The 51921-nt window shown below is 62.9% G+C and carries 36 protein-coding genes, 1 tRNA gene and 2 pseudogenes; 24 read left to right on the top strand and 15 right to left on the bottom strand.

The annotated features are described in order from the left end of the window. Together K2W81_RS15490 and K2W81_RS15485 are read right to left on the bottom strand one after the other, a co-directional pair. On the bottom strand, window positions 1-1801 hold a 1801-nt coding region (locus K2W81_RS15490), incomplete at its 3' end, for a hypothetical protein (RefSeq protein WP_294106118.1). 178 nt (window positions 1802-1979) lie between these two features. After that, window positions 1980-2627 (bottom strand): hypothetical protein, encoded by a 648-nt coding sequence (locus K2W81_RS15485; protein WP_124811559.1) that lies wholly within the window; start codon window positions 2625-2627, stop codon window positions 1980-1982. 266 nt (window positions 2628-2893) lie between these two features. Here K2W81_RS15485 and K2W81_RS15480 point away from each other — a divergent pair, with 266 nt between their 5' ends. After that, the gene (locus K2W81_RS15480) at window positions 2894-3406 is read left to right on the top strand and encodes a hypothetical protein (RefSeq protein WP_294106111.1); all 513 of its coding nucleotides are present in this window, start codon (window positions 2894-2896) and stop codon (window positions 3404-3406) included. Window positions 3407-3471: 65 nt separating this feature from the next. Here K2W81_RS15480 and K2W81_RS15475 read toward each other — a convergent pair whose 3' ends face one another. From K2W81_RS15475 to K2W81_RS15460, 4 genes are read right to left on the bottom strand one after another with little or no spacing between them, the layout of a single operon-like run. Next, window positions 3472-4206 carry an RES family NAD+ phosphorylase gene (locus tag K2W81_RS15475; protein WP_294106108.1) on the bottom strand — a complete coding sequence of 245 codons (735 nt, stop codon included), beginning with the start codon at window positions 4204-4206 and terminating at the stop codon, window positions 3472-3474. Next, window positions 4203-4616, bottom strand: a complete 414-nt coding sequence (locus tag K2W81_RS15470; RefSeq protein ID WP_279332112.1) for an MbcA/ParS/Xre antitoxin family protein — start codon at window positions 4614-4616, stop codon at window positions 4203-4205. Before K2W81_RS15470 ends, K2W81_RS15475 begins: the two co-directional genes overlap by 4 nt. A gap of 53 nt (window positions 4617-4669) precedes the next feature. Beyond that, window positions 4670-8914 (bottom strand): strawberry notch family protein, encoded by a 4245-nt coding sequence (locus tag K2W81_RS15465; RefSeq protein WP_294106095.1) that lies wholly within the window; start codon window positions 8912-8914, stop codon window positions 4670-4672. A 40-nt stretch (window positions 8915-8954) separates the two neighbouring features. Continuing rightward, on the bottom strand, window positions 8955-9884 hold the full coding sequence (locus K2W81_RS15460) for a toprim domain-containing protein (RefSeq protein ID WP_294106092.1): 930 nt from the start codon (window positions 9882-9884) through the stop codon (window positions 8955-8957). A 124-nt stretch (window positions 9885-10008) separates the two neighbouring features. Between K2W81_RS15460 and K2W81_RS15455 the strand changes: the two genes are divergently transcribed. Next, on the top strand, window positions 10009-10665 hold the full coding sequence (locus K2W81_RS15455) for a transglycosylase SLT domain-containing protein (RefSeq protein WP_294106089.1): 657 nt from the start codon (window positions 10009-10011) through the stop codon (window positions 10663-10665). Window positions 10666-10752: 87 nt separating this feature from the next. On the opposite strand, the gene K2W81_RS15450 is transcribed toward K2W81_RS15455, so the two are convergent. Next, the gene (locus K2W81_RS15450; RefSeq protein ID WP_294106086.1) at window positions 10753-12024 is read right to left on the bottom strand and encodes a site-specific integrase; all 1272 of its coding nucleotides are present in this window, start codon (window positions 12022-12024) and stop codon (window positions 10753-10755) included. A 94-nt stretch (window positions 12025-12118) separates the two neighbouring features. Here K2W81_RS15450 and K2W81_RS15445 point away from each other — a divergent pair. From K2W81_RS15445 to K2W81_RS15395, 11 genes and pseudogenes are all read left to right on the top strand, one after another. After that, window positions 12119-12200: transfer RNA gene (locus K2W81_RS15445), tRNA-Lys, on the top strand. An 856-nt stretch (window positions 12201-13056) separates the two neighbouring features. Then, window positions 13057-13251: pseudogene (locus K2W81_RS15440) on the top strand (hypothetical protein); the annotation flags it as partial. Between the two features lie 288 nt (window positions 13252-13539). Continuing rightward, window positions 13540-13941, top strand: a complete 402-nt coding sequence (locus K2W81_RS15435) for a hypothetical protein (RefSeq protein ID WP_294106083.1) — start codon at window positions 13540-13542, stop codon at window positions 13939-13941. 193 nt (window positions 13942-14134) lie between these two features. Next, window positions 14135-14563: pseudogene (locus K2W81_RS15430) on the top strand (transposase); the annotation flags it as partial. Window positions 14564-14705: 142 nt separating this feature from the next. After that, window positions 14706-16859, top strand: a complete 2154-nt coding sequence (locus K2W81_RS15425; RefSeq protein ID WP_294106081.1) for an FAD-dependent oxidoreductase — start codon at window positions 14706-14708, stop codon at window positions 16857-16859. A 3-nt stretch (window positions 16860-16862) separates the two neighbouring features. After that, on the top strand, window positions 16863-17657 hold the full coding sequence (locus K2W81_RS15420; RefSeq protein ID WP_294106078.1) for a DUF547 domain-containing protein: 795 nt from the start codon (window positions 16863-16865) through the stop codon (window positions 17655-17657). Window positions 17658-17693: 36 nt separating this feature from the next. Next, a complete protein-coding gene (locus K2W81_RS15415) occupies window positions 17694-18974 on the top strand; it encodes a DUF3047 domain-containing protein (protein ID WP_294106075.1) in 1281 nt (426 codons plus the stop codon). A 55-nt stretch (window positions 18975-19029) separates the two neighbouring features. Beyond that, window positions 19030-22065 (top strand): TonB-dependent receptor, encoded by a 3036-nt coding sequence (locus K2W81_RS15410; protein WP_294106072.1) that lies wholly within the window; start codon window positions 19030-19032, stop codon window positions 22063-22065. A gap of 12 nt (window positions 22066-22077) precedes the next feature. Further along, entirely contained in the window at window positions 22078-23346 is a 1269-nt protein-coding gene (locus K2W81_RS15405; RefSeq protein WP_294106069.1) for a nucleoside transporter C-terminal domain-containing protein, read from the top strand. 4 nt (window positions 23347-23350) lie between these two features. Further along, on the top strand, window positions 23351-23962 hold the full coding sequence (locus K2W81_RS15400) for a CDP-alcohol phosphatidyltransferase family protein (RefSeq protein WP_294106067.1): 612 nt from the start codon (window positions 23351-23353) through the stop codon (window positions 23960-23962). Then, entirely contained in the window at window positions 23959-25503 is a 1545-nt protein-coding gene (locus K2W81_RS15395) for a TIGR04282 family arsenosugar biosynthesis glycosyltransferase (protein WP_294106064.1), read from the top strand. The genes K2W81_RS15400 and K2W81_RS15395 overlap by 4 nt, the downstream gene beginning before the upstream one ends. Here K2W81_RS15395 and K2W81_RS15390 read toward each other — a convergent pair. From K2W81_RS15390 to K2W81_RS15370, 5 genes are all read right to left on the bottom strand, one after another. Beyond that, window positions 25442-26185, bottom strand: a complete 744-nt coding sequence (locus tag K2W81_RS15390; protein WP_294106061.1) for a glycosyltransferase family 2 protein — start codon at window positions 26183-26185, stop codon at window positions 25442-25444. The genes K2W81_RS15395 and K2W81_RS15390 overlap by 62 nt on opposite strands. Continuing rightward, window positions 26182-27561 carry a hypothetical protein gene (locus tag K2W81_RS15385; RefSeq protein ID WP_294106059.1) on the bottom strand — a complete coding sequence of 460 codons (1380 nt, stop codon included), beginning with the start codon at window positions 27559-27561 and terminating at the stop codon, window positions 26182-26184. The genes K2W81_RS15390 and K2W81_RS15385 overlap by 4 nt, the downstream gene beginning before the upstream one ends. 69 nt (window positions 27562-27630) lie before the next feature. Then, a complete protein-coding gene (locus tag K2W81_RS15380) occupies window positions 27631-28500 on the bottom strand; it encodes a DUF547 domain-containing protein (protein WP_294106056.1) in 870 nt (289 codons plus the stop codon). 124 nt (window positions 28501-28624) lie between these two features. Then, complete coding sequence (locus K2W81_RS15375) at window positions 28625-29419, bottom strand: DUF1499 domain-containing protein (protein WP_294106055.1); 795 nt, start codon at window positions 29417-29419, stop codon at window positions 28625-28627. Continuing rightward, on the bottom strand, window positions 29412-30182 hold the full coding sequence (locus K2W81_RS15370) for a sterol desaturase family protein (protein WP_294106049.1): 771 nt from the start codon (window positions 30180-30182) through the stop codon (window positions 29412-29414). The genes K2W81_RS15375 and K2W81_RS15370 overlap by 8 nt, the downstream gene beginning before the upstream one ends. 370 nt (window positions 30183-30552) lie before the next feature. Between K2W81_RS15370 and K2W81_RS15365 the strand changes: the two genes are divergently transcribed. The 5 genes from K2W81_RS15365 to K2W81_RS15345 are packed head-to-tail and all read left to right on the top strand — an operon-like array spanning window position 30553 to window position 37790. Continuing rightward, complete coding sequence (locus K2W81_RS15365) at window positions 30553-31941, top strand: SWIM zinc finger family protein (protein WP_294106046.1); 1389 nt, start codon at window positions 30553-30555, stop codon at window positions 31939-31941. Then, window positions 31931-33319 carry a DUF5691 domain-containing protein gene (locus tag K2W81_RS15360; protein ID WP_294106044.1) on the top strand — a complete coding sequence of 463 codons (1389 nt, stop codon included), beginning with the start codon at window positions 31931-31933 and terminating at the stop codon, window positions 33317-33319. The genes K2W81_RS15365 and K2W81_RS15360 overlap by 11 nt, the downstream gene beginning before the upstream one ends. After that, the gene (locus tag K2W81_RS15355) at window positions 33316-34395 is read left to right on the top strand and encodes an AAA family ATPase (protein WP_294106041.1); all 1080 of its coding nucleotides are present in this window, start codon (window positions 33316-33318) and stop codon (window positions 34393-34395) included. Before K2W81_RS15360 ends, K2W81_RS15355 begins: the two co-directional genes overlap by 4 nt. 9 nt (window positions 34396-34404) lie before the next feature. After that, window positions 34405-36630, top strand: coding sequence for a DUF5682 family protein (locus K2W81_RS15350; RefSeq protein ID WP_294106038.1), 2226 nt, complete (start codon window positions 34405-34407; stop codon window positions 36628-36630). Then, window positions 36627-37790: a VWA domain-containing protein gene (locus K2W81_RS15345; protein ID WP_294106035.1), complete on the top strand. Its 1164-nt coding sequence runs from the start codon at window positions 36627-36629 to the stop codon at window positions 37788-37790. The genes K2W81_RS15350 and K2W81_RS15345 overlap by 4 nt, the downstream gene beginning before the upstream one ends. Here K2W81_RS15345 and K2W81_RS15340 read toward each other — a convergent pair. Together K2W81_RS15340 and K2W81_RS15335 are read right to left on the bottom strand one after the other, a co-directional pair. Beyond that, complete coding sequence (locus K2W81_RS15340) at window positions 37762-39246, bottom strand: glycoside hydrolase family 125 protein (protein ID WP_294106030.1); 1485 nt, start codon at window positions 39244-39246, stop codon at window positions 37762-37764. The genes K2W81_RS15345 and K2W81_RS15340 overlap by 29 nt on opposite strands. 31 nt (window positions 39247-39277) lie before the next feature. Continuing rightward, window positions 39278-41485 carry an alpha-galactosidase gene (locus K2W81_RS15335; RefSeq protein ID WP_294106027.1) on the bottom strand — a complete coding sequence of 736 codons (2208 nt, stop codon included), beginning with the start codon at window positions 41483-41485 and terminating at the stop codon, window positions 39278-39280. Window positions 41486-41736: 251 nt separating this feature from the next. Here K2W81_RS15335 and K2W81_RS15330 point away from each other — a divergent pair, with 251 nt between their 5' ends. From K2W81_RS15330 to K2W81_RS15310, 5 genes are all read left to right on the top strand, one after another. Next, window positions 41737-44592, top strand: coding sequence for a TonB-dependent receptor (locus K2W81_RS15330; RefSeq protein WP_294106025.1), 2856 nt, complete (start codon window positions 41737-41739; stop codon window positions 44590-44592). A 54-nt stretch (window positions 44593-44646) separates the two neighbouring features. Beyond that, entirely contained in the window at window positions 44647-45519 is an 873-nt protein-coding gene (locus K2W81_RS15325) for a glycoside hydrolase family 16 protein (protein ID WP_294106022.1), read from the top strand. Between the two features lie 5 nt (window positions 45520-45524). After that, on the top strand, window positions 45525-48059 hold the full coding sequence (locus tag K2W81_RS15320; protein WP_294106120.1) for a glycoside hydrolase family 3 protein: 2535 nt from the start codon (window positions 45525-45527) through the stop codon (window positions 48057-48059). A 151-nt stretch (window positions 48060-48210) separates the two neighbouring features. Then, window positions 48211-49263: a LacI family DNA-binding transcriptional regulator gene (locus tag K2W81_RS15315; protein ID WP_294106018.1), complete on the top strand. Its 1053-nt coding sequence runs from the start codon at window positions 48211-48213 to the stop codon at window positions 49261-49263. After that, on the top strand, window positions 49263-50522 hold the full coding sequence (locus K2W81_RS15310; RefSeq protein WP_294106015.1) for an MFS transporter: 1260 nt from the start codon (window positions 49263-49265) through the stop codon (window positions 50520-50522). Before K2W81_RS15315 ends, K2W81_RS15310 begins: the two co-directional genes overlap by 1 nt. Before the next feature lie 126 nt (window positions 50523-50648). Here the strand turns inward: K2W81_RS15310 and tpiA are convergent, their stop codons facing one another. Then, window positions 50649-51434, bottom strand: a complete 786-nt coding sequence (gene tpiA, locus K2W81_RS15305) for a triose-phosphate isomerase (RefSeq protein WP_294106013.1) — start codon at window positions 51432-51434, stop codon at window positions 50649-50651. A gap of 170 nt (window positions 51435-51604) precedes the next feature. Between tpiA and K2W81_RS15300 the strand changes: the two genes are divergently transcribed. Further along, window positions 51605-51921: SurA N-terminal domain-containing protein (locus tag K2W81_RS15300; protein ID WP_294106010.1), on the top strand; the 317-nt coding region annotated here is incomplete at its 3' end.

Below are 51921 nucleotides of genomic sequence, written 5' to 3'. Positions count from 1 at the left end.
CGACATATCGTTCGAGCCGCACGAGCCACTCGTCAGCGCTCTCCGCATTAACAGTCGCGACAAGCGCATCAATCTTGTCGGAACGCTCCCTTGCCGCCGCTTGATAGTCAAAGCCCGGCTTCGCCCACATGATCGGCGTAACGCTGTCATGCCCCACAAGCGAGCGGTAACGATCAAGGTCGGGGTCCGCATCAAGCACAGCTCGGCACGCAGCTACGGCCTCAAGTAGACGTCCCTGAGCGGCCACTAATTTGGGATTCTCCGCCATTCCTGGCGGCAGTGCATGATACGCATAATACCGGTGGTGGAGATCGACTTCGACCCGGCGCTTCGCTTCCAAACCGAGGTCGGGCAATACGGACGTGAAGAACCCGATCACGCGGGTAAGGTCGTCCATGATGACCTCGCCAAGCAGATCGGTATAGCCGGAATTGTTTGGCGTGTTGCCAGCCGCAAGCATGGCATGGCGTAGCTCTCTGCGCTCACTTCCCTCGTTCAAGATGCCGTGCAGGCGTTCGAGTTGCTTAAGAGCGTCGCGCCGAACCGACTTGAGGTACTCAGTCACGGCAACCGACCCAGTATGCAAAATCATGGACTCTGCCTGCGACGTCGTTCCCGTCACCGTACTTGAAAGTGCCTCACGCAGCATGATAATGACGCTGCGCGATGCTGCCGCGAGCGCAGCGTCGTCGAAACTGGTGATGCGGTCGACGAGCAGGCGTTGGAGGCCAGGCCCTACCTGTTTCCAAGCATGGCGATCGTGCTGCGCGAAACGCCGAGTTAGGTCGTCGATTGGCTTGCGCTCATCTTCAGTCGTCATAGCTTGGCGCATCTTGATCAGCGCGTCGAACATGCGTTCGGGGTTGGCATACAGGAGGTAGCCGCTCTCCAAGATGCGGCTGATCTTGGTGATCAGTGCGTCGCTCTTGGTTCCGGGATACTCGCGACCAAAGGCCATGTTCGGCACATCAGCCATCGCTGGCGCCCGAATGATCGCACCTGCTAACGTGTCTATGATGTCGGGAGCGGCCGCAATATAGTCATCGTAGTTGGGCAGCACATAATTCGAGAACTTGTCGACAGCGTCGTTGAGGCAGTTGCGGTCAACGCAGGCCTGGATCGCACCCAGCGCGTCGCCGTCGAAGATTGCTTTACCGTCACGCAACTGGACATAATCGCTTGCGATCTTGTCAAATGCGTAGCCCGCCGGCTGAAGAAACTCCTGCATGACCTTGCGAAGACGCTTGCGCATGGCCTCGACCTTGGCCGCGCCAAAACCCACATCGGTCATCGGCTTATAGATGGTATCGTGTGCCATCTCGGCCCAAGCGTGATCAAGGATGGTTTGAACCTGGATCTCACAGCGCAAGCCGGCAAACCGTCGATATTCGGGTAACGCGCAGCGCGCATCGCTCAGCGTAACAACCCAATTTTCAGAGATGAAGAATTCCGCGCCGTCTTCCTTGCTGTCGGGATAATGGATTTTTGAGCGATCATAATCGACCGCGAAGTTCTCCCGCAAAATGCCACTTTGCCCAAAGCGGTGGACATCTCCGTTCGTGTAAAAGATAAGCCGGCATCCCGCGACGTCCTTTGCAAAGTCGGCGATCGCGGCATCCGCTGACGCCTCCGCCCTGACGAGCTTGGCCCGCAACGATTCAACGGCCTTTGCACGGTGCTGTATGTTCTGGAGCCGAAGGTCGTTATGTTCAACGATCGCCGCATTGAGGATCGCGGCCACCGCTCCCGCGAAATCCGTGTACAGTGTTTTGCCACCATTCTCATATTCGGCGAACTTCATTCAGTACTCCAAATTTTCGTCAATGCACAAACACTTTGGTTCAGCCGAACGGCGAGCTTACATCTTTACGCCTCGAACCGGAGGAACAGAAGCCGGGCCGTTTCGGGCGGCTGGCATCACTTGTATTGGCATCCGCTTGTGTGGAAGCCAGCCCCCGCCCTGAACACAGGCTAATGGGTCAGTCTAGCTGCCCGGGGAAGTTCTTTCGGCGGCCAGCCTCAAGATTGCGCACCATGTTATCGACGCAAATCGTATAGAATTCAGCGACGCTGATGGCGGCGCTCTCCTTCAGCTTCCACTGGTGCTCGGTGATCACCCCAATCACGGCGTTCACCAGTGCGATCACGTCGTCCGCTTCCAGCGGATAATCGACATAGATGCGCGCCGGCTCCTTAAAATAGCGCTTGTCGAGATGAGCAAAAAACTTGTCGCGGCGTCCCATGATCGCATTGATCGTGCTGCGCCGCGATTCCAACTCGTTGAACTGTTTCTCCAGGACCTCGACCGGTGGCGGTCCGGATTTCCATGTGATGTTCGCTTGGTTCTTCATGCAAAAGTGAAGGAATGCGAACAAGCTTCCCTCTGCGCGGCGCGGTTCCTCCAGAAGTCGCGCTGTTGCAAGATACAGATCGGTTTCGGCTGCGAAGATCAAGGGATGGAGGACCGGCTCGATCTTCCACAGTCGGTCCCCGTGCATGCTGTGCTGTCTGAGAAGCTCGCGATAGACTGCTAGCTTGGGCACGAGGCCCGGCGGCTCCGCGCCTTGGATGAGCGTGACATAGCGGGAAAGCCGCTCTTCATAGTTTGCCTGAATCGAGCCCTTCACGGTCTCTCCTATTATCCGCCATTAAGCGCTTCTCACAGATGAACAGATGGCAGCTTTTGGAAAGTAGAATCTACCCCGTGAATATCTGAAATACCGGCACGTGCTGTCGGACGTGCCTGACCTAACCCAATGACTGCTACTGTCTGGAGCAGACGATTGCGCTGGCCGATCTCATAGACCGGCATTGGTCGGGTCATTTCCGTTCCAGCGACAAGGCGGTGGTGTCTATGGACGCGCTGAACACATAACATTATCCCCTCGACGCGATGTTCCACCTCCACTGCACCAAGAAGCTGCTCGATCGGATCAAACCGGAAATCGTTGCGGCTGGGCAAAGCGACACCGCGCTCGGCAGCTGGTATGCCACGGCCTTATTCTGGAAGCCGCAAGTAGCTTTGCTGGCTTCCGAACGCACGCTGCTTCCCGTGCTTATGCCGCTAGCACCAGCGGCGACGCTTGCTCGACGCTTCCCTGCGCAGCTGGCGCTGGTCCTGAAAGAGCACGGCGCCCCAAGCGAATTCATTGCCCAGGAAGTCTGGCGGATGGACAAGGTCCAGTATGCCAAGACAGCGAACCGGAGCGTCGTCGGAATTCTCAATGAGTTCGTTCGCCAAGCTGAGTTCTGGCTCGCCGCCTATGCTTATCAAAAGGGCGACGATGATGACCTCTTGGCGATTTCGGCTAAGCTCGCGGAGACCCCATGTAGCCCGTTATACAAGGGGCCGATTTCGCCGGACAAGGTCCTCCACGAACTCGTGAAGGCTAGTTCGCAGATTTGAGTCTGCTGGCCGGACACTGTGCTCAGAGATCCTTCAGCACTCGGTCGGAGGCCCAACTCATGCGGTCAGACGGGATCGGGCGGCAAATCGACAATCCGGAAGACAGCGCCCGATCCGGCATCACGAACCAGATCAACGCGCGCACCATCCCAGTGATAGTCGAGGTGCCGCCCCTGTAGGGGGTTCGACGCGCAGTCCGGGTAGAAGAGCGCGACGCATTCCCCACCGGGATGCCGGATGCTCGGGTAGGCAATCCCGTTCGATCCCGCGCCCATGAGGTGCCGCGAGACTGCTTGGGATGCCGCGTAGCTGTCGGGGTCGAGCGCCGGAACCGGCTCCCCCGCCCGAGTTCGGAGATCATGCAAGTCTGCATCGACTGCCATGACGATTTCCCGGAACTGCGAGGTCCATCCAGCCCCTTCCTTTGTCCGCGCCATGAAGCGGGCATGGTGGTGGATCGTCTCGAACAACGCGGTTTCAAACCGGTCGCCAACATAGAGCACTCCGTAGCTGCCATCGGTAAAGCGACTTGGCCGGTCGGTGCTGGCATGTGTGAATGGCGCCATGAGGTAGGAAGCGCCGTTCCCGCCGACGCGTCGGTCGACTGGAACGAGGTCAAGATTGCCAATCGTCGCCATGATGCGAGGATTGGTCTTCTGCTCTGCTGAGATCAAAAGCGGCCAGTCGGCTGGATCAGCGATGTCCTCGAACAGGTCGATGGGCGGAAAGGCACTGCGGATGATCCGAACAGCGCCCTTCCACTCAACTCGAGAAACGGGGATATCAGCCGTTCCGCTCACCATCCACCACGTTCGGCGTCGAGGTAGCGACGCACCCGCATGATGTCGGTGAGCTCGCCTCCGAGCATCACGTCAAGGCCACTCACTCCACCGAATGCATCGTTGGTCGCCCTGATCCAGGCATAACCACGGGTCGCCTCCGAGAAGATGATCCGGAGCGCCTTGTGAATCCCCATGAGGTTGGAGAGACGAGCACGCCCATCGCGCGAGACGCGTCCCGGCCCTTCCGCCTTCCAGCGCCGATAAGATCGAACCGGCATGTCGAGCAGGGTTGCCGCCTGCTCGTCGGTCAGTTCCCATTTGCCGAACAGATTGAGGACTGCCCGGAACATGGCAGCTGCCTCGTCCTGAGTAATCGGATCGGGCCGGAAGGCGGTAACGGCAGTATCAACGGGTTGCAGAGCAAGCATGGCAGTTCTCCATATGGCATGATATATTCTGAATAATGCCATTTGGCAAGGAACTATGCCGATGATGCCAGTCTGGCAATCACGCTCGCTGCGCCTTCGATCGGCACGAACAGCCGTGTCTGGTAGCGGATTATCTCGGTAAAGCAGCCTTGCGCCTTGTACCAGTCGAGCCGAGCAACACTCCATCCGGTGAGTTCAAGTCGCTGTGAGCCATTGACCAGGCTGCATTTGACCATGAGCTTTTCGCGGCTGGCCAATTCCATGGCCCGGCCATTTGCCAGGACGGTCTGGATGATGTCATCGGCGGAGAGCGTTTGCTCGCGTTCCAGACCCAGCGCCCGGCACAGTTCCGGAACAGAATGGACAGGAACCTCCCGGCCGAGGAGCGAACGACCATCCGCCGCCGAGATGCGGCTAACCCTCACGAAATCCGAAGGAAGCTTGTCCCAGACCGGCAAGAGGAGGCCCGTCGCAAGATAGAGGTGCTCGCGCTTGTGGCTGGTTTGCGCCTCCGCGACCTCGGTTGACCAGGCATTGCGGAAGACGTCGATGGCAATATCCTCCCAGCTGCTCTCCGCCAACTGATCCTCGGTGATGTGACTGCGCTTGAGCGGGCGCAGTAATTCGAAGCGGGTCACGCGTGTGCCGTCATCGGCAAGAATGCTGCGAGCGGGCACCAGCAATGCGACCCGTCCTGAACGGGCATTCCACACAAGCCGCTGCCGCTGCCCAGCGATGCCGTGAAGCTCCTCGAGCCGCTTGAGCGTGAGCGGCTTCAGGGCTCTGGCAATTTCCAATTCCAGCAGATGGGTGGTCGCGCCCGATGCCGGATCCGTGCGCAGCAACGTGTCCGACAGGATCGTGAACTCCTCGACTGCGATGGTTTCGAGGCCGAGATCGAGTGTGCCAGCCTGCCGCGCAGCATCGATGCGCGCTTCGGCCAGTCCCATGAACTCGTCAAATATCGCGTTCTGCAGGGCGATAGGAAGCGCCAGGATGCGATTGAGCCACCGCTGGATCGACGGTAGGTCATCGACCATCGACCCGTCAGGCGCTTCAATCCGCAGGCCTGTCAGCTCCTGAAATCGTCCAAGGCTGACCGCTTCAAGCTTGCCGGTGAACAACAACCCGAACCAGCGATGGAGCGCTTCCTTGGCGTAGATGCTTTCGAGATTGTCGGCAGGATCAAACAGGTTCTGTCCGCCGGTCTGGCGCTGCCCGCGCGTCAGAGCGCCAAGACTGTCCAGTCGCCGCGCGATAGTCGAGATGAACCGGCGCTCGCCGCGCACGTCGGTGGTCACCGGCCTGAACAGCGGGGCTGATGCCTGGTTGGTGCGATTGGTCCGGCCAAGCCCCTGGATTGCGGCGTCCGCCCGCCAGCCCGGCTCGAGGAGGAAGTGGACACGGCGGGCCTGGTTCCTCGCGGTAAGATCAGCGTGGTAGCTGCGCCCGGTTCCACCGGCATCGGAGAAGACCAGGATACGCTTGGCGCCGTCCATGAACGCCTGGGTCTCAGACACGTTGGCGCGCGGCGACCGCGATTGGAGCTTCTGACGACCGTCGCGGCCGACGATGAGCCGGCGTGTACGACCGGTGACTTCCGCTACCTGTTCGACGCCGAAGCGTTCGATGATGGCATCCAGCGCGGTGGCAATCGGCGGCAAGGCGCAGAGCTGTTCGATCATCCGGTCGCGCGCGGCAAGCGCAGAGCGGCAGAGCACCGGTGCGCCTTGCTCGTCACTCATGGGCTCTGAGCGAGGATTGCCGTTTTCGTCCGTGAACACCGCCATCAGGCGGACAGGAAAGCTCTTGGCGAGATAGTCGATGACATATTCCCGCGGGGACAGGTCGATCTCCAGAGTTTCGCGTTCCTCGTTCGATAGGTCCGCAAGTCGGCGGTCGAGCATGGCTTCTGCCGTCGAGACCAGTTGCACGACCACGGCCTGCCCTTCGGCAATCGCCGTATCGATAGCGGGCAGCAGGCTTGGGAGCTTCATAGACAGAAGCAGCTGCGCGAAGAAGCGCTGCTTGGTTCCCTCGAAGATCGACAGCGCTGCGGACTTGGCACCGGAGTTGAGCGTCCCGCCAGTCTCGCTGTCGACGATCCGTGTGGCTTCCAGCGCTTCGCGCAGGTTGGCGTGAATGATCGCCCAGGCATCAGCATAGGAATCGTATACCGCGATCTGATTCTCTGTCAGGCAATGCTCGAGGATCTCATATTCGACACCGGCGAATGAAAGGGCCCGGGCCGTGTAGATGCCGAGTGATTTGAGATCCCGCGCGACCAGTTCCATTGCTGCAATTCCGCCATCGCGAATATCGGCAACGAATGCCTCGCGATTCGCAAACGCGGTCTCCGGACCCCAGAGCCCGAGGCGCGTCGCATAGGCGAAGTTGTTCACGTCGGACGCTCCGGTGGCCGAGGCGTAGAGCACCCTTGCCCGGGGCAGGAGATTCTGCAGACGCACCCCGGCAATGCCTTGCTCCGATCCTTTGACCTTGCCCCGCGATCCTTCCCCGCCGGCGGCGTTGGCCATGGCGTGCGCTTCGTCGAACACGATCACGCCGGCGAAATCTTCACCTGCCCAGGCGAGGATCTGATCAAGCCGCGTTGCGTCGTTGCGGCCCGAGCGGAGCGTCGGATAGGTCACGAAGAGGATCCCGTCGCGCATGGCAATGGGGGTGCCCAGTTTCCAGGACGACAGCGGCTGGATGTCGATCGGGAGACCGCCAAGGGCGGCCCAGTCGCGTCGCGCGTCTTCGAGCAGCGCCTCGTTCTTCGAAATCCAGATATGGCGGCGTTCGCCGCGCACCCAGCGATCGAGAATGACGCTCGCGACCTGGCGGCCCTTACCAGCGCCGGTGCCATCCCCGAGGAAATAGCCTTGCCGGTAGACGTGACCTTCCGCGGACGCCTTGAGCGAACAGCCCTTGTCCTCCGGTTCGAATCGGCCAGGAAGGTCGCGCGCATGCGCACTCGCGGCATAGATCAGGGTCTCCGCCTGAGCAGCAGACAGAAGCCCCTTGGGAACCAGTCCATCCGGAAGCTGCGGCACCGCCTCTGGCTTGGGTGCCGAGATCGAACCCATGGCAACGGACTCAACCAGCGCCGTCGGATGCTCGGCCGCGCCATGGATCACGATCCTGCTCGGTCGATAGGGCAGATAGTGGCCGACTTGGATCCCAAGCGGCGCAGGGATTTCAAGCGCCTCGTAGGTCAGCGCGCCGATGGCCATCGACGCTGCAGGCGTGATCCTCGCCGGGGCCGGAAGCAGTCTGCGCGGGCCGGCTACCAAACGGAACGGCGCACGAGCCGGGAGGTTTGATTGTTCAGAGGCTACCTGTCTGCTGTCGAGAGCAGGCAAGGCATTGATTAGATCGACCAGCTGGGGGAAGTCGTTCGTGCGAATAGCGACAGGCTCATTGGCGCCTTCCACCTTATCGAGAACCAGCAGCCGCGTGGTGATCCCGGTGCCGCTCTTGATGAAAGCGCGTTCGACCGCGGCATTGAGCCGCAGAGCCACTGGCCCCTTCAGCCCCACCAGAAACTTGGTGCATTCAAACCATTCAGGCATGATCGCAACCAGCCGCCCGCCCGGGGCAAGCCTGTTCCAGGCCGAGCGCAGATGCCTCCCCCCGGTGCGACCATCGTGGCCCCGCTCGATCCCATGAGAATATGGCGGGTTCATCAGCACGACGCTCGGTGCGATGGCCGGATCGAGCAATTCGTCGATGAGCTCGGCATCATGCCCGGTCACGCGGGCAGCCGGAAACAGAGCGCTCAGGCAGTCGCGGCGCAGCGGCGAGATTTCGTTCAAGGCAAGGCGTGTGCCCGCCTTGGAGGCCCAGATCGCGAGCATCCCTGTTCCGGCCGACGGTTCTAGCACGAGCTCGTCTGCGACGAGCGCGCAAGCCCGGGCAGCAAGCCAGGCAAGGCGGGGTGGCGTTGCAAACTGCTGCCATTCGATCTGCTCTTCACTGCGATTGGTCTGGGTCGAAATTCGGGCCTCGAGGGAACAGAAGAACCGGTCTGCTTCCTCGATCCGGGCCGAGAGTCGGATCGGATCCGATGCTTGCAGGTATTGAACTTGCGCAAGTTCGATCGCGGCGTGAGCATCGCGAACTGACCATCGCCCGAGAGCATCGCTCCCTCCAAAGTGCGCAGTCATGATGCGACTGATGTCGCTGCGTGAGAGCGTGCGGCCTGCCGCCAACTCCGAAGCCATGGTCTGGGCCGCCATCGCAACAACGGGCGGTGATGGTTCATCGAAGGCAAAGGCAAGAGACGAATTGAACATGGGAACCTCCTGACGAGGTCCTGCGGCTGGCAGGCCTCAATCAGCCAAAGGCCCCCTCCCCTCTGCCCAACGGATCAGATTTACCGGCAAGCCGGGACTTCAACTCATCGTTCCAATCAAAACCGGGCGAGGCTGGTGCTCGTGAGTGGATGACACGATTAGGCGCAGCATATGCCCTCAGCGCTCGCTCCTCTGCGAGAGCGCCCCCGGCGTCATTGTCGATGAACAGATAGAGCTCACGCACGCTTTCCGGGATCGCAACAAGGCCGAAGCGCTCGTTCCCGAGTGTTGCCCAGCATGGGATCCCGAAAAGCTGCATTGCTGACAGGGCGCTCTCGATACCTTCGGCAAGGCCCAGACGCCCCTGCTTTGCAGGCGCAAGCCTGACGGCACCGCAGCCGAGGCTGCCTAGTGCACGCTTGGGCCGCTCAAAGCCTGCCAACTTGCTGCTTCCGATGTCGAGAAAAGTCCTGTGTACTGCGATGATGCCAATGTCGGTTGTGACTGCGGCCAGCATCGCGGGGAGAAATTGGGCGGTGCCGCGCGGCCCGAGCGGCGTGCGCGCCAGGTAACGGAGTTGATCGGCTGCGGGCAGAAGACCGCGCTGCGCAAGGTATCGTGCGACAGGGCTGTCGGAGATCGCCGTAGCCGATTGCCACAAGCGCCGTGCATTGGGGCTGAAATCGCCATGACTTTGCCGCTCGATGCTCCTGGCGTCTGCGCCGTTGAAAAGGTCGCGGCTGCGAACGCCCTGGCGATCCAGTGCCGCAATGACATCCTCATTCGGACATCCCGCGAAGCAATGAAACAGGATGGCTTTGCGCCCCAGGGTCACACTCAGCGATGGAGTACGATCGTCGTGAGCGGGGCAGCAGCACATGCCTTTGCCCCTACGCCATGTACCCTGAAGGCTCTCGACGATGGTGCGGGCGCGGCGTTCGAGTTGATGAGCATTGTTTAACGGGGGCATCGTCCTACTCCGGTTGCAGTGCCCGCCCCGTGCAGCCTCCGCTCTGCACCAGCGCCAAACCATTTTCCTACGTCACATGTTCTTTATATGTTCTCACTCGATTCGGCTATACAAGGATCGAGAAATGACAATGAAAGCTATCTTGATCGCAGGCATCGCGATCACCTCTGCTATCCCCGCCAGAGCCCAGGATTTGCCCGCGCCAGCCACAATCGAAGTGCCCGCCAACCACTCCGAAGGGTTTCGGATCGCTGAAACATCGAACGGCTTCCAGCTGGTCGAACATGGGCTCTGGCGATCTGCCCAAGACGACCCGGCACCTGTTATGACTGTGCCGCAAAATGGTCGGGTCAACCTGCCCTACAGATACGAGCCAAAGGCCCAACCTGGCCCATCCGGCTTCAGGCGAGCAAGCTACCTGCCCCACATCTATGCGGCGGAAGCGAAGTATTCACTGCCTGCCGGCCTGCTCGATGCACTCGTTTGGACGGAATCACGCTACAACCCTTTGGCCGTCAGTCCGGCGGGCGCTGCGGGGCTTGGGCAGCTGATGCCCGCAACGGCAAAAGAACTCGGGGTCTTCAATCGCTTCGATCCTATGGCTAACATCTTCGGCGCTGCGCGGTATCTGCGGCAGATGCTCGACAAGTTCGGCGTGGTTCACCTCGCAGTGGCTGCCTACAATGCCGGTCCAGGGGCGGTAGAACGCGCAGGCGGCATTCCCCGCAATGGCGAGACGCCCGGATATGTCCGCGACGTCCTTCGCCATTGGCGCTTCTAGAGATCGGCTCGAAATGGCCGGAGCAGGGTCCATCGTCCTGCGGTTTCGGGCGGGCTGGTTTTGTAGCGGGTGAGATCCCCTTTGAGATTAGCCGCCTTTGGCCTCGGCTGGGTACTTGGCTGCGATCTGCATTACCTCCTTACCCCACAACGCCAACGCCTCGCGTTTCTCGTTGGTATACTGGTGACGGTGATAGACCCCAGCGACGCCAGCCATAGCTGATCCTGACTGGTGATTGAGGACCGCCTCAGAAACCACCAAGGGTATGCCAAGACGCTGGAGACCAGTTGCCACCGTCCGTCGAATATCATGCATTGTGAAGTGACCGGCCTCATAACCGAGCTTCTCGTCCACGCTTGCTCTGATCCGCTTCCAGGCCTTCGATAGTCCGCTGACGCTGTTCGTATTGGTGACCTTCGATGCCAACAGGATCTGGGATTGCTTGTGGGCCTCGTCGGGGTCGATGCCAGCCGCCATGAATATCTCGGTGATGACTGCCAGGGCCTGCGCGGATAGCGGCACCACATTCGCCTTGCCGTTTTTCGCTCGGTCGCCCGGAACTGTCCAGACTTTCGCCTTGAAATCGAACTCGTCGCACGCTGCATCGAGCACCTCGCCCCGGCGCTGAGCCGTAAGGACAAGCATCTGCACAAGATGACCGAATGGATAGCCATCCTCGACGGCAGACTGCCATAGTGCCGCTAGCTCGCGGTCGCTCAGTACACGATCTCGAGGTTCATTCCGCTTCGGGCGCCACGCATCCCGGCAGGGGTTGGCTGGCATGTGCTCAAGTCTAGTGAGCGCCCACGTGTAGAAGGTCGAAAGATGGCGATACACGATGCGCGCCATCGTCAGGGTTTCCTTGCCCCGCTCAAACGCAATCTTCTCCACGAAGCGGCTCACGTCACTTCGGGTAATGGAGTCCGCGAGCCGGTCTCCAATCTCGGGCTCAATATACTTTCGGAAGACCCGATCGAACTCCCTCGCGCTCCGCTTTTTGCCCTCGATCTGCTGAGCAAGGTACGTCTCGTAGAGCTCTGCGACTGTCCCGACGCCTTTCGATCCTTTCCTTTTTGCGCCCGCTTTTCTGGCGATGCTCTTGCCCTGCTCGACATCGACAAGCAGATCGCGCGCCTTCTTGCGGGCATGGGCCAATGTAAAACTCGGAACATGGCGTCCGATGGTCACATTCAACCATTTGCCCTGAACCCGCTTGCGCAGAATGTACGTCTTGATACCACTGGCACCCATGCGGAGCCTAAGGCCGGGGACGATACCATCGGCGAGCTCAATTTGACCCGCAGTCGGCGCCTTCAGTCCTGCGATCTTAGCGTCCGTCAATCCTACTTTGTTCGCCATATGTACCTGCTACCTTAGGTAGCTTTTTGTAGTGGATACTGGCGAACATTTCAAGAACAATGCGGACTCTGAATCCCAGAATTCCGCCATTTTTGGACACATGCGGACGCGCTAGGACCCTCTGATCATGGCTCTTAATCAGCGGGTCCTTGGTTCGAGCCCAAGTGCGTCCACCATATTTTTCAGGCACTTAACTGATTTTTGTGAGAGCAGCGGTGCATGACCGGGGTGCCACGTCAGCACCGGGTAATCACACAGCTGTTGACGTGAGCGCGTTGGGCTGATCGCTATCGCGGTCGCAGGATTCGGGCGCGAAAGGTTACAAAAGTCACGACCATCCCAGGGGGGTCGGGCCATCGCGGTGCCGCGCGGGCGGCGAATCGGGTTCGATTGTCAAAGAGCGCGCGGCGAGCGTTGCAGAGGTTTTCCGACATTGGAAGGGGGATCGGGCGCGGCTATCGGTTGCGAGTTCGAGGGCAGGCGCCGCCTCGCCAAGCCACAGCCGAGGCCAAAGGGCAGAGTTAGGTATTATGTCCCCAGAACTCCTGACGCCAACAAGCATGCGCAATCTCAACTGGAGCAACTGTAGCTGGCTCTGCATTAGGAGTGATCGGAGGCTCAGCAGGTATTTTGGCACTTGTGCCAACACCAGCTAGTCCTGTACTTGCAGCTTTCGGGGCAACCTCTAGGGGGATTGGTGCCGTTCTCGCTTTTGGAGGAGTTATAGGGCGTCTTGCGTATTGCGATTAGGATAGAGACATGACAGCGTTAGAAATTCGGACGGCATCTGCGATTTCATTCGTACTATGCGTACTTTCTGCAATTTCCGTTCCATTCGAAAAGAACGCAGCCATACAGCTTCTTCTTGTAATATTGTTTTTATTCCTCGGCATGGTTGGCCATGGCTTATACAAAAGTTTGAGTTCTCGATTACGGTGATGGTGTGGACGGCGCTCTGTTGCGGGTTTGATTCGGCGTGATCCGATCTCCACGGTGTGACTGTCAACGGTCCACCAAAGGAGCACCATCCACATGAGCAAAATAGCTGCCGATGTTTCGGTTGTCACCAGTGTCGGCCTTGATCTGGCCAAGCACGTGTTTCAGGTCCATGCAGTCGATACAGGCGGCAAGGTGATTGTCGCCAAGGCGCTACGTCGGCGCGATGTCCTGCCGTTCTTCGCTGCGCTGCCGCCTTGCCTTGTCGGGATGGAAGCCAGCGGTTCGGCATGAATTCTGGGGACATAATACCTAACTCTGGCCTGGGCTGTGGCTTGGCGAGGCGGCGCCTGCCCTCGAACTCGCAACCCATAGCCGCGCCCCATCCCCCTTCCAATGTCGGAAAACCTCTGCAACGCTCGCCGCGCGCTCTTTGACAATCGAACCCGACTCGCCGCCCGCGCGGCACCGCGATGGCCTGCCCCCCTGGGATGGTCGTGACTTTTGTGACCTTTCGCGCCCGTATTCTGCGGACGCGATGGGCAGACGATCAGCTATAGCTATGATGCGCTGGGTCGATTGACTCTCAAACAGCACAACCAGGCGACTAGACCACCGGACGGGCCGGTCGCCTACAGCTATGATCTGCTTGGCCGAACAACCGCCATCGCTCGCCCAAGTGACGGCGTGACCAGCACGATCGGCTATGATGCGCTCGGTCGGATGACAAGCGAGGCGCAGACGATCGGGTCGATTGCCTCGCAATATGATTCGGCGGGCAGGCGCACGCGGGTGACGTGGAGCGACGGCTTCTACGCGACCTATGACTATGATATCACCGGCAACATGACGGCGGTCCGCGAAAATGGCACGACGGAGCTGGCGAGCTACAGCTACGACGACCTCGGGCGTCGGACCAGCCTCACGCGCGGCAATGGCACGGTGACGAATTACGGGTATGATCCCGTATCACGGCTGTAGTTGCGGGGACAGTGCACTTAATTGACAAATTGGGGGGTTACGATGACAGATACGAAAACCTCTAAATTGACAATTCCATGTGCCTGTATGAATTACGGTGATGGTGTGGACGGCGCTCTGTTGCGGGTTTGATTCGGGGTGATCCAATCTCCACGGTGTGACTGTGAACGGTCCACCAAAGGAGCACCATCCCATCAGCAAATCAGGCGCCGATGTTTCGGTTGTCACCCGTGTCGGCCTCGATCTGGCCAAGCACGTGTTTCAGGTTCACGCGGTCGATTCAGACGGCAAGGTGATTGTCGCCAAGGCGCTACACCGGCGCGATGTCCTGCCGTTTTTCGCTGCGCAGCCGCCGTGCCTTGTCGGCATGGAAGCCAGCGGTTCGGCGCATCACTGGGGCCGCGAGCTGATCGCGCCGGGCCATGATGTGAAGCTGATCCCGCCGGCCTGTGTGAAGCCTTTCGTCACGCGCCAGAAAAACGATGCCAACGATGCCGCCGCGATCCACGAGACGCTGCCGCGGCCCGGCCTGCGCTTCGTGAAGGTGCGCTCTATCGCCAACCAGGCCATGCTCATGCAGCATGAAGCGCGCGCGATGCTCGTGGCCCAGCGCACCGAGCTGTTCATATGCAGGGCCCCGCCGCTGAAAAACAGCAAGATGGGCGCAGAAAAGCCGTTATCGGCCCGGTATCGTGCGGTGCGGGGTTTAGCCGTTGGCCAGGCTTTGCGCCAATGCTACCCCCGAAGAAACCGAGGGATGACAAATGTTCAAACGACTGCTGATCCTGATCCCGCTCGCGGCCATCATTTGCGCCTTTTTCTATTTCAATCTCGGCCATTATCTGACGCTTGATGCCTTGAAGTCGAGCCAGGCCGACTTCGCCGACTATTACCGGCAGACGCCGTTCGTCGTGATTGCGGCGTTTTTCCTGATCTATGTCGCGGTCGCGGGTGCCTCGCTGCCTGGGGCGGCGATCCTGACGCTGGCGGCGGGCGCCTTGTTCGGGCTGGTGGTCGGCACGGTGATTGTGTCGTTCGCGTCGTCCATCGGCGCGACGCTCGCCTTCTTCGCCTCGCGCTATCTGTTTCGCGATGTCGTGCGCGCGCGCTTCGGCGATCGGCTGCGTGCGATTGATGCGGGCGTTGCGCGCGACGGCGCCTTTTATCTGTTCACGCTGCGGCTGGTCCCCGCCTTCCCTTTCTTCCTCGTCAACCTGTTGATGGGGCTGACGACGATCCGCGCGCTGACATTCTACATCGTCAGCCAGCTCGGGATGTTCGCGGGGACCCTGGTGTTCGTCAACGCCGGCACGCAGCTCGCGAAGATCAATTCGCTGGCGGGCATTGCCTCGCCGGGGCTGATCGCGTCGTTTGTCGCGCTCGGCGTCTTTCCGTGGATCGCGCGGGCGATCGTCGGCTGGGTCAAGGCGCGGCAAGTCTATGCCAAATGGACACGGCCCAAGCGCTATGACCGCAATTTGGTGGTGATCGGCGCGGGCGCGGGCGGGCTGGTCTCGGCCTATATCGCGGCGACCGTGAAGGCGAAGGTCACGATCGTCGAAGCGCACAAAATGGGGGGCGATTGCCTGAACTTCGGCTGCGTGCCGAGCAAGGCGCTGATCCGCAGTGCCAAACTCGCGCACCAAACCCGCCACGCAGGGCATTATGGCCTCGCCGACGCCGAGCCGGCCGTCCCCTTCCCCGCCGTTATGGCGCGGGTGCAGCAGGTGATCCGCGATATCGAGCCGCACGACAGCGTTGAGCGCTATACCGGGCTCGGGGTCGATGTTGTCGAAGGCTATGCGACGATCGTCGATCCATGGACGGTGTCGATCAAGCGCAATGATGGCGGTGAGCAGCGGCTGACGACGCGATCGATCGTGATCGCGGCGGGTGGTTCGCCCTTCGTGCCGCCGCTGCCGGGGCTGGACAGCGTCGATTATGTCACCAGCGACACGATGTGGGACCGGTTCGCCGCGCTCGACACGCTGCCGGGGCGGATCGTCGTGCTCGGTGGCGGGCCGATCGGCTGCGAATTGGCGCAAAGCTTCGCCCGGCTGGGCGCGCACGTCACCCAGGTCGAAATGGCGCCGCGAATCATGGCGCGCGAGGATGCGGACGTCTCGACGCTGATCGAGGCTCGGTTCCGTGGCGAGGGAATGGATGTACGCACCAACACGCGCGCGGTGCGCTGCGAACGGCGCGATGATGGCCAGTTTCTGGTCGTCGAGACGGACGGCGCGGCGGCCGAGATCGGCTTCGATTATCTGATCGTCGCGGTCGGCCGCACCGCACGACTGACCGGCTATGGGCTGGAAGCGCTGGGGATCGAGACGGGCAAGACCGTGATCACCAACGAGTATCTCCAGACGCTCTATCCCAATATCTATGCGGCAGGCGATGTCGCCGGGCCGTATCAGTTCACCCATGTCGCGGCGCATCAGGCGTGGTTTGCCGCCGTCAACGCGCTGTTCGGGCGGTTCCGCAAGTTCAAGGCCGATTACCGCGTGATCCCTTGGGCAACCTTCACCGACCCCGAAGTCGCGCGCGTTGGCTTGAGCGAATCGGAAGCCAAGGAAAAGGGCGTCGCCTATGAAATCGCGACCTATCCGCTGCACGAGCTCGACCGCGCCATCGCCGACGGCGCCACGACGGGCTTCATCAAGGTGCTGACCCCACCGGGCAAGGACAAGATATTGGGCGTGACGATTGTCGGCGAACATGCCGGCGACCTGCTCGCCGAATATGTGCTGGCGATGAAGCACGGGCTGGGGCTGAACAAAATTCTCGGCACGATCCACACCTACCCCACCATGGCCGAGGCCAACAAATATGTCGCGGGCGAATGGAAACGGGCGCATGCCCCGCAAGGCATTTTGCGCTGGCTCGAACGCTATCACCGCTGGATGAGAGGATAAGCGATGCGTCGAATCATGATCGCGTTGTTGCTGATGCTGTTGCCGGTTTCGGCGCAGGCGCAGGGCTTTGAGCACGCCGCCTGGGACGGGCTGTTAAAGCGCAACGTCGTGGCTGTGCGCGGCGGCGTCGCGTCGCAGGTCCGCTATGACGGCATGGCCCGCGACCGGGCCGCGCTGAAGACCTATCTGGCCGGTGCGGGCAAGGTCAGCCGGGCGACGTTCGATGGCTGGTCGAAGCCTGATCAGCTCGCTTTCCTGATCAACGTCTACAATGCGGCGACCGTTGAACTGATCCTGACCGCCTATCCCAATGTCAAATCGATCAAGGATCTGGGGACGCTGTTTCAGGGGCCATGGGCCAAACCGTTCATCAGCCTGTTCGGCGAAACGATCTCGCTCGACGCGATCGAGCATGGGATGATCCGGGGCAGCGGGCGCTACAATGATCCGCGCATCCATTTTGCGGTCAATTGCGCGAGCATCGGCTGTCCGGCGCTGGGGCGTGCGGCGTTTCGCGGCGCGACGCTCGACGCACAGCTCGACGCGGCGGCCAAGGGATTTCTGGGCGATCACACGCGCAACCGCGTTCAGGGCGACGGCGTCGCGGTATCGAGCATTTTCAAATGGTATCGCGGTGATTTCGAAAAGGGCTGGCGCGGTGCCAAGACCCTGCCCGCCTTTTTCGCGCTCTATGCCGACAGCCTCGGCCTCAGCCCCGCTGCTGCCGCCAAGGCGAAGACCGGGCAGCTGAGCGTCAGCTTTCTCGATTATAATTGGCAGCTCAACAAGGCCGGATGACCGTCCCCGCTTTGCCCCATCGGCGCGGCTAGGCGCATGCAGACGCAAACGCATGCGCTGATCGGCGCCTATTTTTTCGGCAAGCGCGATGCGACGCTGATGACGGTTGGCGCCGTTGCCGGGATGGCGCCCGATCTGCCGATGTTCGTCATTGTCGCGGCCTTGCGAACGATGGGCCACAGCGGGCGCGAGATATTCGGGCATGACTATTTTCAGCCCTGGTGGCAGCACATCAATGGGCTCGCGCACAGCCTCATCCTTTGGCCGTTGCTGCTCGTCACTGCGCTGGTGGCGCGGCGGCAATGGCGATCGGCCCGTTGGCCGGCCATCCTGCTGGCCGCAGCCGCTGCGGGACTCGCCCATTGTTGCATCGATTTCCTGTGCCACCGCGAAGATGCCCATATGCAGCTATGGCCGGTTTCGACCTGGAAGTTCATCTCCCCGCTATCCTATTATGATCCCAGACATTTCGGCGTGCCGGTGATGATCTTTGAAGCAATCCTCGGCCTGTTTCTGGCGTGGCGCCTGTTCGGGGCCGCGCGGCGCCGATGGTCGCGAGGTCTGATCGTGCTCGCGTCGTTCCCCTATGTCGCGACGCTGGTGCTGCTTTCGGTCAATGGTGCACGCGCGGAGCCTGCGGCGGGCGCCGATGGCGTGCCGCTGGGCCGGTTTGCGACGGGGGCGTCGGGCTGGTCGGTGATGCGGATTGACCCCAAGGTCGCGCCGACGCGCTACACCCTGACACGCAAGGATGGCGTTGCCGCGATCGAAGCGCACGCCGATCACAGCCAGGCATTGTTCGTCCGCGATGTCGATGTCGCGCTCGACCAGACGCCAATCCTGTGCTGGCGTTGGCGCGTCGCGGGCGTGATCGACCGCGCGGATATCCACAAGAAGAGCGGCGACGATCAGGCCGCGCGCGTGCTGGTCGGGCTGTCGCTGCCGCGATCAACGCTATCGCTCGGCACGCGCATGAAGCTCGCGCTCGGGCGCACCCGGTTCGGCAAGCTGCTGCCCGATGGCGCGCTCAACTATGTGTGGGACAACAAGGCCCCGGTCGGGACGATCCTGCCCAATGCCTTTACCGATCGCGCGCGGATGTTCGTCCTGCAATCGGGCAATGCGCATGCGGGCAAATGGGTCGCCGAGCGCCGCGACCTGATCGCGGACATGCAGAGCCAGTTTGGGACGACGGCGGGCAAGGTGATGCTGATCGCGCTGGCAACTGATACCGATAATACCGGCGGCGTCGCCGATGCGGCCTATGCCGACCTTCACCTGGTGCCGCGGGGAACGCCATGCCGTTTCCAGCCCTAGCCCCGCCGCACCACCTGTTCACCACCAGCCCCAAGAACGCCACAACGAGGACCGTATGACCTTCAGACAACATCACTTCCTGGCCACGGCAATGGCCCTCGCGGCAGCGATACCGGTACCCGCCATGGCCCAGCAGGCGGGGTTGCAGATCACCGTCGTACGTGCCACCGACGGCACCCCGGTCGCACAGGCGCAGGTCACGGTGACCAATCCCGATGTCGGCGTGTCGCGCACGCTGACCACCGACGCCAATGGTCAGGCACGGCTCGACGGGCTGACGACCGGCGGACGCTACCGCATCGCGGTGGCGGCCGGCGACGGCTATGAAGCGCAAGCCGCTGACGGCGTTGTGCTGCGGTCGGATTTCGTGCGCGGCATCACCTTGTCGGTCGGCGCCACCAGCAGCGAGGTCGTCGTCACGGCGCGCCGCGCGGTCACCGGCATCAACACGGTCAATGCCGAAATCTCGTCATCGCTGCCCGCCGAAACGCTGAAAGCTTTGCCGATCGAGGGACGCGATGTCGTGACCGCGCTGGTGCGGTTGCCGAATGTGGTCGCCTCAACCGGCTTTTTCCCCGAAGCACCCGTCGTCTCGATCAACGGCGCAAACGGGCTGTTCACCAATTACCTGATCGACGGGCTCGACAATAACGAGAATTTCCTCGGCGGCCTGAAATTCCCGGTGCCGCTCGGCTTTACCCGCGAAGTGACCGTGCTCGCCAACAGCTATTCGGTGGCATTCGGGCGCACCGCCAACGGCATCGTCAATTACACCACACCGTCGGGCAGCAACGATCTGCATGGCGAAGTCTATACGCTGATCCGGCCGGGCCGCCCGATCGATGCCCCTTCCGCCTTCCCTCGACGCGACCTCACCGGCAATCCGGTTGGCGAAAGCTTCCAGCGCTATCAAGGCGGCGGGTCGATCAGCGGCGCGCTCGTCAAGGACAAGACCTTCTTTTACGCCAATTTCGAATATACGCGCGACATCAATACCAATGTCATCGACGCACCCGTGCTGGGCGCGGTGGGCAACATCACCGGCACCAATGAATTCTACCTCGGCTCGATCCGGATCGACCACCGGCTGACCGATGACTGGACCGTCGCGCTGCGCGGGAACTTCGGCAATGTGTCGGTCGATCGGCCCGGCGGATCGCTCGGCGGCGGCAACGTGACTTTCCCCTCGGCGGGGTCGAACGAGGATCGCAAGTCAACGCTCGTGGCGGCATCGGCAACCTATTCGGGCGATGTGTGGACCTATGAAGGCGCGCTGCAATTCAGCCGCTTTCGCTGGGACTATGGCCGCGCGAAGAATGGCCCCGGCCCGCAAGTCTCGATCCGCGACCAAACCGGGTTGACGGTCGGCGTGGTCGGCCATCCCGGCTTCGTCTTCAACGATCTGGAAGAGACGTGGCAAACGCGCCAAAAGCTACAGCGGCGTTTTGGCACGCACCGGGTGTCGATCGGTGGCGATCTGATCCATTCGGATTTCGGCCTGCTGGGTGGCGGCAATGTCGATGGCAATTTCACCGTCGAGCTGACGCCGGCGCAGATCACCGCGCTGCGGGGCCTCAATCGCGGCACCGCGCTCAGCGCGCGCGACGTGCTCGGGCTGAACCCGCGCGTGATCGACTATTCGGTCGAACTGCGCCCGCAAAGCTTCGGCACCGGGCAGACGCTAGCCGCGCTCTATGTCGAGGATGAGTGGCAAGTCGGCCCGAAGCTGACGGCGACGCTTGGCCTGCGCTGGGATTATGATTCGCTCACGGCGCAAGGCGGTCGTGGCGGCGACACCGACAATATCGCGCCACGCCTTGCGCTCAATTACAAACCCAATGCGCGCTCGGCGATCCGCTTCGGCGCCGGGCTGTTTTATGGCAAAATTCCCTACACCGTGATTTCGGACGCGCTTCAGCGCAACACCACGTCCGCTGCGTTGCAGGGGCAGCTTGCCCAGTTGCAGCAGCGCGGCATCATTCCGGCCGGCGTCGCGCTCGCGCCGTTGACGTTCGACGGCAACCTCACCGTCTCGCCTGCATGCGCTACCGTCAGCGCCTGCCCGTCAGCCAGCGCGGTGCAGGGTTTGCGCACCACCGCGCCGATCAACGAAGCGCGCATCCTCAACCCCAATGGCTATGACAGCCCGTACAGCCTGCAATTCAGCGGCGGTTATCAATATCAGGCGAGCAGCACGCTCTCGATCGCGGTCGATCTGATCTACAACCGGTCGTATAATCTGCTTCGATTGCGCGACTTGAATGCACCCGCGCCATTCACCCCAAATCTGGCCAATCTGACGGCGGCGAACATCGCCACGCTGCGCGCGTTGCCGAACAATGGCGCGCGGATCGCGCTGGCGTCGCAGCTGGGGCTGGTCCGCACGCAGGCCGTTGCCGACGCGACCCGACCGGTCGCTTTGGTGCCCGGCGGCGCGCGGCAGATCACCGTGTCCGAAACCGGCGGCCGGTCAACCTATGCCGCGCTCAACGTCCAGCTCAACAAGCTGCGCGGCGATGACATCTATGCGTTCCGGCTGTCCTACACCTTGTCGCGGCTGACCAACGACACCGACGACCTCAATTTCCGCGCTTCCAATGCGAATAACTTTGCCGCCGATTTCGGTGCGTCGGCAAATGACCGGCGGCATGTGATTTCGGCGGTCGGCTCGCTCTACCCGGTCAAGGGATTGACGCTGACGGCGGCGGGGCTGTTCCAATCGGGCCAGCCGGTCAATTTCATCCCCGATGCGAGCATTTTCGGCACGCAGGACCTGAACGGCGACGGCCAAAGCTTCGGCGAAGCCTTTGTCGGCAATTCGGATCGCTACCCAGGCGTCGGTCGCAATACCGGGCGGCTGCCATGGTCGACGCAGGTCGATATCGGCGCCCGCTATGCGCTCAACCTGCCGGTCGGCGCGATCGAGTTCAGCCTCGATGTGTTCAACCTGTTCAACGCCAACAACCTGTCGGGCTTTGCGAATGCCGCAAGTACGTCCAATCAGGTGCAGTTCGGCGGCGGTGCGCCGTTCGTGCAGCGCAATGGCGGGGCACCGCGCCAGTTCCAGTTCGGGGCGTCGTGGAAATTCTGATGGGATTATCGGGTGCTTGAAGGACTGGCGCATTTTCAGGGGCTGATCGGCATTGCGCTGCTGATGGGGCTCGCCTGGGCGCTGTCGGAGGATCGCGCCGCGCGGCCAAGCTGGCGCTGGATCGCGGGCGCGCTCGCGCTCCAGATCGGTACGGCGCTGGTGGTGGTGCGCGTGCCGCTGATCTGGGCGGCGATCGGCCTGGCCAATAACGCCGTATCGGCGGTCGAGCGGGCGACCAAGGTCGGGTCGAGCTATATGTTCGGCTATCTCGGCGGCGCGCCGCTGCCGTTTGCGCTGGCCGATGGTGCCGCGCCGCCCGTGGTGATTGCCTTCCAGATCCTGCCCCTGGTCATCGTGTTTTCGGCGCTGTCGGCACTGCTGTGGCACTGGCGGGTGCTGAGCGTCATCGTGCAGGGACTGTCCTGGGCGTTGCAGCGAAGCTTGGGCGTTAGCGGTGTCGTCGGGCTGGGCGCGGGGGCGACCGTTTTCCTCGGCGTGGTCGAATCGCCGCTCGTGCTGCGCGGCTATTTCGCGCGGATGACCCGGTCGGAACTGTTCGCGGTGATGACGCTGACGATGGCGACGATTTCGGGCGCGATCCTGATCCTCTATGCGCAGACGCTGGCGAAGTCGGTGCCCAATGCCGTCAGCCACATGATCGCGGCGTCGCTGATTTCCTTGCCCGCCGCACTGTTGATCGCCCGGCTGATGGTGCCGGGCGACGGCAAGACGGCGGAGGACAAGGACGCGCCTATGCTGCGCTACGACAGCAGCATCGACGCGATCATTCGCGGCACGATGGACGGGTTGCAGCTTTTCCTCGCGGTGATCGCGGTGATCATCGTCGTGTTCGCGCTGGTGTCGCTGGTCGATCAGATGCTGAGCGCGCTCCCGCTCGTTCAAGGCGCGCCGATCACGTTGCGGCGCACGCTCGGCTGGCTGTTCGCGCCACTCATGTGGACGCTCGGCATCCCCTGGGATCAGGCGGGCGCGGCCGGCGGGTTAATGGGCACCAAGACGATCCTCAACGAATATGTCGCCTATCTCGATCTGGCCGCGCTGCCGCCGGGGTCGTTCGACCCGCGCAGCAAGCTGATCGTCACCTATTCGCTGTGCGGCGTCGCCAATCTGGCGAGCATCGGCCTGCTGGTGTCGACGATCGGCACCTTGTGTCCGGCGCGGCGGGCGGAAGTGTCTGCGCTCGGGTTCAAATCGTGGATCGCCGGCAATTGTGCGTCGGCGATGACCGGGGCCGTGATTGGCCTCGTGACGTTTAGTTGAGCCGATGTTCGACGCGCGCCTTCGCCCGCTGATCGATCCGCCGCTCAATGCGATGGGGCGAGGTCTGGCGCGGGCCGGGATTACCGCCAACCAAGTGACGCTGGCAGGATTGGCGATCGGGCTTGGCGGTGCGGTCGCGATTGCCGAGCGGCAGTTCTGGCTGGCACTGGCGCTGGTGATCGCCAGCCGGTTGCTCGACGGACTCGACGGCGCGGTTGCGCGCGCGGGAAGCAAGAGCGATTTCGGCGGCTATCTCGACATCGTCTGCGACTTTGCCTTTTACGTCGCGGTGCCAGTGGGGTTCGGCTTTGCCGATCCCGCCAACCTGCCCTTCGCGCTGGTGCTGGTCGCGTGCTTTACCGTGACGGGCATCAGCTTCCTTGCCTTCGCCGTCCTTGCCGCACAGCGCGGGCTTGAGACGACGGCGCACGGCGAGAAGAGCTTCTTCTACAATACCGGCCTCGCCGAAGGCAGCGAGACGATCGCTTTCTTCCTGGCCATGTGCCTGTGGCCAGGCGGCTTTTGGCTGCTTGCCGCGATCTTCGCGGTGCTGTGCGTGTTGACGGTGGTGCAGCGCAGCCTTGCTGCGCGTCATGTGCTGAAGCGCGGGCAATGACGATGCCCCCGGTCCGGGTCGTCCTGTTCGCGCGCTTCCCGATCCCCGGACGCGTCAAGACGCGGCTGCTGCCGGTGCTCGACGCCGACGCGGCAGCCGCGCTGCACGCGCACCTGGTCGAACAGACACTGGCCATGATGCGCGCCAGCGGGTTGCCGTTCGAAGTCCATACCACCGGCGCGAGCCCCGCGCAGTTCGCGCAGTGGCTGGGCAGCGATGTGCCATTCGTCGACCAGGGCGACGGTGATCTCGGCGACCGGATGGGACGGGTGATCCCGCCAGCGATCATCATCGGGGCCGATATCCCCGATCTGCGCGTCGACCATCTGCACGCGGCAGCAGCGGCAGTGGCGGCGGGGCGGATCGCAATTGGGCCGGCCAAGGATGGCGGCTATTATCTCATAGGGCTGCCGCACCGGGCCGAGTTCCTGTTCGATGAAATGCCGTGGGGCACCGACCGGGTGCTGACCGAAACGCTGGCGCGGCTGGGCGAGCAAGCCATCGCGCCGGTGTTGCTGCCTGAACTGGCCGATCTCGATCGGCCCGAGGATCTGGCCCGCTGGCCGCAGCTCACGGCACGGCGATCGCCCTTCGCACTGATCGGGGCGATGCCACTCCCGCCTGCCAAGTTCGGCGATCCCGATCGAACGGCGACGGGCGCGGCGCGTGCGCAGGTCAGCCAGACCGCGCTTCGCACTTTGTGGCTGAACACCGGCACATTGTGCAACCTGACCTGCGCCAATTGCTATATCGCGAGCAGCCCGACCAATGACCGGCTCGCCTATCTGACGCTGGCTGATGCACGCGCCTTCTTTGACGAGATCGCTGCCGCCAAGCTTCCGACCGGCGAAATAGGCTTCACCGGCGGCGAGCCTTTCATGAACCCCGACATTATCGCGATGCTCGAAGACGCGTTGGTGCGCGGCTTCGCGGTGCTCGTGCTCACCAATGCGATGAAGCCGATGCGGCGCCACGAAGCTGCGCTCATGCGGCTGTCCGAAGCGCATGGCGATCGGCTGAAACTGCGGGTCAGTCTCGATCACCCGACCGAAGCCGTGCATGACGCCGAGCGCGGGCGCGGCAGCTGGCAGACGGCGCTCGATGGCCTGCGCTGGTTGGCGAACAACGGGATCGCTGTCGCCGTGGCGGGGCGGCATCCGCCCGACACTACTGATCGCGACCTACGCGACGGCTACCGCGCGCTGTTCGCGCGTGAGGGCATCGCGCTTGACGCCGATGACCCCGCCGCGCTGGTGCTGTTCCCCGAGATGGACGCGACCGCTGATGTCGCCGAGATCACGACAGACTGCTGGACGATCCTGGGGAAGGACCCCGACGATCTGATGTGCGCGACCAGCCGAATGGTGATCCGCCGCAAAGGTGCTGCCGCCCCCCGCGTTGTTGCTTGCACATTGCTGCCCGATGATCCGCAGTTCGATTTGGGCGCGACCCTGGCCGAGGCGTCAGCGTCGGTCGCGCTCAACCACCCCCATTGCGCGCGCTTTTGCGTGCTGGGCGGGGCAAGTTGCGCGGCGGGTTGATCGCCGCGCGGGCGATCATCGCCAGAATGTGATAGCCCGCCAGCACCACCCCGCGCACCGTGCCCGACACTTTCGATATGCCGATCCGCGCGCGATAATCGACCGGGACTTCGATGATCCGCAGGCCGTGCTGAACGGCGCGGATCTGCATTTCGACGGTCCAGCCATAGGTTTGCTCCCGCAACGCGAGCGCGCACAGGGCGTCTGCCCGGATCGCGCGGAAGGGGCCGAGATCGGTGTAGCGAAAGCCCCAGAGACGCGCGATCAGCCAGCAGGCGAGCGCGTTGCCGAAAACCTGTTGCGGGGTCAGCGCGCGGGCGGTGCGGGTGCCCCGGGTGCGCGATCCGATGACCATATCGGCCATCCCGGCGATGATCGGATCGATCAGGCGCGGCATCTGCTCGGGATAATCGCTGTGGTCGCCGTCGAGGAAGACGATGATGTCGGCGCCGAGCCGCTCGGCCTCGGCAATCGCGGCCAGGCAGGCGCGACCATAGCCCGCTTTCGGCACGTCCACCGTCCGCGCGCCATGCGCCTGCGCCACCGCTGCGCTGCCATCGGTCGAGCCATTATCGGCGACGATGACATGGTCGACGCGGTGGGGAATCGCGCCCAGCACATGCGGCAGCGCCTGCGCTTCGTTGCGCGCCGGGATGATGACGGCGATCACAGGCGCGGTCATGCGTAAGGTCCTGTGGGGCGCCGCCACAGACGTTCAGCGACGAGCGCGAGCCACACGGGTCCGGCCGAAAGCAACGGCGCGATCCACGTCCAGTCGGCGGGATTGGCGCGTATCTGAAACCAGAAATCGAGATAGTAACCCGGTGCGCTGGCCAGCAGCACCAGCAAAGGCAGCCGTGGCTGCACCACCGCGAACGGCAGCAACCATAGCGCATACCAAGGATAGCCGGTCGGGCCGAGCAGGATCAGCAGCAGGATCGCGGTGCTCGCGGCACGAATCCGGTCGAGCGGCGCGGCGTGGTCGCGGCTCCAGGCCCAGGCGACCCAGCCCATCACAATCCCGGCGACCAGCAGCCGCGCCAGCGCCGCCGCATCGCTTGCCACCAGACCAAAAGCCGCGACCAGCCCGGGGAAGACCAACGCATTGCGCTGCCAGTCGGCGGCATAGCGGCTGAGCCCGGAATTAGCCGATGCCGCAACAAGCTGTGGCAACAACAGCAGCAGCGCCAGCAGTCCAATCATGACCCCCGTCACGATTGCTGCCCGGCTGCGGCGCAGCAAGTTCGGCACGATCAGCAACGGCCAGAATTTGACCGCCGCCGCGCCCGCCATGCATAACGCCATCAACCGGGTTCGCCCGGCAATCACCATCCACAGGGCACCGCCAAAAAACGGCAGCAGCAGCGCGTCCATATGCGCGCTATTGGCGAACTCCTTGAGCGCGAGCGGATGCCACCAATAAAGCGACGACCAGATCAGCGGCAGTCGCCCTGCCCGCAATGCCCCAAGTAACAGCACGAAGGTCAGCATCTCGGCAGTGAGGATGACGATTTTCCAGCCGGTAAGCTGCCACGGCGTCAGCAAATGACCAGCGGCAAAGCCCAGTTGCGCCAGCGGCGGATAGATGGTCGCAATATGCGGATTATTGACCCGCAGCAACGTCTCGCGCCCGGCGCGCGCGAGCGTTTCATAGCCCTTGGGCGGCGGCGTTGGCGCAAGCCCCACGGTTGCCAGCAGCCGGTCAATCCCCGGCGCCGTGACAAAGCGCGCCGGCGGATAAGGGAACGGATTCTTGCCCGCCGCGGTGACGGCGCCGTCCCATTGATAGCGGTAGAAATCATCCTCGAGGATCGGTGTGCTCGGGATCAGCATGATGCGGGCGATTAGTCCAACCGCGAAGACCAGCCACAGCGCCCTGCCCGAAAGCATACGTCGGTCGCGGCCACTCGTCAGGCGCAGCGCCCAGCCCAGAAACGCAATCGATACGATCGCCATCCCGATCGCGAACAGCGCGATCGGTCGGTCACCAAGCCTGATTTCCCAGACGAAGCGCGGCGCCATCACCGCCAGAAACAGCGCGGTCGCGATCGGGATCAACGCTCCGGCGATCAAAATGCCCGGAAGACTAGCCGGACCAACCCTCGCGTCGCGATGGATCACCCGCGATCAGGACCCAGCGGCGCTACCACCGCCCCCGCCCCCACTAAAGCCGCCGTTCGGTACCCGATCCGCAAAGCTCCGATCGGCAAACACGTTGAGGTTGAGCCGCGGATCGGCGGAAAGCCGCTTGGCGATGATCAATCGCTCACCCAGCTTGGGCGCCGCGAGGCCGCGGATATGCGCGAGCAGCGCGGTGTCGTCACCGCCCAGCCGGTCGCGGTGGCTGATCAAAAACTGCGGTACCTTCGCGGTATCGGCGTCGGCCTTGACCGCGCCCGACCGGTTGATGAAGGCGCGCGCGGCAGCGTCAAGCGACGCATTCACGGTCGCACCGCGATACGCCTTGCGCGGGAAAGCGGGTGATTCGCGGACCGGCAACACCAGTCCATAGACGACATTGGGATTGGCCGCCGCGCGCTTCAGGACAATGGCGTCGATATCGGCAATCGACAGATCGACCCCGGCAACCCGGACGCCTTTGGTCGTGAAAAACGTGCTGCCGGGCGCAAGCAGCGTATCGGGCTTTGCCGCCGGAAAGGCTTGGGCTGCCGACCGCAACACGAGGAGCGCGCGCAGGTTCAGCCAATAAGCGAGTTGTTCGTCGGCGTTGAGCGTCGTCGGGTCGACTGTGGCAAACCCCGAAACGAGCTGCGTCAGGATGCGCTCGCCATCGCCCTTGATCGCATCGTACCGCACTTCCGTCGTGCTGCCACTCGAAATGACCAATGAGTCGAGCGCGGAATCGATCACCTTATACTCGATTGTCTGATTGCTCTGCGGGTTCGACGTCTCAAACCGGGCGAGCCGTGCCTGGTCGGCAACGACCTCTGCAAAGCTTGTGGTCGCCAGCGCCCCAAGCGCTAGCAACGTGGTCACTCCAAGTGCGGCAATACGACGGCGAAAGCGCGTAGGCGTGTTCACAAGACGATCTCCAGAGAGCAATTAGTGTCTGTCGAGTGATACGCCGATGATGCACCGAAGGTTACACCGATCCCGGGGTTCAACCCTTTTTCAAGTCAGCGAGGAACGCCCGGATACGCTTGGCGTTGACCCCGATGTCGCTCTCGCCGACCCGGCTGATTGAGCGCATGTCGACGATGGCACCGCCCGCCGGCGATAGATCGGGGCGGATGCGCACGATCACATCGTCCTTGAACCGAAAGAACAGCGACGTGTCGGTCGCTTCGATCGTGCCGGTTGCCGCATCCAGCTTGGCAATTACCCAGCCGCGCGACTGCACCAGCCGCGTCGCCCGGTCCATCGCTTTGGCTGTATCGAGCGGCAGGTGAAGGGTCGTGATATCGCCATAAGCCTTGCGGTGAATTGCCTGCCACCGTGCCGCCGGGGGCATCGCGGCAAGCGCGGCGTCACCGCCCGAGGGGATATTGGCGAGGTTATCCGCGCGCACCGGCAGCGTGGTAAACTGCGGCACATCGGCAAGATCGGTGGCGACATCATGAATCGGCGGCACGCTGATCGCGGTTGAAAGCTGTGCGATGAAGTAACCGCCGAACACCAGCGCAATCGCCAGCGCGATCAGCGGCATGCGGCTGATCGGCCCGTCCCTGCGGCGTCCCAGCACCAACGCGACGATCGCGATCAGACCACCGACAGCGCTCGCCAGAAAACCAAGCACCAGCAGCAACAGCCCGATCTTGAAGCTGAAACTGCCAGAACCGCTGCCGGTCGCGGCAATGATTGCCGTCAGCAAGCCGCCGCCACTCAGGGTCAGCGCCAGCCGGGCCAGACCGGAGGCGCCTTTGGTGCGCGTGTTCGGCGATAGTGGTTCATTCATGGTCTGCCCCTTCAATGACGTCTCGTCTTAACGGTTGAAGCAGCAATTGGTCGACCCGTTGATCGCGACCTTCGCGAAATTCTGAAAGCCCGATCGTCATGCCCTGATGGCCCGCTGCCGGTTGCGCGCGATAGGTGCCGAACAGCCGATCCCACCACGGCAGGTTGAACCCGTAATTGCTATTGGTTTCACGGGCATCGATCGAATGATGGACCCGGTGCATGTCGGGCGTCACCAGGAAGCGCCGCACCACTGCGTCGACCGGCAGCGGCAAGGCAATGTTCGCATGGTTGAACATCGCGGTCGCATTCAGCAAGACTTCGAAGATCAGCACCGCCAGCGGCGACGCGCCGATCACCCCGACGGCGACGAGTTTGACGAGCAGCGACAGCATGATTTCGACCGGGTGAAAGCGCAACGCGGTTGTCACGTCGATATCGGGATCGCTGTGGTGCGTCCGGTGGATCCGCCACAAATATGGCTGGGCGTGGAAAGCGACATGCTGACCATAGATCACCAGATCAAGCAGCATCACTGCGGCGGCAACTTCCACCCAGTCCGGCAGCGCGACCTGGTTCAAAAGCCCCCAGCCCTGCGCCTCGGCCGTGGCCGCCACACCAATCGCTGCAAAGGGAATGATCAACCGCGCCGCCACGGTAGCGATGCCGACCAACGCGACGTTGTTTGGCCAGCGCTGCCAGCGTCGCAACACCCGCGTCCGGCGGGGCAGCGCCCATTCGAGCGCCGCCATCAAAGCAAGCACGGCACCAAAGCAAACAAGCCGGATCGCAGCATCAAAACCGCCCGGCGCGATCACGACGGGCCAGGATGACGCGGGGAATGCGGCGCAGCTATCACGCACTTGATCATAAGGAGTCGGCGTCGCAGCGGCAAGCTCTGCGCTAACCGGTGAGGGTCGGTTGGCATCCGCCGACGTTGCCCACCGCCCCCGCCAAGGGCATATGGCGACCGAATTTGAGCGAGCTGCGGCTTCGAAATCGGCAGCAGGTCATTCGGCCTGTAGCGGGTAAACCGCAACGGCTGATGCGTCCGGCGACGGACCAACTGATATTGCTTTTAAATACCCGGCCGTTACGCTCCGCGACGCAGCAAATGAACAATCGCGAGCCATTGTGACCCTCGATCTGTCGGCCATTGAAAGCCTGGCGCCCGACCAGTCGTCGCTGAAGGCGGCGGCAGGGCTTACCAAGGCTGGCAAATGGTCGGGCACGGGAACGAGCACCGATGGTACGCTGCTCTGGGGTGCCTGTGCTGGTTCGGGAGCCAATCCGTACCGCGTGATGGCTGATCTCAGCGATCTCGGCAGCAAATGCACCTGCCCATCGCGCAAGTTCCCGTGCAAGCATGTCCTGGCAATGCTGTGGATGCATGTTGACGGCACGATGGTGTTCGGTGCTTCGGAGACGCCCGATTGGGTCAGCGAATGGCTTGGCCGACGCCGAAAAGGGACGTCAGCAGCACCGGGCGCTGCGGCCCCGGTCGCAACGAAAGATATGCGCGCGGCCCTGGCGGTCGACCCAGAGCAGCCTGACGACCCGAAGGCAGTAGCCCGCCGCCAGTCTGCGACCGACAAGCGCGCCCGCGAAACGCGCGCCGCCATTGTCGATGCGCTGGATGCGCTCGATCAATGGATCGGTGATCAGCTTCGCCTTGGTCTTTTCGGGTTTCTCGATGACGCGACCGCGCGGTGCCGCCGGATTGCCGCGCGCATGGTCGATGGCAAGGCGCAGACGCTGGGCGGGCGGATCGACGAACTGCCATCGCGCGTCCTGGCACTGCCCGCGGGAGACCGGGTGCGTGGTGCTGTCGCCGAACTGGCCAAGCTGGTCTTGCTGTCGCGCGCCTGGCGTGCGGCGCCGGACGATCCTGAAATCGCGCGCGCCGTCGCCACAGCCGAAACCCGCGAGCAGGTGCTCGAAAATGCAGCCACATTGCGGGTCACAGCATTTTGGGAAGTCGTCGGCGAACGCATCGAAACCCGGCGCGATGGCCTGGTCTCGCTGACGACTTGGCTGCTCAACCTCACGGACGAGGGACCGCGCTTTGCGATGCTGGTCGATTATTTTCCGGCGAGTGCGGGCAAACGCGGTTCGGCGTTCACGACAGGCGAGCAGTTCGAAGGCGAGCTCGCCTTTTACGCGGGGCAACGACCCTTGCGGGCACTGCTCGCTCGCCGGTGCGATCGGCTGGCGACAGAAGCGCGGAAGCCTTGGTGCGCCACGACCGACGCGGTCACCGACGCCATTTCGGCGGGGTTGCAGCGCGAACCGTGGCTTTCGGATTTGCCGGTCGTTCTCCCGTCGGGACGGATTGCGGTCGACGATGGCGCGCAAGGATGGTGGCGCGCGGCGGCGAGCGACCTTGCGTTTCCGGTCACCGACTTGCCCGAAGGCCTGATCCGCGCCACCGATCTGGAGCACGCGGCCGCCATCTGGTCAAACGGCAGCCTGCGCCTGCTGGCGGCGCAGACCAGGTGGGGCCCGGTCCACTGTGTCGGCTGAAGCGATCTTCGACTCGCTGGGTCCCGTGCTGACGCGCTGGACGATCGGCGGCAGTGCGGTCGCCGATGCGCCGATGGCGTGGAAGGAGGCCCTCAGCGGCGACGAGGCCGAATTGCGATTGCTGGCCGTGGCTGGCCAGTTCCTTGGCGTTTTTGCCCTGCCTGCACCGCCGGGCACCCTGCACACGCTCCCTGATTTGCCGGTGCTGGCGATGCCGCCAGTGCCCGATCAACTGCGCGCGATTACGCGCCGCTGCCTGAAGGCGTTGCAGCCAGGCGGCAACCAAAGTGCGTTCATGCACCTGCTCGCCGCACGCGGCCACACGATGCATCCCGCCGACTGGATTCCAGGGCGAAGCGACGACGATCTGCCCGCTGTCTATGCGCCGTTGCAGGACTGGGTCGCCGGATCGTCGGCGCGCACCAATGCCGATGCAGTCCTGTCCGAAGCGACTTGGTCGGACTTCGCGCCTGCGGCTCGGGGCATTGCCTTTGCGGCGCTGCGCCGCACCGATCCTGATTCGGCACGGGCGTTGCTGGTAATCAAAGCGGCAAGCGAAGGTGCCGATGTCCGGCTGCGGCTGATCGCGATGCTGGCGACGGGCCTGTCCGCTGCCGACATCCCCTATCTTGAAGGCCTCGCCAGTGATCGCGCGCCGAAGATCAAGGCGTGCGCCGCAAGGCTGCTCGCGCGGCTCGGTCACGGCGTGAGCGACACCGCCGAAGCCAGCGAGCTGGTGGGATTTTTCAGGGTCGAGGCGAAGGGACTGCTGCGGCGCACGCGGGTCGTTTTACCCAACCCGATCAAGACTCCCGCGCAACGCACGCGACGGCAGGAATTGTTCAATCGCGTCGATTACGCCTCGTTCGCAAGGAGGCTGGGCACCGACGACCTGGTCGCAGCATGGCCGTTTGGCGACGATCCGCAAGTCGATGCGGAACTTCAGGCGATGGCGGTGCAGTCGGCCAGCGACGCCGTTATCGCAGAGATGCTTGCGCGACTGACCAGTGGTTCGACGCTTGATCTTATGGCACTGCAACGCCTGCGCGATCGCCTTGACGCGGACCAGCGGATGAGCGTCGCCAAGCTGATCCTTCGATCGAACCACGCCCTGTTCAGTCACGCGCGCCTGTTCATTGATGCCGGGGCCGACATCAACGGGCTGATCGAGACCCATGCGGGGTCCGCGCTTGTCGCGGCGTTCGTCGCAGGATCGGACATCACGGCCGAGACTCACGCGCTCGGCCTGATCGCTTCCCAAGCCGCCGCTCAGGCCGCGCTCGACCGACTGACGCGCGCAGGCCTTAATCCGGCCGATCCCGGCCTCGATCTTCTTCGGCTGAATGCCAGCCTCAACCCGACAGGAGCCACCGCATGAGCGACAAGCTAAGGCAGTCAGCCGAGGAAAACTACGCGAGCGAACTGGCCGCGCTCTCCAAGGACGATGCCGGCAATCGCCCCGCCGGATGGGTGCTCACGCCCCGCGCCGTCGTCACCTATCTGATGGGCGGCAAAGCCGGAGACGGCAGCGCAATCTCGGCCAAATATGTCGGCGACGGGCGGTTGATGGAAACAGCCGTGTCGACGCTGGCCACCGACCGGGCGCTGTTATTGCTCGGCGTACCCGGCACCGCCAAATCCTGGGTGTCCGAGCATCTCGCAGCGGCAATCACCGGTAATTCCTCGCTCGTTATCCAGTGCACTGCCGGGACCGACGAGAACCAGATTCGCTACGGCTGGAACTACGCCCAGCTGCTCGCGCATGGACCCAGCCGCGAGGCGCTGGTCGCCACGCCGCTGCTGCGCGCGATGGAGGGCGGGAAACTGTGCAGGTTCGAAGAACTGACCCGCATGGGCAGCGACGTGCAGGATACGCTGATCACGGTGCTTTCCGAAAAAATGATGCCGATCCCCGAGCTCAACACTTCGGTCTATGCCAAACGCGGCTTCAACATCATCGCGACCGCCAACAACCGCGACAAGGGCGTCAACGAACTGTCGTCGGCACTCAAGCGACGCTTCAACGTTGTGGTCCTGCCACTGCCGACAAGCGCGCGCGAGGAAGTCGCCATCGTCACCAAGCGGGTCGGCGAAATGGCGCTGAGCCTCGACTTGCCGGCACCCAAGAACGTCGCCGAAGAAATCGCCCGTGTGGTTGCCATCTTCCGCGAATTGCGCTCGGGCCAGACCGAAGACGGGAAGGTGGCGCTGAAGACGCCATCGGGCGGGCTATCCTCCGCCGAAGCGATTGCGGTGATGGTCGGCGGAATCAGCCAGGCGACATTCTTCAACGATGGCCGCCTCACGCCCGCGACACTGGCCAGCAACATGATCGGTGCGGTGGTCAAGGACCCGGTGCAGGACCGGATCGTGCTCGGCGAATATCTTGAAACCGTGCTCAAGAAACGGCGCGGGTTCGAGGATTATTACGCTGCGCTGACCGATCAGCTTTAGGAAGCGCGCGTGGCGGCTGACGTCTCCTATTTCGGCATTCGCCATCATGGCCCCGGCTCGGCGCGGCGGTTGGTCGAGGCGCTGGATGCGCTCCAGCCGCGCTGTGTGCTGATCGAAGGGCCGGTCGATGCGTCCGATCTGCTGCCGATGCTGGCGGCGCCCGACATGGTGCTGCCGGTTGCCTTGCTGACCTATGCAGAAGACGCGCCCGCGACGGCGTCATTCTTTCCCTTCGCAGAGTATTCGCCCGAATATCAGGCAGTGATCTGGGCCGTGCGGCATGGGATCGCGGCGCGCCTCATCGATCTGCCCGCCGCTGACCGGCTATCGCCCGAAGAAGAGAGTTCGCTCAGCGACGCCCATGCAGCGGTCGACGACCCGATCGCGCACGACCCGATCGGTGCGCTCGCGCAAGCAGCGGGCTATGACGACGGCGAGTCTTGGTGGCGGGACGTGATCGAGGAGAATTCGTCGACTGAGCCCGTCTTTGCCGCTGTTACCGACGCCATGACGGCGCTGCGTGCCGAAACGAAGCGGCTGTCGCCTTACGAGGCCGCGCGCGAAGCACATATGCGGCTCGAAATCGCCAAGGCGGCTAAGGATAGCATAGGCCCGGTCGCGGTCGTGTGCGGCGCGTGGCATGTCCCTGCCCTCGTCGCGAAACACAGTGCGACCGCCGACCGCGAGCTTCTTAAGGGACGCAACAAAACCCGCATCAAGGCGACTTGGGCACCGTGGACGACACCGCGTTTGGCCCGTGACAGTGGCTATGGCGCCGGCGTGGTGGCGCCGGGCTGGTGCCAGCATGTGTGGGACACGCACGGCACGGCGGTGGGGGAAACGGTCTGGCTGGCGCAGATCGCGCGGCTGATGCGCGACAAGGGACACTCTGTGTCGACCGCCTCGGTCATCGAGACGCAAAGGCTTGGCACGGCGCTGGCCGCTTTGCGCGAACGACCGGCGGCGGGTTTTGAGGAGCTGCGTGATGCAGCGATCGCCTGCATGTGCTTTGGCGAACGGGCGCTTTGGAACGAGATTGCTGCAGATCTGCTGATTGGATCGGGCGTCGGCGCGATCCCGGCGGCGACGCCACTCGCACCGCTGCTGGAGGATTTACAGCGCCAGCAAAAAGCAACTCGCCTGAAACCCGAATCCCTCGAACGCGAACTCGCCGTCGATCTGCGCAGTGACAGCGGCCTTGCCCGCTCCACCTTGCTCCACCGCTTGGCTGCGCTCGATGTTCCCTGGGGACGCTCGACCGATGTCGGGCGCAGCCGCGGCACATTCCGGGAAAACTGGCTGCTGTGCTGGGAGCCCGAGTTCGCCGTGCGGCTGGTCGAGCATCTGGTATACGGCTCGACCATCGCGGAAGCCGCTTCGGGCCGGATCATGGAGGCGATGCGCGCCGAGCCCGATCTTGGCACGCTTGCTGGGCTGGTGCGCAGCGCCATGGTGGCCGATCTGCCGGTCGCGATCGACTTCGGCATCGACGCGCTCGAACAAAAGGCCGCGCTGACCAGCGAGGCGCAGGCGTTGTTGCGCGCCCTGCCGCCGATGGCCGATGTGGTGCGCTATGGTGAAGCGCGGGCCGGAGCCGCTCAGCATCTTGCGGCGTTGATGCCGCGTATCATCGTTCAGGCCGCGCTCGCGCTCCCCTATGCCGTCCGTGCCCTCGATGCCGAGGCAACCGCCGCCGTCCGAGGCGACATTCTGGGCGCGAACGGTGCCATTCAGCTTGCCGCGCTGGACACGGATACGACTGAGGCCTGGCATCAGGCCTTGCGCCACGTGCTCGACCACCCGCAAACGACACGTGTCATTGCCGGTGTTGCGGCGCGGCTCCTTTATGCCGCCGATCTGCTGACGGCCGACGAGGCCGCCCATCTGCTTGTCCGCATGTTGTCGCCGGGAACGCCTGTCGCCGATGCAGCCGGGTTCTTTGATGGATTTTTCGAGGGTGCCGGACAACGGCTGATCCATGACGGCCCGCTGCGCGCGGCGGTCGATGGCTGGCTGATGACACTTGATGACGCCGATTTCACCAGCAACCTTCCGCTCTTCCGGCGGGTCTTTTCGGCACTCGACAAGGCCGAGCGGCGGCGCATGATGGATGCGCTGTTCGGTCGGACGAAATCAGGTGCCGACGGATATCGTCTGTTGCCGGGGGCTGATGCGCTGTGGCCGGCACATTTCGACCGGGTGATGGCGCTAATGACGACGAGGGCAACGCGATGACCGATGATCCCGAACGGACCCGCCGCTGGACGCTGGCGCTCGGCGTGGATGACGAGGCGGCAGCGCTTTCCGAGCCTGACCGACGGATGGCAGCCGCGCTCGCCGCGCTTTACGACGACGATGAAAAGAAGGGCAAAGGCAGCCTTGGCGGCTCCGCGCCGCGCGTCGCCAAATGGCTGGGCGATATCCGCGAATTCTTCCCGGCACCCGTCGTGCAAGTGATCCAGAAAGACGCCTTCGAGCGCAAGGGCCTGCGCCAGATGCTGCTCGAACCCGAATTGCTGGCGACCATCGAAGCCGACGTAAACCTCGTCGCCGATCTGGTCAGCATGCGCAGCGTCATGCCCGAAAAGACCAAGGAGACCGCGCGGATCGTCATCAGGAAAGTTGTTGCCGAATTGATGGAACGCCTCGAACGCCGCACGGCCGAGGCGATCCGCGGCGCGCTCGACCGCTCGCGCCGGACCAACCGACCGCGCTTTGCCGATATCGATTGGCCGCGCACGATTCTTGCCAATCTGCGCCACTATCAGGCCGAACATCGCACGATCGTGCCCGAAACGCTGATCGGCTTTATGCGCCAGCAGCGCCGTATCGCCGACCTCGACGAGGTTGTGTTGTGCGTCGATCAATCGGGATCGATGGCGACATCGGCCGTCTACGCCTCGATCTTTGCGGCTGTCATGGCCTCGCTGCCAGTGGTTTCGACGAGGCTCGTCTGCTTCGACACGGCAATCGTCGATCTGACCGAAGACCTTGCCGATCCCGTCGATGTCCTATTCGGCATCCAGCTCGGCGGCGGCACCGACATCAATCGCGCCATCGCCTATTGCGCGGACAAGATCGAACGGCCTTCGAAAACACATCTCATCCTGATTTCCGACATGTATGAAGGCGGCGACGCCAATGATCTGGTCGCGCGCATCGCGCGGCTGGTGGCCATCGGCGTGAATGTGATTGTCCTGCTGGCGCTGACTGATACGGGCCGCCCCGCTTATGATCCCGCGCTCTCCGGTCGCGTCGCCGCGCTCGGCGTCCCCGTTTTTGCCTGTACGCCCGATCAGTTTCCGGATTTGATGGCAACTGCCTTGCGCCGCGATGATGTCCACCGCTGGGCGGCGGATTGCGACATCAAGCTGATCCGTTCCGACGCAGGTTGACGGTGTCGTGCACCTTCAACACCAGCGCGCCAAACAGGCCATTGGCCCAGGCGAACCAGGGGCGGGAGAATGTGCTGGGGTCATCCTTGTCAAAGGCTTCGTGCATGAAGCCGGTGCCCCCGTCGCTAGCGACCAGATGGCGGAGCGTCGCTTCGATCTCGCCCGCGTCGGTGCTGGTCAGGCCGCGCATGATGATAGCGAGCGGCCAGACATGGCCGGGAACAGTGTGCAGACTGCCTATGCCATCGGCATATTTGCCGCTGAAATACCAGGGGTTGTCGGCGCTGAGCAGCATTGCACGGGTGTTGCGGTACACCCTGTCGCTCGCCCGGCAATAGCCGAGATAGGGTGCTGAAATAAGGCTGGGGGCATTGGCGTCGTCCATCAGCAATTGGCTGCCATAGCCATCGACCTCGAACGCATAAACCTGGCCATGACGGGGATGATCGACGATCGCATGCGCCTTGATCGCGGCATCGACTTCGGTCGAAAAAGCTTCGGCCTCGGCCGCGAAGACTGTGTCCTTGATGATCACGCGGTACATCTCGGCGAGCTGTCGTAACGATACCACGGCCATCATGTTGGACGGGATCAGGAACGGAAACACGCAGGCGTCGTCGGAGGGGCGGAAAAGCGAGGCGATCAGGCCAACCGGTCGAGTCGGCGCGCCATAGCCGTTGTTGGGTGCGGTGTCCTGCGCGCGGTCGGTGACCCGCTGGAAATGATAGGGGCCTGGGCCGTCCTTGCGCTGCATCACCCGCAGCGTGGCGACGATCAGCCGGGTCGCGCGCTGCCAGTCAGCGTCGAAGCATGACGTGTCGCCGGTCGCCTTCCAGAAACCATGCGCAAGCCGGATCGTGTAGCACAACGAATCCACCTCGAACTTGCGCTCATGCAGCTCGGGCTTCATCTCGGTCTTGTCGCTTGCCCAGGGTGATCCGGTGGGGCCACGGTTGAAGGCGTTCGCGTAAGGATCGATCAGCACGCACTTGGTCTGGCGATTGATCACACCCGCGATCAGTTGGCGGAGCGGCGCATCCTCGGCAGCGAAACGGAGATAGGGCTCGACCTGCGCGGCACTGTCGCGCAGCCACATCGCATCAATGTCGCCGGTGATGACGAACGTGTCCGGTCGCCCGTCGATCATGTCGGGGAAGACGGTCGTGTCGAGCGTGTTGGGGTAGCAATTGTCGAACAGCGTCGCGAGCTTGCTCGGCTTGCCGGGCTGGTCGAGCTTGGCGTGGATCCGATCGATCGCTGCATCGACGGCACGGCTGCGGAACCGGCGCGTGTCGGGCGCGGGGCGGCCGTTGGCCAAGGGATTTGGCGGCGGCCAGTCGGCAGCGGCGGCGGGCTTAGGCATGGCGACCGATCCTGCAAGGGCAACCGCAGCGCCAATCCCCAATATCGCGCGGCGCGAGGGATCAGCCTGCTGCATGTCGACAGTATCTAGCATCTTTGTTTCTTTCTGAAAGGCATAGCAACAGTCACAATACCGCCTCCAGCACCAAAGCGGCGGCCTGATAGTCACCGGACATCGGAATATTGGCGCCTTGTGTCATCCACATCGCGCCGCTCGCTTCGGCGGGCACACCGGCGGGCAGCGGATCGCCGCCGATCATCCGTGCGCGATAGATTTTCGCCGGGTCGAGCCCGCGCAACATCATTGGCGCATCGACTTTGGTCTGATGACTGAAGCTGAAGAGGACGGCTTGTTGCCCATCCGCCGACACCGAGAGCGTGACGCTGCGCCCCGAGCCGCGCGTTGGCGAGATCAGGCGGTACAGATCGCCCTGTTGCACCGTCGCGCGGATCATTTTGTAGTCGGCCACCATCGGCTGCGCCATCGCGGTTTCCGCCGCTGTCCAGCGATCTACCCGGTCGCCGATGCCCAGCCCGCCCTGCATGGCCGACAGGAAGCGATAACGCAGTGACGTCGCCCGGTTGCTCGTCCAGCTCGGCGATCCCGTCACCCACGCCATCATCGCGGCCGGCGCATAGCCCTGGCTAAAGCCGTCGTGAATTGCCAGCCGGTCGAACGGATCGGTGTTGTCGGACACCCACATCTGGTCGGTGAGCGCCATGATGCCCAGATCGACCCGCCCGCCTCCGCTTGCGCAGGATTCAAATTCGACATTGGGGTGCCGCCGCCGCAATTCGGCGAAAATCCAGTAGAGGTTGCGGACATAATCGACATACAGCCGCTGCTGATCGCCTGCGGCAAGGCCGGGCCAGCCCGGCTCCGACAGATTGCGGTTGTGGTCCCATTTGATGAAGTCGATCCGGTTGTCGCGCAGCAGCCGGTCCATCGTCGCCAGCACATGGTCGCGCACATCGGGCCGCGCGAGGTTGAGCACGAGCTGGTTGCGCGTCTGCGACTGCGGTCGACCGGGGAAGTGCACCACCCAATCGGGATGCGCGCGGTACAGATCGCTGTCGGGATTGACCATTTCGGGTTCGACCCACAGCCCGAATTCCATGCCCAGCCGGTGGACATGCGCGATCACCTTGCCGAGCCCGTTCGGGAATTTGCCCGCATTGACCGTCCAGTCGCCCAGGCCCGCGCGGTCATCCTTACGATTACCGAACCAGCCATCGTCGATCACGAAACGCTCGACGCCCAGCGCGGCTGCCTTGTCGGCCAACGCGATCTGCCCGGCTTCGTTTACGTCGAACAGCGTGGCTTCCCAGCTATTGTAGAGGATCTTGCGCAACGGCAGCTTGCCGCCCCGGCGCGGCAGGAGCTGCGCGCGTTGAAAGCGGTGCATCCTGCGCGACGCATCGCCAAAGCCGGCCGGCGCGAACCCGCCATAAAAAATCGGCGACGAAAGCTGCTCGCCGGGGCGCAAGCTATAGGCGAAGTCGTAAGGGTTATAGCCGCCGGTGACGCGGACCAGTCCGTTGTCGTCCTGTTCGGTGACGATGCGCCAGCTCCCGCTCCAGCCCAGCGCGCCAAACCACACCGCGCCATGTTCCTCATCAGCAGCGGCATCGCTCGTCAGCGCGAGCCAGGGGTTGGACTGGTGTCCGGTATTGCCATTACGACTTTCCAGCACCGTTGCCGCGCCATCGACCGGGCGGCTGCGCACGCTGAATTCGCCCGTCCAGCGCCCGGTCAGATAGCGCATGCGATAGCCATCGGCCTTGGGCAGCGTGTAGCTTGCAGCCATCATCTGGTCGATCCGGACCGGCGCGCCGGTCCGGTTGATCACCGTCGCGGAGCGCGCGAGAATGCCGGTCGCCTCATCGATCGCATAATGCAGCTCGACCGCAACGGCTTCGTTGATATCGGCCAGCCGCACCGTCAGGCGGTCGTCGGCAATCTCATGCGACACATAGCGCAACACCAAATCGCGGTTGCCATTGGCAAAAGCGAGCTTGAGGCCTGGTTCGCGGTCGAGCCCCCCGCCCTGCCCGGGATATTCCTGCGCAGCCTGGCTCGACGCGACATCGCCCGCTGGCGGATCGGCGGCGGCAGCGGGAAAGGGCATCGCATCATCGCGACGCACGCCCCAGTATAGCGGACGCAGCTTGCCATCGGCGCCGATGCGAAAGGCATAGCTGGTATCGCGCGAATCGAGCCGGAAGATCCGGGTCCGGGAATCATAGCGGATCGCGCTGTTCGCCATGGAGGGCGCCAGCACGATCAGCAGCATCGCCGCCAGCCAGACCCCCTGCCGTCCCAACGCGCCCATCCGCTTCCTCGCTCCCGTCCCGCCGGCCATTATCGCATGCCGTGCGCCCCTGGGCATTACGGGTCTGCTGCCTGTATTGCCCCGGAAATTTGCAGCGCGTCAGCGGCGCCGTAACGGTGCAATACCAAGCTCAACGCATTTTGTGAACGCTCACTTTTTTGATTGTGAACCTTCACAAATTGCGCCAAGAAAGCCATAAGCGAGTCGCAGGAATTCGCATTAAATTGTCTTCAAAAAAAGAGGGGGAGTGCATGAAAAAGCCTGTTCATTGGCTGCTGGTCGGCACCGCAACAACGTTGTTTTGTGCACCTGCCATGGCGCAGACCAAGCCGGCGGACCCCGCCCCCACCGATCAGAGCCAGCCCGCTACGCCGCCCGCACAGCCTGCTGAGGCCGCCCCGGACGATGACCAATCGGCCGACGTTGTCGTCACCGCTGATCGCCGCGAGCAATCGCTCCAAAATTATGCCGGGACGGCGGCTGTGCTTTCACCCGACGCGCTGCTGAGGGTCGGCATCGCCAACATCGAAAATCTGAACGACGTCCTGCCGGGGTTGCGCGTGCAGAACTTCGGCGGTGCGATCAACGTCGCGCTCCGCGGCATCGGCACCAACCAGAATACCGAGCTGGGTGATCCCAACGTCGCCACCCATTTCGATGACGTCTATGTCCCGCGCGTTCAGGGCCTCGCCAACGCCTATTTCGATCTGAAATCGGTCGAAGTGAATTTCGGCCCGCAGGGAACGCTGCGCGGACGCAATGCCTCGGCGGGTTCGCTCAATTTCATCTCATGGGCGCCGCAGCTCGGCAAGTTCAGCGGTGTCGTCGAAGGTGGCGTCGGCAATTTCGATCAGCGAAGCATCCGCGGTGTTGTCAACATTCCGTTCGGCGACAAGGCGGCACTGCGCATTTCGGGCAGCTACGACCGGCATGGTTCCTATTACCGCAACGTCGGCCTCTTCCCGGATGTAGCCGCGCCCTATGCGGACGAAAATCGCGGCGTGCGCGCGCAGCTTTTGATCGAGCCGACCGACCAGCTCAGCATCCTGATCGGTGGCGATTATAACTTCCAGAACTCAACCGGGTTCAACGGATCGAACTTCTCGATCTTTCTGGGGCGTCAGGCGGCGCCTGGCGGTTTCGCCAACGCTGTCAACGCAGTATCGAATCCGCGTGACATCCTGACCGGGCCGCTCGGCGAGCAATATTTTACCGAACATGGCGGCATCCGGGGCAAGATAACCTATAAGACCGACGGCCTTTTCAACGTCCAGTATGTTGGCAGCCACCGTGACCTGCGATTTGGATCCGATGGCGCTGGCCCATCCGGTGTTGCTTTTCCGAATTTCCAGCAAATTCTGTATACTGGCCAGGAGGCAATCCGGACTGGCGATGCCATCCGGAGTATCGACAATTTTTCTCGAGGCATCAGCCGCAACAGCTCGCTGTCAGATTATCATGAGGTGCGGTTCTTCAATGATACAGAGCCTTTCAAATACTCGGCCGGCGGTAACTATTTCAATGAACAGCAGAGCACTTTTTCAAGCGGCGTCGCGGATTTCAACTCCTTCTTTCAGGGGCAGGAATTCAACACCCAAACCAAAAGCGAAGTTTATGCGTTTTATGGTGATGGTACCTATTCAATCAATAGCAAGCTTCGGGTGACGGGCGGTATTCGCTATACCAACGACACGAAATCGAGAACGGGCGTCATTTCGCGCCACTTTTTCGGCGGCGGCGCTGCCAATTTCGATTGCTGCGGGTTCTTCCGGATTGGTACCGAAGGGTTTGAGTTCAACACAAATCGCACGCTCTTCAACCCTGATCAAAATGGTGACGGCAACATCACTACGGGCGAGCAGCTTGCCTTTTATCTGAATGGTGTCCGCAGGTTTGGCGCCCGGGACACGATCCCGATCGCTTTCGCCAACGCCATCCAAGGAATTACGACCAATCCGGCGAACATCTCCAATCCAAACTTCGGTTTTGCACCGGGCGGAGGCTGTATCACGGTGGGCAATTTTGTCTGCCAAGCGAATGGCAACTTCACTTACAACTTCCTGGCGAACACTATCAATAACCAAGCTGCACGGATCAACAGCAGCTTCATCGATTGGCGTGTGCGACTGGAGTTTGATTTGGCGCCGGAAAACCTGGTCTATGGCTTGGTGTCGCGGGGCCACAAGGCGGCAAGCTTCAACGACAATCTCGGTTCGCTTGGCCCGGCGCCGTTCTTCCGACCGGAGCAGGTTACCCTGTTTGAAATTGGAACCAAGAACGAATTTCAAGTCTTTGGGCGGCGGGCGACGCTTAATCTGTCGGCGTTCTACAATGATTACAGGGACCAACAGTTAACCGCGCTGCTTGGTGTCGCATCGATCGTGGCGCAGTTGCGCTCTAATCCCGCTGACCCGAACAGCCCGCTGATTAACGTGGCCGGCCCGCAGAACGTGCCGAACAACTTCAACCAAAATCAGGTCGTCTCATTTACCTATAATGCTGCGAATAGTGAAACCTATGGCATCCAGGGGAGCGGGTCGATCATCCTTCCCGGCAAGTTCAAGTTTGGCGCCGATTTTCTGTGGCTCGAAGGGCGTGTAAAGTCCGCCGAACCGGTTCAGGATTTCCGTTTTCAAGCTGATGTCGCAACGGCTGGCGATTCACGGGCACGGCCAATTTCAGGACGTCGCCTACCCTATACACCGCGCTTCCAGCTGAACGCATCGCTTGCCCAAGTCATTCCAGTCGGACCAAAGGGCGGGGCGTTGGATTGGTTGGTCAGCGTGTCTTGGCGGTCGTCGAGCTTTGCGACGATCTTCAACAGCATCGATTACGCGTTCGTCAATCAGGAGCGGTTTGCCGATGGTCCGAACGCCGGACAAATTCGTGTAACGTCACCGCGCGAATCGCTCAACGATCGCATCCCTTCCTATTACTTGGTAAACGTTGCGGCGGGCTATACGATCGGCGCTGTTCGGATCGAGGCTTATGTCAACAATCTGACCGACAATACCGTCGCGGCAGGCTTGCTCGTCAGCCAGTTCAGCAATACGCGGTTCTTCACCAATCCACGCCTGATCGGCGGGCGCATCCGCGTCTCGTTCTAACCCCCCTGGGGCCGCTCCGGACGAGGGAGCGGCTCCGATTTTGCGGTGCTGGCAATGCCAGCGCGAGGAGGCAATTTGCGCCAGAAGCTCTCAACCGCCGCCTTCAGCTTCCTGCTTCTTGTGATCGGCGGATCGGCATCGATCGCCCACGCCGAGCCGATCGTGCCCGCTGACTATAAGCTTGTCTGGTCGGACGAATTTGAAGTCGATGGCCTGCCCGACGAAACCAAATGGGTCTATGACATCGATCACAATCGCCAGGGCTGGTTCAATAACGAAAAGCAATATTATGCCGACCGGCGGCGCGAAAATGCGCGCGTCGAAAACGGCAACCTGGTCATCGAAGCCCGCGCCGACGCGGCCGAGATCAGCAAATTCCCCGATTGGGGCCAGCAGCAATATAGCTCTGCGCGGTTGCGCACGCTGGGCAAGGCGAGCTGGACCTATGGCGCGGTCGAAGTGCGGGCGAAAATTCCGTGCGGGCGTGGCACCTGGCCGGCCATCTGGATGCTCGCCGACGACAAGACCACGCCGTGGCCCGATAGCGGCGAAATCGACATCATGGAACATGTCGGTTTTGATCCGGGCAAGGTGCATTTTTCGTTGCACACCAAGAACGGCAATTTCATCACCCACACCGAAACCACCGCGGTGAAATCGGTGGCGACGGCGTGCACCGAAATGCACCGCTACCAGCTGCGCTGGACACCCGGTCTGATCGTGATGGGCGTCGATGATCAGCGCGGGTTCAGTTTCAAGCGCCCAACCCTGAAGCGCGCGGACTGGCCGTTTGACGGGCCGTTTCACATCCTGCTCAATATCGCGATTGGCGGCGACTGGGGCGGGCAGAAGGGCATCGATCCGAACGCGCTGCCCGCGCGCATGGAGATTGACTACGTGCGTGTTTATCAAAAGCCGGGATCGTGACGCCGATGCGAAGCTACCACCGGTTTGGATCGATCGCGGCGACAGCGTTGCTCGCCGCAACCGCACTGACAATGCTGCCCGCCCCTGGCGGCGTCTCGCGAGCAAACGCACAGGCACAGCCACAGACTCAGGCGGCAGCGGCTGAGGTCGATGCGCGGGTCGAAGCGATTCTCGCAAGCATGTCACTCGACCAGAAGATCGCGCAGGTCATCCAGCCCGATACCGCCAGCTTCTCGGTCGCCGACATGGCGCAATATCGCTTCGGCAGTTACCTGAGCGGTGGCAATTCGGGACCGGGGGGTGATGAGCGCGCGCCGGCTGAGCGATGGCTCGCGCTCGCTGATGCCAATTGGGACGCGGCGATGACGCCGCGCGCCGATGGTCGCCGCCCGATCCCGACGATGTGGGCGATCGATGCGCTGCACGGCCACAATAACATCATCGGCGCGACGATTTTCCCGCACAACATCGGGCTTGGGGCGACGCGCGATCCGGCGCTGATCCGCGCCATCGGCGCCGCCACCGCGACCGAAATTGCTGTCACCGGGATCGACTGGACCTTTGCGCCAACGCTGGCGGTCGTTCGCGATCCGCGCTGGGGCCGAACCTATGAGAGCTATTCGGAAAACCCCGAAGTCGTCGCCGCGATGGCAGGCGCGATGGTCGAAGGCTTGCAAGGAGCGCCTGGCACGTCCAGCTTTCTTGGTCCCGACAAGGTCATCGCAACGGCCAAGCATTTCATCGGCGATGGCGGCACCGGCGGCAAGGATCAGGGCGATACCGTCGCGACCGAAGCCGAGCTGAAGAATATCCATGCGGCAGGCTATCGACCTGCCATCGCATCGGGCGTCGAGACCGTGATGGCGTCCTTTTCCAGCGTCAATGGCGTCAAGATGCACGGCGACAAGGCGCTGTTGACGGGCTATCTGCGCGGCGATCTGGGGTTCAAGGGGTTGGTCCTCGGCGACTGGAATGGCCATGGGCAAGTGCCGGGCTGCTCGGTCGGCAGTTGCGCCGCGTCGTTCAACGCGGGGCTCGATATCTTCATGGCGCCCGATAGCTGGAAACCGCTGTTTGCGGCGACGACCGCCCAAGTCAAATCGGGCGAGATCAGCATGGCCCGGCTCGACGAAGCCGTGCGTCGCATTTTGCGCGTGAAGGTCGCCGCTGGCTTGTTCGACAAGGGCAAACCCTCATCGCGACCGTTGGCAGGTAAGGTCGATCTGCTGGCCAGCCCCGATCACCGCGCGCTCGCGCGGCGCGCGGTGCGTGAATCGCTCGTGCTGCTCAAGAACAACGGCAATCTCCTGCCGCTCAAACCCGGGCAAAATGTGCTGGTCGCCGGTGATGGCGCGGATAGCATCCCCATGCAGGCCGGCGGCTGGACGATCAGCTGGCAAGGCGGCGGCGACCTGAGCAACGCCGATTTCCCGCACGCCGACTCCATTTACCGCGGCATCGCCGACAGCGTGAAGGCGGCCGGCGGAACTGCCCAATTGTCCGCCGACGGCAGCTTTGCCGCCAAGCCCGATGTCGCAATCGTTGTGTTCGGGGAAAAGCCCTATGCCGAGTTCATGGGCGATCTCGACACGCTCGAGTTCCATGACAACTTCAAGAGCTACAAGACGATGCAGCGGTTGCGCGCGGCGGGCGTGCCGGTGGTGGCGGTGTTCCTGTCCGGCCGACCACTTTGGGTCAATCCCGAGCTCAACATGGCCGATGCGTTCGTCGCGGCATTTCTGCCGGGCAGTGAGGGCGACGGTGTTGCCGACATGCTGTTCCGCAACGCCGACGGCAGCGTGGCGCATGAATTCCGCGGCAAGCTGTCGTTCACTTGGCCCAACGGCCCTATGCCGCCCAAGATCGGCGCAGCGAGTGACCCCGGCACGCTGTTCCCGTTCGGCTATGGGTTGACGTCGAGCGACCATGTCACGGTCGGGCCACTGTCGGAGAAAGCGCCGGTCGGCACGGTCGCGAATGCGAATCTCGTCGTCCTCAGCCGGTCAGGCCTGCCCGCTGCCTGGTACACGCGATTGAGCGAAGGCGGCGGCAAGGCCGACTTCATCAGCAGCAACGCCGGACGCAGCGCATCGGGCGTGATCACGATGCGCGGCATTGATCGCAATCGTCAGGAGGATGCGCGGCTCGCCGTCTGGCGCGGCGGCACCCCTGCCCGCCTCGATATTGCCGCCGCCAAATCGCTTGATCTGGCGGGCGCTGGCAAGGCTCTGGTGATCGACTGGCGCGTGGTGGCGCGCCCAAGCGGTCGCGTGCGGATCGGTGTGGCCCAGATCGGCGCACCGGGCGGTCCGGCGCCGGTCAATCTGCTGGTCGATGCGACATCGCTGCTCACCCATCGGTCGAGCGGCTGGCAGACGGTGTCGATTCCGCTCCGCTGCCTCGGATCTGCCGCGCGCCTGCGCAAAATCGACACACCGTTCGTTGTCGAGACCAACGGCAGCCTGTCGCTCGCCGTGTCAGGGATTCGCATCGCGCCCGCGTCGGGACGGGTGCTGCCATGTCCAGGCCGCGTGCGTTAATTCGCTCATCGAGCGCACTTGAGCGCCGCGCCGCGTTGCACCATAGGCGGATGATCCCGGCAAATCACGCGTGTGCCGGAACGGTGGCCGGGGACAGCACACCCCTCCGACCGCGACGCGTTGAGGACGTGAAGGCAGGAATTGCACAGCGATGGCGAAGCACGGCGCGCTCACGATCGAACATGTCGCCAAGGCGGCGGGGGTCTCGCGCCAAACCGTTTCGCGAGTCATCAACAACGGCCCCAATGTAAAGCCATTGGTGCGTGAGCGCATCCTCGCCGCGATCGACCGGCTGGGCTATGTTCCGAACCAGGCGGCCCGGCGCATGGGCGGTGGCCGGTCCTATCTGATCCTGGCAATCAACGACCGCCCCCGCACGATTGAAAACTGGCGCGCAGGACGCGGCAATGACTGGGTCGACCAGATGCTGCACGGCGGCATGCTGACCTGCGAAGCCCACGGCTATCACTTGCTGTTCGAACTCGTCGATGTCGTGCCGGACCGCGCCCTCAAGCAACTCGATCACGCCCTCTCGTCGCTGCGACCCGATGGCGTCATCCTTACCCCGCCGCACAGCGAAAATCCGCTCCTTGCCGCATTGCTGATCCAGCGGGGCATCGCCTTTGGCCGGATGGGGTCGTCGGCGCGCCACGATGATGGCATCAACGTCTTCATGAGCGATCATGACGCCGGGGCGGCAGCTGTTCGCCACTTGGTCGCGCTCGATCACCGCCGGATCGGCTTCATCTCGGGCAGCGCGCGTTACGCCGCCTCTGACGCGCGCGAGCAGGGCTATGTCGAAGCGATGGCGGCGGCGGGGCTGTCGATCTGCGAAGGCGACATTCAGCACGGCGATTTTTCCTTCGCATCGGGCGCGGCTGCGATGGAGCGCATTTTACGGCAGCCCGACCCGCCAACCGCCATCATCGCCAGCAACGACGAAATGGCCTTTGCCGTGCTGCACGTGGCCGCCGATTTGGGGATGACCGTGCCGACGCAACTGTCGGTGGTAAGCTTCGACGATACGCCCGGCGTGCGCTTCAGCGTGCCGCCGCTGACCGCCATCCGCCAGCCGATCTCGACGATGGCGGAAACAATCTGCATCAAGCTGATCAGGGCCCGCGACGGCGAAGACGTGACGGGCGACTATGTGTTGCCGTTCGACCTGATCGAGCGCCAGAGCACCGCGCGCCGCCGCGGCTGATGGCCCCATTACAGCACCCGTCGCGCCTGTTTGCGCTTTGCTATGTGCTGGCGATGTTCGGAGCGTTCATTGCCTTTGTGCCGCTCGGCGCGCTGATTTTGCCGCAGAAAATCGCGAGTATTACCGGGATCGCGGCGCTTGGCGGGCCAGTGCGCGCGCTGAGTTGGCTGCTGGTGGGGGGCGGTGTGATGGCCGGCGTCGGCAACATTGCCGCTGGTCATGTCAGCGACCGGTTCTACCGGCGGCGGGGGAACCGCCGCCAGATGATCGCGATCGGTCTGGCGGTCGTTGTCATCACGCTGGCTGCGCTTGGGGCTGCCGAATCCTTTATCGGAATGCTGTTCGCGATCCTCGCATTTCAGCTGGCGCTCAACATATTACTCTCGCCGCTCGTCGCGCTGACGGTCGACTATGTGCCCGATCGCCAAAAGGGCGCGATGGCGGGCTGGCTCGGCCTTGCGTTGCCGGCAGGCTCCATGTCGGTGACGATCTTGGTCGCAGCCGGACCGATCGGTCCGTTCGCTCAAACCGCCTTCGCGGGCCTGATGGTGATCGCGCTAGTGGCACCGCTGGTCTGGCTGTGGCCGGTTCCCGACCGCATCAGCGCCGCCGTGGCGTCAGCGCACGACGACCAAGGCGCGCGGGGAACCCCCGGCCTCGCCCGCAATTTCGCGCTGGCATGGGTCGCCCGACTGCTTGTCCAGTTCGCAGCAGCGGCGATTTTGCCGTATCTCTATTTCTACGTTGCCGACATCGCGCGCCCCGGCGCGGGCCCGGCCGGGATCGCCGAAGGGGTCGGTATCCTGGCATTTGCCTTTGCCGTGGCATCCATCGCAGGCGCGCTCGGCGCGGGGTGGTTGTCGGACCGGTTTGCGCGGCGCCAGCCCGTGCTGGTAACGACGGCGGGCGGGGTCGCCGTGGCGATGCTGCTGCTCGCGACGACGACAAACTGGACCTTGATCGTTGTCGCCTATACGCTGTTCGCGGCGGCTTTGGGCGGCTTTCTGGCCGTCGATAGTGCGTTTGTGGCGCAGCTCGTTTCGGCAAGCGGGCGGAGGGCGACATTGTTGGGCGTCATGAACCTCACCAACACCCTCCCCGGCATCATGGCCCCGGCGGCAACGCTGTTGGTGATCGGTGATAGCGTCGGCGCGACGGGAATGTTGATCGTGCTGAAGATCAGCGCAGGCGGCGCCTTGATTGCGGCCTTTTGTGCCAGCCGAATCGCGACCCCGTCGCCTGCGATCAGGCTTGGTTAAATGTCTGTGTCAGCGATGACGGGTTGGGTCATTGGCGGCTGTGGTTCGGTGCGAAAAATTATCGGCACCTGTTCCATATTGATGCGTCAAGTAACTGGTATTCTTAAACAAATAATTCCAGCTTGATCAGCGGTTCCTTGGTTCGAGCCCAATCGCATCCACCACCGCCATCGCTGTCGATGCCGTCGCTTCGATGATCGGCACGAACTTGGCCGCCGTGAGGCTCGCGCCGCCGACGAGCGCGCCGTCGACATTGTCGACCGCCACGATCTCGCCAATGTTCGCGGCTGTCACCGATCCCCCATAGAGCAGTCGCACGCTGTCCGCCGCGCCGCCGATCAGCATGCGCAGCTTCGCCCTGGCAATCGCGTGAATTTCGGCGATTTCATCCATCGTCGGCGTGCGCCCGGTGCCGATCGCCCAGCGCGGCTCATAGGCCAAGGTCAGCCAGTCGCCCGCAGCCTCGTCGGGCACCGATTTTTCGATCTGCGCCTGCACCACCCGCGCCGCGCGTCCGGCATCGCGTTCGGCTTCGGTTTCGCCAACGCACAGGATGACCGACAGCCCCTGGCGATGCGCCGCCATTGCCTTGGCCCAGACGTCCTGGCTGGTCTCGCCCTGATCGCCGCGCCGTTCGCTATGGCCGACGATCGTGAAGCGCGCGCCGGCTTCCCTGACCATCGCTGCCGAGATGCAGCCGGTGTGGGCGCCGCTGTCGTTGGCGTGCACATCCTGCGCGCCGATCGCGAGTGCGGGCACGCGCTGCGCCGCCGGGGTGATCAGCGTGGCGGGCACCGCGACCATTACATCGACCGCCAGATGCGCCACCGCTGCCGCTGCCAACGGCTCAAGCTCGCCGAGCGCGGCGAGGCTGCCGTTCATCTTCCAGTTGCCGGCGATGAGCTTGCGCATAGTGTTTTCCCGTGATTGCATGTGTCTCTTCGCCTTCCGATAGCGCGCGATGGCGCGTGCACAAGCTTGAAGCCGCACGCGTGCCCCCCTAAAGCGGGGCAAATCCGGCTATCCAGAAAGATCGCATGCTCAGCTTTTTCCGTCGTTTGATCAATTCGCGCATTGGCGTGATGATAACCCTGCTCGCGGTCGCGATGCTCGTGGTGCTGTTCGCGTTGAGCGACATTTCAAGCTGGGGCAATGGCACAGGTGCGCCCAATGATGGCGCCACGGTCGCCAAGGTCGGCAACACGACGATCACCGCGGGCGAACTCACGCGGCGGGTGAAGGCCGATGTCGAGAATTTCCGCGCGCAACAGCCGACGCTGACGGCACAGCAATATATCGAAGGCGGCGGCTTCGACGGCACGGTCGACCGGCTGATCGATGGCCAGGTGATCGAACAATTCGCGCGACGCCACGGGATGGTGGTATCCAAACAATCGGT

The organism is Sphingomonas sp. (assembly GCF_019749955.1).
Classification (GTDB): domain Bacteria; phylum Pseudomonadota; class Alphaproteobacteria; order Sphingomonadales; family Sphingomonadaceae; genus Sphingomonas.
Note: the sequence above shows the minus strand (reverse complement) of the source record. Positions and strands in the feature narration are given on the sequence as shown.

Excerpts from the sequence above, each read along its gene's own strand:
- K2W81_RS15480 (WP_294106111.1), top strand. The coding sequence starts at position 2,894 with ATGTTCCACCTCCACTGCACCAAGAAGCTGCTCGATCGGATCAAACCG.
- K2W81_RS15470 (WP_279332112.1), bottom strand. The coding sequence starts at position 4,616 with ATGCTTGCTCTGCAACCCGTTGATACTGCCGTTACCGCCTTCCGGCCC.
- K2W81_RS15465 (WP_294106095.1), bottom strand. The coding sequence starts at position 8,914 with ATGTTCAATTCGTCTCTTGCCTTTGCCTTCGATGAACCATCACCGCCC.
- K2W81_RS15460 (WP_294106092.1), bottom strand. The coding sequence starts at position 9,884 with ATGCCCCCGTTAAACAATGCTCATCAACTCGAACGCCGCGCCCGCACC.
- K2W81_RS15455 (WP_294106089.1), top strand. The coding sequence starts at position 10,009 with ATGACAATGAAAGCTATCTTGATCGCAGGCATCGCGATCACCTCTGCT.
- K2W81_RS15450 (WP_294106086.1), bottom strand. The coding sequence starts at position 12,024 with ATGGCGAACAAAGTAGGATTGACGGACGCTAAGATCGCAGGACTGAAG.
- K2W81_RS15425 (WP_294106081.1), top strand. The coding sequence starts at position 14,706 with ATGTTCAAACGACTGCTGATCCTGATCCCGCTCGCGGCCATCATTTGC.
- K2W81_RS15420 (WP_294106078.1), top strand. The coding sequence starts at position 16,863 with ATGCGTCGAATCATGATCGCGTTGTTGCTGATGCTGTTGCCGGTTTCG.
- K2W81_RS15415 (WP_294106075.1), top strand. The coding sequence starts at position 17,694 with ATGCAGACGCAAACGCATGCGCTGATCGGCGCCTATTTTTTCGGCAAG.
- K2W81_RS15410 (WP_294106072.1), top strand. The coding sequence starts at position 19,030 with ATGACCTTCAGACAACATCACTTCCTGGCCACGGCAATGGCCCTCGCG.
- K2W81_RS15400 (WP_294106067.1), top strand. The coding sequence starts at position 23,351 with ATGTTCGACGCGCGCCTTCGCCCGCTGATCGATCCGCCGCTCAATGCG.
- K2W81_RS15395 (WP_294106064.1), top strand. The coding sequence starts at position 23,959 with ATGACGATGCCCCCGGTCCGGGTCGTCCTGTTCGCGCGCTTCCCGATC.
- K2W81_RS15390 (WP_294106061.1), bottom strand. The coding sequence starts at position 26,185 with ATGACCGCGCCTGTGATCGCCGTCATCATCCCGGCGCGCAACGAAGCG.
- K2W81_RS15375 (WP_294106055.1), bottom strand. The coding sequence starts at position 29,419 with ATGAATGAACCACTATCGCCGAACACGCGCACCAAAGGCGCCTCCGGT.
- K2W81_RS15355 (WP_294106041.1), top strand. The coding sequence starts at position 33,316 with ATGAGCGACAAGCTAAGGCAGTCAGCCGAGGAAAACTACGCGAGCGAA.
- K2W81_RS15345 (WP_294106035.1), top strand. The coding sequence starts at position 36,627 with ATGACCGATGATCCCGAACGGACCCGCCGCTGGACGCTGGCGCTCGGC.
- K2W81_RS15340 (WP_294106030.1), bottom strand. The coding sequence starts at position 39,246 with ATGCTAGATACTGTCGACATGCAGCAGGCTGATCCCTCGCGCCGCGCG.
- K2W81_RS15335 (WP_294106027.1), bottom strand. The coding sequence starts at position 41,485 with ATGGGCGCGTTGGGACGGCAGGGGGTCTGGCTGGCGGCGATGCTGCTG.
- K2W81_RS15330 (WP_294106025.1), top strand. The coding sequence starts at position 41,737 with ATGAAAAAGCCTGTTCATTGGCTGCTGGTCGGCACCGCAACAACGTTG.
- K2W81_RS15325 (WP_294106022.1), top strand. The coding sequence starts at position 44,647 with ATGCCAGCGCGAGGAGGCAATTTGCGCCAGAAGCTCTCAACCGCCGCC.
- K2W81_RS15320 (WP_294106120.1), top strand. The coding sequence starts at position 45,525 with ATGCGAAGCTACCACCGGTTTGGATCGATCGCGGCGACAGCGTTGCTC.
- K2W81_RS15315 (WP_294106018.1), top strand. The coding sequence starts at position 48,211 with ATGGCGAAGCACGGCGCGCTCACGATCGAACATGTCGCCAAGGCGGCG.
- K2W81_RS15310 (WP_294106015.1), top strand. The coding sequence starts at position 49,263 with ATGGCCCCATTACAGCACCCGTCGCGCCTGTTTGCGCTTTGCTATGTG.
- tpiA (WP_294106013.1), bottom strand. The coding sequence starts at position 51,434 with ATGCGCAAGCTCATCGCCGGCAACTGGAAGATGAACGGCAGCCTCGCC.